55 protein-coding genes (2 of these 55 cut by a window edge) are annotated in these 55,642 nt (G+C 62.5%); 32 read left to right on the forward strand and 23 right to left on the reverse strand.

The window, feature by feature from the left end:
- Positions 1 to 664: the 3' portion of an FAD-binding oxidoreductase gene (locus Q1B16_RS10385; protein WP_299787599.1), read on the forward strand. It extends 377 nt beyond the left edge of the window; 664 of the gene's 1,041 nt are visible here — the last part of the coding sequence; its start codon lies off the left edge, out of view; it ends in the stop codon at positions 662 to 664.
- Here the strand turns inward: Q1B16_RS10385 and Q1B16_RS10390 are convergent.
- Positions 657 to 2,126, reverse strand: a complete 1,470-nt coding sequence (locus Q1B16_RS10390; protein ID WP_299787602.1) for a PLP-dependent aminotransferase family protein — start codon at positions 2,124 to 2,126, stop codon at positions 657 to 659. The genes Q1B16_RS10385 and Q1B16_RS10390 overlap by 8 nt on opposite strands.
- A 193-nt stretch (positions 2,127 to 2,319) precedes the next feature.
- The gene (locus tag Q1B16_RS10395) at positions 2,320 to 3,795 is read right to left on the reverse strand and encodes an ABC transporter substrate-binding protein (protein WP_299787605.1); all 1,476 of its coding nucleotides are present in this window, start codon (positions 3,793 to 3,795) and stop codon (positions 2,320 to 2,322) included.
- A gap of 209 nt (positions 3,796 to 4,004) precedes the next feature.
- Here Q1B16_RS10395 and panC point away from each other — a divergent pair, with 209 nt between their 5' ends.
- Positions 4,005 to 4,847 (forward strand): pantoate--beta-alanine ligase, encoded by an 843-nt coding sequence (gene panC / locus Q1B16_RS10400; protein ID WP_299787608.1) that lies wholly within the window; start codon positions 4,005 to 4,007, stop codon positions 4,845 to 4,847.
- An 80-nt stretch (positions 4,848 to 4,927) separates the two neighbouring features.
- Here the strand turns inward: panC and Q1B16_RS10405 are convergent, their stop codons facing one another.
- Positions 4,928 to 6,205: an acetylornithine deacetylase/succinyl-diaminopimelate desuccinylase family protein gene (locus Q1B16_RS10405; RefSeq protein ID WP_299787611.1), complete on the reverse strand. Its 1,278-nt coding sequence runs from the start codon at positions 6,203 to 6,205 to the stop codon at positions 4,928 to 4,930.
- A 54-nt stretch (positions 6,206 to 6,259) separates the two neighbouring features.
- Positions 6,260 to 7,237, reverse strand: a complete 978-nt coding sequence (locus tag Q1B16_RS10410) for a DUF2125 domain-containing protein (protein ID WP_299787614.1) — start codon at positions 7,235 to 7,237, stop codon at positions 6,260 to 6,262.
- Positions 7,238 to 7,304: 67 nt separating this feature from the next.
- On the opposite strand from Q1B16_RS10410, the gene Q1B16_RS10415 reads away from it, so the two are divergent.
- The 3 genes from Q1B16_RS10415 to Q1B16_RS10425 all read left to right on the forward strand — a co-directional run bounded on the left by Q1B16_RS10415 (position 7,305) and on the right by Q1B16_RS10425 (position 11,258).
- Positions 7,305 to 7,835, forward strand: a complete 531-nt coding sequence (locus tag Q1B16_RS10415) for a gamma-glutamylcyclotransferase (RefSeq protein WP_299787617.1) — start codon at positions 7,305 to 7,307, stop codon at positions 7,833 to 7,835.
- Between the two features lie 72 nt (positions 7,836 to 7,907).
- Positions 7,908 to 9,098 carry a biopolymer transporter ExbB gene (locus Q1B16_RS10420; protein ID WP_299787620.1) on the forward strand — a complete coding sequence of 397 codons (1,191 nt, stop codon included), beginning with the start codon at positions 7,908 to 7,910 and terminating at the stop codon, positions 9,096 to 9,098.
- Positions 9,099 to 9,101: 3 nt separating this feature from the next.
- Positions 9,102 to 11,258, forward strand: coding sequence for a peptidoglycan -binding protein (locus Q1B16_RS10425; protein ID WP_299787623.1), 2,157 nt, complete (start codon positions 9,102 to 9,104; stop codon positions 11,256 to 11,258).
- Between the two features lie 3 nt (positions 11,259 to 11,261).
- On the opposite strand, the gene Q1B16_RS10430 is transcribed toward Q1B16_RS10425, so the two are convergent.
- From Q1B16_RS10430 to gloB, 3 genes are all read right to left on the reverse strand, one after another.
- The gene (locus Q1B16_RS10430) at positions 11,262 to 12,143 is read right to left on the reverse strand and encodes a M23 family metallopeptidase (protein WP_299787626.1); all 882 of its coding nucleotides are present in this window, start codon (positions 12,141 to 12,143) and stop codon (positions 11,262 to 11,264) included.
- Positions 12,144 to 12,211: 68 nt separating this feature from the next.
- Positions 12,212 to 14,536: an ATP-dependent Clp protease ATP-binding subunit ClpA gene (gene clpA / locus Q1B16_RS10435; protein WP_299787629.1), complete on the reverse strand. Its 2,325-nt coding sequence runs from the start codon at positions 14,534 to 14,536 to the stop codon at positions 12,212 to 12,214.
- 157 nt (positions 14,537 to 14,693) lie between these two features.
- Entirely contained in the window at positions 14,694 to 15,461 is a 768-nt protein-coding gene (gene gloB, locus Q1B16_RS10440) for a hydroxyacylglutathione hydrolase (RefSeq protein WP_299787632.1), read from the reverse strand.
- A 62-nt stretch (positions 15,462 to 15,523) separates the two neighbouring features.
- On the opposite strand from gloB, the gene Q1B16_RS10445 reads away from it, so the two are divergent.
- The 9 genes from Q1B16_RS10445 (at position 15,524) to Q1B16_RS10485 (ending at position 23,832) form a co-directional block, all read left to right on the forward strand.
- A complete protein-coding gene (locus Q1B16_RS10445) occupies positions 15,524 to 16,288 on the forward strand; it encodes a class I SAM-dependent methyltransferase (RefSeq protein ID WP_299787635.1) in 765 nt (254 codons plus the stop codon).
- Positions 16,289 to 16,305: 17 nt separating this feature from the next.
- Positions 16,306 to 17,151, forward strand: a complete 846-nt coding sequence (locus Q1B16_RS10450) for a PhzF family phenazine biosynthesis protein (RefSeq protein WP_299787638.1) — start codon at positions 16,306 to 16,308, stop codon at positions 17,149 to 17,151.
- A gap of 325 nt (positions 17,152 to 17,476) precedes the next feature.
- The gene (locus Q1B16_RS10455) at positions 17,477 to 18,043 is read left to right on the forward strand and encodes a F0F1 ATP synthase subunit delta (RefSeq protein ID WP_299787641.1); all 567 of its coding nucleotides are present in this window, start codon (positions 17,477 to 17,479) and stop codon (positions 18,041 to 18,043) included.
- Complete coding sequence (atpA, locus tag Q1B16_RS10460) at positions 18,044 to 19,582, forward strand: F0F1 ATP synthase subunit alpha (RefSeq protein WP_299787644.1); 1,539 nt, start codon at positions 18,044 to 18,046, stop codon at positions 19,580 to 19,582. It abuts the gene before it with no gap.
- Positions 19,583 to 19,594: 12 nt separating this feature from the next.
- Positions 19,595 to 20,476, forward strand: a complete 882-nt coding sequence (locus Q1B16_RS10465) for a F0F1 ATP synthase subunit gamma (protein ID WP_299787647.1) — start codon at positions 19,595 to 19,597, stop codon at positions 20,474 to 20,476.
- Between the two features lie 16 nt (positions 20,477 to 20,492).
- On the forward strand, positions 20,493 to 21,917 hold the full coding sequence (gene atpD, locus Q1B16_RS10470) for a F0F1 ATP synthase subunit beta (RefSeq protein WP_292060900.1): 1,425 nt from the start codon (positions 20,493 to 20,495) through the stop codon (positions 21,915 to 21,917).
- 63 nt (positions 21,918 to 21,980) lie between these two features.
- The gene (locus tag Q1B16_RS10475; protein WP_299787651.1) at positions 21,981 to 22,415 is read left to right on the forward strand and encodes a F0F1 ATP synthase subunit epsilon; all 435 of its coding nucleotides are present in this window, start codon (positions 21,981 to 21,983) and stop codon (positions 22,413 to 22,415) included.
- Positions 22,416 to 22,523: 108 nt separating this feature from the next.
- The gene (locus Q1B16_RS10480) at positions 22,524 to 22,874 is read left to right on the forward strand and encodes an H-type lectin domain-containing protein (protein ID WP_299787654.1); all 351 of its coding nucleotides are present in this window, start codon (positions 22,524 to 22,526) and stop codon (positions 22,872 to 22,874) included.
- Positions 22,875 to 22,962: 88 nt separating this feature from the next.
- Positions 22,963 to 23,832, forward strand: coding sequence for a hypothetical protein (locus tag Q1B16_RS10485; protein ID WP_299787657.1), 870 nt, complete (start codon positions 22,963 to 22,965; stop codon positions 23,830 to 23,832).
- Between the two features lie 18 nt (positions 23,833 to 23,850).
- On the opposite strand, the gene Q1B16_RS10490 is transcribed toward Q1B16_RS10485, so the two are convergent.
- Entirely contained in the window at positions 23,851 to 24,861 is a 1,011-nt protein-coding gene (locus tag Q1B16_RS10490) for a ribose-phosphate pyrophosphokinase (RefSeq protein ID WP_299787660.1), read from the reverse strand.
- 105 nt (positions 24,862 to 24,966) lie between these two features.
- Between Q1B16_RS10490 and Q1B16_RS10495 the strand changes: the two genes are divergently transcribed.
- The 11 genes from Q1B16_RS10495 (at position 24,967) to Q1B16_RS10545 (ending at position 33,725) form a co-directional block, all read left to right on the forward strand.
- The gene (locus Q1B16_RS10495; protein ID WP_299787663.1) at positions 24,967 to 25,566 is read left to right on the forward strand and encodes a 2-hydroxychromene-2-carboxylate isomerase; all 600 of its coding nucleotides are present in this window, start codon (positions 24,967 to 24,969) and stop codon (positions 25,564 to 25,566) included.
- Positions 25,566 to 26,369 (forward strand): alpha/beta hydrolase, encoded by an 804-nt coding sequence (locus Q1B16_RS10500; RefSeq protein ID WP_299787666.1) that lies wholly within the window; start codon positions 25,566 to 25,568, stop codon positions 26,367 to 26,369. The genes Q1B16_RS10495 and Q1B16_RS10500 overlap by 1 nt, the downstream gene beginning before the upstream one ends.
- A 70-nt stretch (positions 26,370 to 26,439) precedes the next feature.
- Entirely contained in the window at positions 26,440 to 27,363 is a 924-nt protein-coding gene (locus Q1B16_RS10505) for a tetratricopeptide repeat protein (RefSeq protein ID WP_299787669.1), read from the forward strand.
- Between the two features lie 27 nt (positions 27,364 to 27,390).
- Entirely contained in the window at positions 27,391 to 28,035 is a 645-nt protein-coding gene (locus Q1B16_RS10510) for an LON peptidase substrate-binding domain-containing protein (protein WP_299787672.1), read from the forward strand.
- Positions 28,032 to 28,214 (forward strand): Trm112 family protein, encoded by a 183-nt coding sequence (locus Q1B16_RS10515; protein ID WP_299787675.1) that lies wholly within the window; start codon positions 28,032 to 28,034, stop codon positions 28,212 to 28,214. The genes Q1B16_RS10510 and Q1B16_RS10515 overlap by 4 nt, the downstream gene beginning before the upstream one ends.
- A gap of 73 nt (positions 28,215 to 28,287) precedes the next feature.
- Positions 28,288 to 29,196, forward strand: a complete 909-nt coding sequence (truB, locus tag Q1B16_RS10520; protein WP_299787678.1) for a tRNA pseudouridine(55) synthase TruB — start codon at positions 28,288 to 28,290, stop codon at positions 29,194 to 29,196.
- Positions 29,193 to 29,747, forward strand: coding sequence for a DUF1643 domain-containing protein (locus Q1B16_RS10525; protein WP_299787682.1), 555 nt, complete (start codon positions 29,193 to 29,195; stop codon positions 29,745 to 29,747). Before truB ends, Q1B16_RS10525 begins: the two co-directional genes overlap by 4 nt.
- Positions 29,748 to 29,828: 81 nt before the next feature.
- On the forward strand, positions 29,829 to 30,227 hold the full coding sequence (locus Q1B16_RS10530; RefSeq protein WP_299787686.1) for a hypothetical protein: 399 nt from the start codon (positions 29,829 to 29,831) through the stop codon (positions 30,225 to 30,227).
- 153 nt (positions 30,228 to 30,380) lie between these two features.
- A complete protein-coding gene (gene rpsO, locus Q1B16_RS10535) occupies positions 30,381 to 30,650 on the forward strand; it encodes a 30S ribosomal protein S15 (protein WP_299787689.1) in 270 nt (89 codons plus the stop codon).
- Positions 30,651 to 30,959: 309 nt separating this feature from the next.
- Positions 30,960 to 33,101 carry a polyribonucleotide nucleotidyltransferase gene (pnp, locus tag Q1B16_RS10540; protein ID WP_299787692.1) on the forward strand — a complete coding sequence of 714 codons (2,142 nt, stop codon included), beginning with the start codon at positions 30,960 to 30,962 and terminating at the stop codon, positions 33,099 to 33,101.
- Between the two features lie 84 nt (positions 33,102 to 33,185).
- Positions 33,186 to 33,725, forward strand: coding sequence for a CIA30 family protein (locus tag Q1B16_RS10545; protein ID WP_299787695.1), 540 nt, complete (start codon positions 33,186 to 33,188; stop codon positions 33,723 to 33,725).
- A gap of 162 nt (positions 33,726 to 33,887) precedes the next feature.
- On the opposite strand, the gene Q1B16_RS10550 is transcribed toward Q1B16_RS10545, so the two are convergent.
- Entirely contained in the window at positions 33,888 to 34,574 is a 687-nt protein-coding gene (locus Q1B16_RS10550; RefSeq protein WP_299787698.1) for a response regulator transcription factor, read from the reverse strand.
- Between the two features lie 155 nt (positions 34,575 to 34,729).
- Between Q1B16_RS10550 and ribA the strand changes: the two genes are divergently transcribed.
- The 4 genes from ribA to Q1B16_RS10570 are packed head-to-tail and all read left to right on the forward strand — an operon-like array spanning position 34,730 to position 37,722.
- Positions 34,730 to 35,824, forward strand: a complete 1,095-nt coding sequence (ribA, locus tag Q1B16_RS10555) for a GTP cyclohydrolase II (protein WP_299787701.1) — start codon at positions 34,730 to 34,732, stop codon at positions 35,822 to 35,824.
- A complete protein-coding gene (locus Q1B16_RS10560) occupies positions 35,821 to 36,327 on the forward strand; it encodes a L,D-transpeptidase family protein (protein WP_299787704.1) in 507 nt (168 codons plus the stop codon). Before ribA ends, Q1B16_RS10560 begins: the two co-directional genes overlap by 4 nt.
- Positions 36,328 to 36,352: 25 nt before the next feature.
- Positions 36,353 to 36,934, forward strand: coding sequence for a uracil-DNA glycosylase family protein (locus tag Q1B16_RS10565; protein ID WP_299787707.1), 582 nt, complete (start codon positions 36,353 to 36,355; stop codon positions 36,932 to 36,934).
- Entirely contained in the window at positions 36,931 to 37,722 is a 792-nt protein-coding gene (locus tag Q1B16_RS10570) for an SseB family protein (protein ID WP_299787710.1), read from the forward strand. The genes Q1B16_RS10565 and Q1B16_RS10570 overlap by 4 nt, the downstream gene beginning before the upstream one ends.
- Before the next feature lie 22 nt (positions 37,723 to 37,744).
- Here the strand turns inward: Q1B16_RS10570 and Q1B16_RS10575 are convergent, their stop codons facing one another.
- The 13 genes from Q1B16_RS10575 to Q1B16_RS10635 all read right to left on the reverse strand — a co-directional run bounded on the left by Q1B16_RS10575 (position 37,745) and on the right by Q1B16_RS10635 (position 52,089).
- Positions 37,745 to 38,767, reverse strand: coding sequence for a P1 family peptidase (locus Q1B16_RS10575; protein WP_299787713.1), 1,023 nt, complete (start codon positions 38,765 to 38,767; stop codon positions 37,745 to 37,747).
- An 85-nt stretch (positions 38,768 to 38,852) separates the two neighbouring features.
- A complete protein-coding gene (locus Q1B16_RS10580; RefSeq protein WP_299787716.1) occupies positions 38,853 to 39,593 on the reverse strand; it encodes an SDR family oxidoreductase in 741 nt (246 codons plus the stop codon).
- Positions 39,594 to 39,605: 12 nt separating this feature from the next.
- Positions 39,606 to 41,051, reverse strand: coding sequence for an aldehyde dehydrogenase family protein (locus Q1B16_RS10585; RefSeq protein ID WP_299787719.1), 1,446 nt, complete (start codon positions 41,049 to 41,051; stop codon positions 39,606 to 39,608).
- On the reverse strand, positions 41,029 to 42,645 hold the full coding sequence (locus Q1B16_RS10590; protein ID WP_299787722.1) for an ABC transporter ATP-binding protein: 1,617 nt from the start codon (positions 42,643 to 42,645) through the stop codon (positions 41,029 to 41,031). Before Q1B16_RS10590 ends, Q1B16_RS10585 begins: the two co-directional genes overlap by 23 nt.
- Positions 42,642 to 43,457, reverse strand: a complete 816-nt coding sequence (locus Q1B16_RS10595) for an ABC transporter permease (protein ID WP_299787725.1) — start codon at positions 43,455 to 43,457, stop codon at positions 42,642 to 42,644. Before Q1B16_RS10595 ends, Q1B16_RS10590 begins: the two co-directional genes overlap by 4 nt.
- Positions 43,454 to 44,401, reverse strand: coding sequence for an ABC transporter permease (locus Q1B16_RS10600; RefSeq protein ID WP_299787729.1), 948 nt, complete (start codon positions 44,399 to 44,401; stop codon positions 43,454 to 43,456). Before Q1B16_RS10600 ends, Q1B16_RS10595 begins: the two co-directional genes overlap by 4 nt.
- Before the next feature lie 94 nt (positions 44,402 to 44,495).
- Positions 44,496 to 45,125 (reverse strand): hypothetical protein, encoded by a 630-nt coding sequence (locus Q1B16_RS10605; protein WP_299787732.1) that lies wholly within the window; start codon positions 45,123 to 45,125, stop codon positions 44,496 to 44,498.
- A gap of 102 nt (positions 45,126 to 45,227) precedes the next feature.
- Positions 45,228 to 46,970, reverse strand: coding sequence for an alpha/beta hydrolase (locus Q1B16_RS10610; protein ID WP_299787735.1), 1,743 nt, complete (start codon positions 46,968 to 46,970; stop codon positions 45,228 to 45,230).
- Positions 46,971 to 47,071: 101 nt separating this feature from the next.
- On the reverse strand, positions 47,072 to 47,362 hold the full coding sequence (locus Q1B16_RS10615) for a 4a-hydroxytetrahydrobiopterin dehydratase (RefSeq protein ID WP_299787738.1): 291 nt from the start codon (positions 47,360 to 47,362) through the stop codon (positions 47,072 to 47,074).
- On the reverse strand, positions 47,359 to 48,558 hold the full coding sequence (locus Q1B16_RS10620; protein WP_299787741.1) for a GNAT family N-acetyltransferase: 1,200 nt from the start codon (positions 48,556 to 48,558) through the stop codon (positions 47,359 to 47,361). Before Q1B16_RS10620 ends, Q1B16_RS10615 begins: the two co-directional genes overlap by 4 nt.
- A 48-nt stretch (positions 48,559 to 48,606) precedes the next feature.
- Positions 48,607 to 49,362 (reverse strand): glycerophosphodiester phosphodiesterase family protein, encoded by a 756-nt coding sequence (locus tag Q1B16_RS10625; RefSeq protein ID WP_299787744.1) that lies wholly within the window; start codon positions 49,360 to 49,362, stop codon positions 48,607 to 48,609.
- On the reverse strand, positions 49,359 to 49,820 hold the full coding sequence (locus tag Q1B16_RS10630; protein WP_299787747.1) for a RidA family protein: 462 nt from the start codon (positions 49,818 to 49,820) through the stop codon (positions 49,359 to 49,361). The genes Q1B16_RS10625 and Q1B16_RS10630 overlap by 4 nt, the downstream gene beginning before the upstream one ends.
- A 94-nt stretch (positions 49,821 to 49,914) precedes the next feature.
- The gene (locus Q1B16_RS10635; protein ID WP_299787750.1) at positions 49,915 to 52,089 is read right to left on the reverse strand and encodes a PBP1A family penicillin-binding protein; all 2,175 of its coding nucleotides are present in this window, start codon (positions 52,087 to 52,089) and stop codon (positions 49,915 to 49,917) included.
- A 251-nt stretch (positions 52,090 to 52,340) separates the two neighbouring features.
- On the opposite strand from Q1B16_RS10635, the gene Q1B16_RS10640 reads away from it, so the two are divergent.
- Positions 52,341 to 52,679: a P-II family nitrogen regulator gene (locus Q1B16_RS10640; RefSeq protein ID WP_292060931.1), complete on the forward strand. Its 339-nt coding sequence runs from the start codon at positions 52,341 to 52,343 to the stop codon at positions 52,677 to 52,679.
- A gap of 36 nt (positions 52,680 to 52,715) precedes the next feature.
- Positions 52,716 to 54,026 carry an ammonium transporter gene (locus tag Q1B16_RS10645; RefSeq protein WP_299787754.1) on the forward strand — a complete coding sequence of 437 codons (1,311 nt, stop codon included), beginning with the start codon at positions 52,716 to 52,718 and terminating at the stop codon, positions 54,024 to 54,026.
- Positions 54,027 to 54,102: 76 nt separating this feature from the next.
- On the opposite strand, the gene mbfA is transcribed toward Q1B16_RS10645, so the two are convergent.
- Positions 54,103 to 55,077 carry an iron exporter MbfA gene (mbfA, locus tag Q1B16_RS10650; protein WP_299787757.1) on the reverse strand — a complete coding sequence of 325 codons (975 nt, stop codon included), beginning with the start codon at positions 55,075 to 55,077 and terminating at the stop codon, positions 54,103 to 54,105.
- Positions 55,078 to 55,216: 139 nt separating this feature from the next.
- On the opposite strand from mbfA, the gene Q1B16_RS10655 reads away from it, so the two are divergent.
- On the forward strand, positions 55,217 to 55,642 hold the 5' portion of the coding sequence (locus Q1B16_RS10655; RefSeq protein WP_299787760.1) for a TetR/AcrR family transcriptional regulator. Its footprint extends 216 nt past the window's final position; 426 of the gene's 642 nt are visible here — the first part of the coding sequence; the start codon lies at positions 55,217 to 55,219; the stop codon falls past the right edge of the window.

Here is a 55,642-nt window from a genome sequence, read left to right on the forward strand (position 1 = left end):
CCGTTCCGATGAGGCCAGACCCTTCGCGCCGGTGTCGCCGACGGGGTTCCTGATCCGCGACACGCTGACCGGGCGGATGCACCCGCGTCAGGCCTGCGCCGCGCTGGTAGCGGCATTGCTGGCGCGCGGTGTCGAAGTGGTGGCCGATGCCCCGGATCGCGGTCCGGTGATCTGGGCCACCGGCTGGCGCGGGTTGTTGGACTTGTCCGAGCAGCTTGGCAAATCGGTCGGTGCCGGGATCAAGGGGCAGTCGGCGGCCCTGGCCCATGATGCCGGTCCGGTGCCGCAGGTCTTCGTGGACGGTTTGCACATCATCCCTCACGCCAACGGAACGGTTGCCATCGGGTCCACCAGTGAACGGGAATTCGACACGCCCGATGGTCTGGACGCGCAATGCGACGAGCTGATCGCCCGCGCCATCGCGGCGATGCCGGTTCTCGCCGATGCGCCAGTTGTGGACCGCTGGGCCGGAGTGCGGCCAAGGGCGCGGTCACGGGCACCGATGCTGGGAGCATGGCCGGGGCGCGCGGGGCATTTCATCGCCAATGGCGGGTTCAAGATCGGCTTCGGCATGGCCCCCAAAGTGGCGCAGGTCATGGCTGACCTTGTGCTGGACGATGTCGATAGGATCCCCGAGGGATTTCGCGTCGAGGCGTCTATGTGACAGGGGTGGCGTCGATGGCCTTGGCGATCTCGGCGACGCCGGGATCAATCCGCGCCTGCGCGATGGAGCTATAGGCGAGACGGTAGTAATTCCGGGGCGGATCGTTCTCGGCAAAGAAAGCGGTACCGGGTTCGATGAGGACACCGGAGGCGCGCAGGCGCCTGGCAAGGTCTTCGCTGTCCACGTGGTCCGGCGCGCGCATCCAGAAGCTTGATCCGCCATAGCTGCCTTTCCCGGCAATCGTCAGGCCATGTTTGCGGATCGCGTGCTCCATAATTACGCGGCGATCGTTCAGCGCCTTGCCGGTGCGCCGGATCAGGCTGTCGTAGTGGCCGAGGCTCAGGAAATAGGCGGTGGTCCGTTGGGTCAGCCCCGGCGGATGGCGCAGCATCGACGCCCTGAGCGCGCGGGCCTCCCGGATGAAGGGGGCGGAACCGACGAGGTAGCCTAGGCGCAGCCCGGGAAAAAGCGACTTGGAAAAACTGCCGACATAGATCACCCGCCCGTCCCTATCGAGGCTCTTGAGCGCGGGCATCGGTGGTTTGAGATAGGCCATTTCGAATTCGTAATCGTCTTCCACGATCAACGCATCGAGCGCACGCGCGCGCGCCAAAAGACTCTGTCTTCGGGCCAGAGGCATCGTGTAGGAGGTGGGGCATTGGTGGCTGGGCGTGGTGAAGATGACGTCCGAGTTTTCCGGGATGTCTTCAGGCGGCAATCCATCCTCATCGACATCGACTGCGTTCAGATGACAACGCGAATGGGTGAGGATATCGCGCAAGGCCGGGTAACACGGGTTTTCGATCACCGCACGGCGGCGTTGGGTGAGTAAAACCTGGGTGGTCATCCAGAGCGCGTTCTGCGCGCCCATGGTGATGAGCACCTCATCGGGGGTCGCTGTGATGCCGCGCCGGGGCAAGGTGTGGCGCAGGATGAATTCGACCAGTTGCGGGTCGTCCTGATCGTAATAGTCACGAGTGAGCGCCGCAAAATCCCGCGCGCCAAGCGCCTGGACCGCGCAAAGCCGCCAATTCGCGTGATCGAAGAGTTGCGGATCCGTTTGGCCGTAAAGGAACGGGTAGCGATACTGCGCCCAATCCTGTGGTTTGACGGGTGTCGCACCACCGGTGAATTTCTGGCCAAGCGCGCGGGACCAATCGACCGCGTCCTCGCGTGCCGGAGGCGCATCGAAACGCGGTGGCTCCGGGGCATCGTCGGACACGTAATAGCCCGAGCGCCCGCGCGACGAGAGGTAATCATTCGCCAGCAGTTCGGTATAGGCAAGCGTGACGGTGATGCGGCTGACGCCAAGGTGTTGGGCGAGCTTACGGCTCGATGGCAGCTTTTCACCGCGCCGAAACCGGCCCGACAGGATGCCTTCGGCCACCATCTGCTGAATCCGCGATTGCAGCGTGCCTTTGGTATCGGGTTTGAGGAAAAAGGTTTCGACCGGGATTGCCATGGGCAAAGCCTAGATTGGACTTATCTCCTTGGCAATCTGGTCTTAAGCGTCCGTTCTGACCCATGCCCCAGAATTTTATGGGCGGGGTCAAGAAACTTCGTACGAAGTTTCTTTCACGCGGTGCTTACTATCGCGTTAAGCCGACACGGGCGAGGCCAGAATTTCCCGTCCATGCCGGCCAAGTCTTATGGCGTCACTCGGTCCACCGCACCCCGGTCAGGTCCGTTGCCTGTGTCGGGGCGTTCTGCCACAATCCCTCGATGCGCGCATCGACCACGGTCGGGAAGGCGAGCTGGAACAGGTAGCCATTGACGTAATCGTCCGCGATCATGGTCTGGGCCTGTGCCAGCATCTCGGAGCGCGTTGCGGGATCACTGGTCTGGCCAAGCGTCGTCATCAACTCCTGAAACTCCGGGTTGTCGTACTGGAAATAATAATCGGGGCGGGCGTAGATGCCGATGTCTAAGGGTTCGGTGTGGCTGACGATGGTCAGTCCGAAATCCTTGCCGCGGAACACCTCTTCGAGCCATTGTGCCCATTCGAGATTGGTGATCTCGGTCTGGATGCCCACCGCCCGCAATTGCGAGGCGATGATCTCACCGCCCCGGCGCGCGTAGGACGGCGGCGGCAGTTTGAGCGTGGTGGTGAAGCCGTCGGCAAATCCCGCCTCTGCCAGCAGCGCCTTGGCCTGTTCGGGGTCGTAGGCGGATTGCGCTGTCAGGTCGACGTAATCCGGGTTGTGCGGTGCAAAATGTGTGCCGATGGGTGTTCCAAGGCCGAACATCGCACCGTCGATGATAGACTGGCGGTCGATGGCGTGGGACACGGCCTGCCGCACCTTCGGATTGTCGAAGGGGGGCTGTTTGTTGTTCATCGCGAGGATCGTTTCGCCTTCGGTCGAGCCGACAAGGACCTGGAAGCGCGGATCGGCTTCGAATTGCGGCAGGTTTTCAGGTGCGGGGAAGCCCGCAAAGGCGTCGATGTCCTGCGCCATCATCGCGGCAAAGGCGGCTGTGGGATCGGAGATGAACTTGAACGTCGCTGCCTCGAGCGCCGGTGCCTCGCCCCAGTAGTCTGGATTGCGCACCAGCTCGATCCTGTCGCCTTGCACCCATTCCTCGAAGGCGAACGGGCCGGTGCCAATTGGGGTCTGCTTGATCTCGTCGATGCTTTCCGGCGCCACGATGACCGCGTCGCCCCAAGCCATGTTGAACAGGAAGTTGCCGTCCGGGGCCTTGAGTGTGACCTCGACCGTTTGTGGGTCGATGACCGTGACCTCCTCAATGCCTTCGAACAGAGCCTTTTGCGCGTTCGCGCTGTCATCTGCGCGGGCGCGGTCGAGGGTGAACTTGACGTCCTCGGCATCCATCGTGGTGCCGTCATGGAAGGTCACACCGTCGCGCAGGGTGAAGGTATAGGTGGTGCCGTCCTCGCTGATCTCCCAGTTTTCCGCCAGACCGGCCACGACCGAGCCGTCCGACGTGAAGCGTGTCAGCCCTTCGAACACGTTGGAATAGAGCACCGAATCAATCGCCCCGGCAGCGGCGCTTGTCGGATCGAGATGCGGTGGTTCGAGTTGCAGCGCGATGGTCAGGTCGGTCTGCTGCGCCAGCGCGGGTGTTGTCAGCAGAGCGGCCAAGGCGGCCCCGCGCAGGAAATGAGTCGTCATGATATCCCTCCGATTGTTGCGATCACTGTCGTGGGGAATCGCCTTTCGATCAAGCATGTGCTGCAATTTGCGCGGTGCGGCGCGCGCGCCGGTCTGGTAGAGGCACGGCCAGTTCGACCTGACAGGAGCCGCCGGATGAGCGCCACCGTCTCCACATGCGCCAAATTGCCCGTTGAAATCCGCGCGCACGGGTTCTCGGAGCCGAAACCGTGATTGACCCGATCATCCGGGACCGCGCGGCGCTGCGCGCGATGGTCACGCCTTGGAAACGCGCGGGGGAAACTATCGGTGTTGTGCCCACCATGGGCGCGCTGCATGACGGGCATCTGAGCCTTGTTGCGGCCGCCAAGGCGGCGTGCGACAGGGTGATCGTGACGATCTTCGTGAATCCCAAGCAGTTCAACAACGCGCAGGACCTGGCAAATTACCCGCGCACCGAAGAAGCCGACGCCCGCAAGCTCGAACGCTTCGATGTCGATGCAATCTGGGTACCGGATGGCGATCAGATGTATCCCGAAGGTTTCGCCACGACGGTGTCGATTTCGGGCCTGACCGATTGCCTGTGCGGCGCGACGAGGCCGGGCCATTTCGACGGTGTGGCGACGGTGGTCAGCAAGCTTTTCCTGCAAACCGGCGCGGACAAGGCGTTCTTCGGGGAAAAGGATTTCCAGCAATTGCAGGTGGTCACGCGAATGGCCGCCGATCTGGACATTCCCGTCGAGGTGGTCGGGTGCCCGACGATCCGGGAGGAAGATGGTCTCGCGATGTCGTCGCGCAATCTGCTTTTGTCGGACCGGGCGCGGGTCTATGCGCCGGTGCTGAACGCGGTCATGGAAAACGTGGCGGCGGCGCTGAGAGAGGGGGCCGCGATGGCGGATCTGCTGCCCGATGCCATGAAACGGCTTGAGAGGGCGGGCTTTACCGACGTCGATTACCTTGAATTGCGCGCAACCGATGGGCTTGCCTTGCTGGAGCGGGCGGAGGTCCCGGCTCGGTTATTCGCGGCGGCGTGGCTGGCCGGGGTACGATTGATCGACAATATCGCCGTGTGACGTTTCGAATTGGCTGCGCCAATCCGACAGGCTGGGGGCTCTGCCCCCAGGCCCCCGAGATATTTCGGGCCCAAAGACGCCTAGGGCAGGAGCAGGGTTTCGAGACTGCGCGCCATGACCTTGGCGCTGTCGAGCATGTCTGTGATGCCGATCCATTCATCCGGCTTGTGCGCCAGTTCCAGCACGCCGGGGCCATAGGCGATGCAGTTTTTCAGCTTGCCGATGCGGTCGATGTGTTTCTGATCATAGCTGCCCGGTGAGGCGACGTAGGTCGGGTCCTGTCCCAAAACGTGACGTATTGCGTCGTGTACGGTTGTGACGACCGGCGCGTCGCGGTCGGTCATCGAGGGGATGACGCGGTTGATCTCGCGGATCTCGTAGTCGAAATTTGCGCGCCGGGATTTGAGGTCGTCGAGCAGGTCGATGACCTCTTGCCGGACGGCCTCGATCGGTTCTTCCATCAGGAAACGCCGGTCGATTACGATGCGGCAACTGTCGGGGACGCAATGGGCGGGCAGGCCGGTATAGTCGGCCTCTTGTTCCGGCTGACCGCCGTGGATCGAGTTGATGTTCATCGTCGATTGCCGCGCGCCTTCGGGGACGACCGGCATGTCGGTCCATCGGGCGGCCATCGCGGGGTAGAGCGTGTCCTCGAACGCTTGCAGCACGGCGCCCATGTGGCGCACCGCGCAATCGCCGAGGAAGGGCATGGAGCCATGCGCGATTTCGCCCCTGGTTTCGATCTCGGCCCACCAGCCACCGCGATGGCCAAGGCAGATGCGGTCCTTGTTCAGCGGTTCGGGGATGATGACGTGCTGCACGCGGGACGGATCGAACCAGCCCTGTTCGGCGAGGTGGGCAACGCCGCCATAGCCGCCGGATTCCTCGTCTGCAGTGCCGCTGATCTCGATGGCGCCGGCATAGTCCGGGTGTTCGGTGATGAAGGCTTCGGCGGCGATGATCGACGCCGCAAGGCCGCCTTTCATGTCACAGGCGCCGCGACCGTAGATCTTGTCGCCTTCGACGGGCGCGTTGAACGGATCGCGGGTCCAGCCGTGGCCCACCTCGACCACGTCGGTGTGTGAGTTGAAATGGACGCACGGGCCCGCGCGGGTGCCGTCGTGCCGGGCGATCAGGTTCCAGCGCGGATAGCGGTCGCTGTCGCCGGGCGCGCCTTCGGCCCGGACCCAAGTGGTGGCAAAGCCCGCGCGCGACAGCCGAGCATCCAGCGCGTCGCAGATCGCGGCGTAGTTCTTACCCGGCGGGTTCAGCGTCGGGATGGCGATCAGTTCTCGGGTCAGCGCGATCAGGTCATCGCGCGCGTCGTCGATCCTGTGAAAGAGCCTGTCGTCGGACATGGGTCACCTCGCTTTGCGCGGTACTGTTGCGGCAGGGCGCGGGCTTGGCAAGTCTCAGGGCCAGCGGATCGGGGGGATTTGGCCCACCGGGACCGGACCCAAAAGCAGAGTGCCGCGATTGATCCCCAGCGTCACATCAAGGCTGTCGCGGGTGCCGTTGAACGTGGACAGCAGCGACAGCGCGTCGATCAACCCGTCCGCCAAACCGGGGGGCAGATCGCCATTGTCGCGGGCGGCTTCGACACCTGCGCGCCAGTTGTCTGCGGTGATGGACATCTCGCCCGTGGCCAGGCCCTGCGCATCCAATGAGGCGGTCAGGGCGATCCTGAAGGTCACCGGGCCGTAGGTGATCTCTGACCGTTGTACGTCGATCGCGGTCAGTTGCGGCGGCGCGTCGGTCAGCGTGTCGAGGCGCAAGGGGCCGTCGAGCTCCAGAACCGTTTCGGCCCGTGCGGAGGCGAGCGAGTCCGGGCCGATCCCGGAGACCGCGCGGGGCGTCGAGGTTGCGATATTGCCCGCCGACAGGGCAAAGCGGTAGCTTGTGGGCGCGGTGGCAATCTGTTCCAGAGCGATATTGGTGTCGGCGAGCGCAAGCGACCCGTCCGGCCCGGACAGGTTCAGCACCGGGGCTTCGATATTGCTGCGCAGGATCGTCTGATCGTCGAACACAAGGCTAGCACGCAATCCGTCGGACGTGACCGCGATCTCTCCCACCGGCGTGGTCAAAGTCTGACTGTCGGGCCAGGCAACGATTACGTGACCCCGGTTATAGCTGAGCGCGAGGATCTGGAAGAACGGCGCTTGCCAACCAAGATCGCCGTTCGGCGACATCAACACCGGGTCGGTCAGGGTTAGATCGGTGCGATTCGGGAAGCCACGCACCTTGATGTCCGCGTAATCGGCCTGCCAGCCCTTGGCGCGTTGGTCGGCGAACCAGGTTTCGACCTCAGAGCGCAGGCTGCCCGCCGCGTAGAACCACCAGCCGCTATAGGCCAGAGTGGCTACAATGATCGCCGCGAGAAGTCGTTTCACCCGCGCACCCCCTTTTGTCTGCCGCGCCTTTGGTGTTTACCGCGCGGCGAAAGGCAGGACCAGCATCATGACGCTTTGGGTATTCGGCTACGGGTCGCTCTTGTGGAACCCCGGCTTTACGCCGGTCGAGACGGTTCACGCGCGGCTAGAGGGCTATGCGCGCAGCTTTTGCATGCGGTCGATCCACCATCGCGGCACCGAAGAGGATCCGGGTCTGGTGCTGGCGCTTGATGCCGATGCGACAAGCGTCTGCGACGGGCTTGCGATGCAGATGCACGAGGCGGAATACGATGCAACGATGGCTTATCTTCGGGACCGGGAATTGGTGTCGTCGGCCTATCTGGAAAAGACGCTGCCCCTGACCTTCAAGGACGGGCGCGAGGTGATGGCCGTCACATATGTCATCGACCCCGATCATGTGCAGTATTGCGGATCGCTCGACCTTGAAGAGCAAGCACAGATCATCGCGAATGCCGTGGGCGGGCGGGGACCGAACAGCGAATACCTGTTCAATACGGCGGCACATCTATCGGAACTGGGCATTCCGGACGCCGAACTCGACTGGCTCTGCGCGCGGGTGAGAGAGCTAATCGCTTAACGGCTTGGCGATTGGCGGCGAACCCCCTAGAGTCGCCGTGTAAGAACAAGAAAAGCGTCAGGAACTGTCCGAATGCATCAGCCGGACATCGAGGCCGAGCCACAGTTTTCCCAGCCTGTCCGACAGGTTCTCATGATGGTCCTCGTGTTGGGTCTCACGGGGTTCGGCGCGTTTGTCGCGCTGCCGCGGGTCTTGCCCGTGTTCGAAGCCAACCCATACCTGAATGGGTTCATCATCTTCGTCTTCTTTATCGGCGTTCTGGCCTGCTTCTGGCAGGTCTGGCAACTCATCCAGTCGGTACGCTGGATCGAGCATTTCGCGCAGGATCGCGAACGTGGGTTTCAGGAAAAGCCGCCGCTCTTGCTGGCGCCGATGGCAACACTTTTGCGGTCGCGCGGCAAGCGGATGCAGATCAACACGGCCTCGACCCGGTCCATCCTGGATTCCGTCGCGACCCGGATCGACGAGGCGCGCGAGATCACGCGATACATCGTCAACCTGCTGATCTTTCTGGGTCTTTTGGGTACGTTCTACGGTCTTGCGACGACGGTTCCTGCGCTGGTGGACACCATTCGCGGTCTGGCCCCTGAGGACGGCGAAACCGGGACAGAGGTCTTCGCGCGGCTGATGACCGGGCTGGACAGCCAGTTGTCCGGTATGGGCGTGGCTTTCGCGTCGTCGCTTCTGGGTCTGGCGGGATCGCTCGTCGTCGGTTTGCTCGAATTGTTCGCGGGGCACGGACAGAACCGCTTTTACCGAGAGCTTGAAGAATGGCTGAGCTCCATCACCAAGCTGGGCTTTTCCAGCGGTGAGGGCGACGGTGCCGGCGACATGGGAACGGCGGGCGTCGTGCTCGATCAGATGGTCGAGCAGATGGAGGTGATGCAGGACCTGTTCGCGCGGTCCGAAGAAGGCCGTTCTGAAGTGGAGAACCGTCTGGGACAACTCAGCGATGCGCTGGAACGCATGACCGAACGGATCGAGGCGACCGCACCCAGTGCCACGGCCTTTGCCCGGATCGCCGACAGTCAGGACCGGCTGATCGACGTGCTGACCCACAAATCCGACAACGAGGGTCTGGATGCCGAAAGCCGGATGCGGCTGCGGTCCATCGACGTCCAGATGTTGCGCATCCTCGAAGAGGTGGCGGCGGGGCGTCAGGAAACCATGGCGGAATTGCGCACCGACCTGTCGGCGATTTCGCGTGCGCTTGATCGGCTTGCCCGAAGCGCAGGACGCAAGACCGACAAGGACGAGGGCTAGGCCATGGCCCTGTCGCGGCGCACCGGAGCCCGGTTTCAGGCCTCGATCTGGCCCGGTTTCGTGGATGCGATGACCGGGCTTTTGCTGGTCCTGATGTTCGTTCTCACGATCTTCATGGTCGTGCAGGCGGTTTTGCGCGACACGATCACCGGCCAAGAAAATGAGCTGAATTCGCTCTCGTCCGAGATCGCGGAACTGGCCCGCGCACTGGGTGTGGAGCGGCAGCGCACCACGTCGCTCAGCAACCAGTTGGGCGCGTTGAACGCGACGCTGGACGATACGCAGGCGCGATTGACTGAACAGGAGGCGATCATTGCCTCGCTTTCGGCCACCCGCGACCGGCAAGCGGCAGAACTCCAGGCGGCGGATGCCCGTATCGCGTCGTTCGAGGAACAGGTGGCGGGGCTTTTGTCGGAGCGTGATGCGGCACAGGCGCAGGTGGCCGACCTTTCCGAGACACGGGACCAGTTGCTGTCCGAGCAAGAGGCGCTCAACCTCGCGCTGGCCACCGCGCGCAGCGAGATCGACGAGCAGGTTGAAGCGGCGCGTCTGGCAGCCGCGCGGCGCGCGGCGCTTGAGGCGTTGATCGCCGATCTGCGTGCAGAAAACGCCGAGACCACCGAACAGGTCACCGCATTGACCGCGCAGGTCGACACGCTGGAAACCGCCCTGACCGAGGAAGAGGCGGCGAAGCTGGCCGAAGCGGCGGCGGCGCAAGCTCTGCGCGAACGGCTGCAAAATGCGGATGCGGAGCTGACCGCGATGACGATGGCGCTCGAGGAACAGCGCGCGCGGGCCGAGGAAACGCTGACGCTTCTGGCGGCGGCGCGGGATGCCGAAGAGGACCTGAACGCCCGTCTCGCGGCGGCGCTTCTGGAGGGCGAGGAGACCGCAGCCGCACTGCAGGCGCGCCTGGATGCGCAGGCCGAGCGGATCGAAGGATTGCAGTCGGACCTCAATGCGGCCTCCGTGGATCAGACCACCCTCTCGTCGCTCGAAGCGCAGCTGTCACAGGCGTTGATCCGTGTGTCCGAAGCCAATGCGCTCGAAGCGCGGCTGGAAGAGTTGCGGGCCGAGAACGCGGCCTTGTCCTCTGACCTCAACGCGTCAGAGCAGACCAGCGCCGAGATGCAGGCATCGCTCGATGCGCTGAGACAAGCTCTGGCCGAGGCGCAGGCGAATGCGGCGGCCCGGTCCGAAACCGAACAAACGCTGGAGCAACGTCTTGCCGCAGCTCTGGCGCAACAAAGCGCGACAGAGGCGACGCTGAGTGAAACGCGCGACCAGTTGGCGGCGGCCCTGGCGGCACAGATCGCGGCCGAAACCGCACTGGAGGATCGGCTGTCCGAGGCCGAACAACGGCAACTCCTGTTGGAGCAGGCACGCGACAGGTTGGACGCGGAGCAGCAGCGCGCGACCGAGGCGCAGCGGCAGACCGAATTGCTGAACCAGCAGGTCGGTGCCCTGCGGCGGCAATTGTCATCGCTGCAAGCCTTGCTGGACGAAGCCGAGGCAAAAGATGCCGAAGCGCAAATCCAGTTGGAAAGCCTTGGGAGTGAATTGAACACAGCCTTGGCGCGCGTGGCCGCCGAAGAGCGGCGCAGGCGTCAATTGGAAGAGGCGGAGCGCATCCGCCTCGAAGAAGAGCGGCAGCGTCTGGAAGAGGAAAGGCAGCGTCTGGCAGGTCAGAACCAGGACCTTGAGCGCTATCGCTCCGAATTCTTCGGCCGCCTGCGCGAAGTGCTGGGCAACCGCGAGGGCGTGCGGATCGAGGGGGACCGCTTCGTTTTCTCGTCCGAAGTGCTGTTTCCCCCGGCAGAGGCAAGCCTGTCTGCCGAAGGCCGCGCGCAGATCGCAAACGTCGCGGCGATTTTGCGGGACGTGTCGCAGGACATTCCTGCGGGCATCAACTGGATCATCCGGGTGGACGGGCACACCGACAACCTGCCGCTGTCGGGGCAGGGCGTTTACGCGGACAATTGGGAATTGTCCCAGGCGCGTGCGCTGTCGGTCGTCCGCTACATGATCGAAGAGTTGGGCATCCCGCCGCAGCGCTTGTCGGCAAATGGCTTTGGGGAATACCAGCCGGTGAACACTGATGATACGCCCGAAGCCCGGGCGCAGAACCGACGGATCGAATTGAAACTGACCGAACAGTAAGCGTTATTCGACCGTTACGTCGACATGGCGCACGGCGATGATGACATCGCCCCGGATCATCCGCGCATAGCCGCGATACTTGCCTTTGGGCCAACCGGTCACCGGCGCCCGCCGTCCATAGGCCCGCATCGCCTGCGCCTGGTCCACGTCGAGTCGTGCGGTGTGTTCAAACACCACCCCGTCCGGGCCAAACATCGTCAGATCGATCTGATCATAGGTGATGCCGTGAAAGGCGTGCGCATAAAGCACCATCGCGTCCTGCGGCGACAGGGAGGTGCGCCGCGCCGCGCCGGAGATCACGGTGCTAAGTTCCGGAACCGCGTCCGACACGCCGACGGTAAAAAGACCCGCGTCAGTGTATTTGGGCGTCTCGAGCCAGAGCGTTTGCAACGGTGTGCTGCACGCATTGTCCTGATCCGGGGCGAAGGGATCGACCACCTCGGCCCCTTGAGTGATGGTCAGGTGAAGATGCGGATAATTGGTCAGACCGCTCAGGCCCACTTCGCCCAGAAGTTGCCCCCGGACGACGCGCTGTCCCGGTGTCACACGAACGGAGCCAAGCTTCATATGACAGTAAACCGACTGATAACCGTTGCCGTGGTCGATACGCACGGCATTGCCGCATTCTTCGCCGTTCAGGTCTGTCCCGGCGACATAGGGCTGATCTGGGCGGGTGTTGCGGATCGCCTGGACGCGGCCGTCAGCGGCGGCGATCACGCGCACGCCTTTGTCCATTTGGTCGAAACTGAGAAGGGCGAAATCCGTGCCGCTGTGCCCATCGCGGGATTTGAGACCACATCGGTAATCGGAGACCGCGTCGGTTGGATCGACGTCTGGGTAATCCTCGATCACGCAGGTTTCACCCAGCACGCAGTCGATGGGCATCCCCAAAAAGGAAACGTCCGCCACAACCTGTGTGGCGGACGCGATGATCATTGCGGCAGCGGTGCGGATCACTCCGCCGTAAGGAGCGGGGGCTTCTTGCTCGACAGGCGCGGATTGTCCGGGCCCGAGAGATCGAGTGTCAGCTTGCCGTCCTTGACCGCAACCTTGACGACGCCGCCCTTGGCGAGCTTCCCGAAGAGCAGTTCTTCCGCGAGCGGCTTCTTGATCTCTTCCTGGATTACGCGGCCCAGAGGACGGGCGCCCATCTTGTCGTCGTAGCCCTTGTCGGCCAGCCATTCGGCGGCAGGCTTGGTCAGTTCGATGGTCACGTTGCGATCCATCAGCTGCGCTTCGAGTTGCAGCACGAACTTTTCGACCACTTGCAGGATCACCGACTTCGGCAACGGCGCGAAGGAGATGACCGCATCCAGACGGTTGCGGAATTCCGGCGTGAACGTGCGCTCGATGGCCGCCGTATCTTCGCCCTCGCGACGGTCCCGGCCAAAGCCGATGGCCGCCTTGGCCTGTTCGGCCGCACCCGCGTTCGACGTCATGATCAGGATCACATTGCGGAAGCTGACCGTGCGACCGTTGTGATCGGTGAGCGACCCGTGATCCATCACCTGCAACAGGATGTTGTAGACATCCGGGTGCGCTTTTTCGATCTCGTCGAGCAAGAGCACGCAATGCGGGTGCTGATCGACACCATCGGTCAACTGACCGCCCTGATCGAAACCGACATAACCCGGAGGCGCACCAATCAGACGGCTGACCGCGTGTTTCTCCATGTATTCGGACATATCGAACCGCAGCAGTTCCACACCCAGCGTATCCGCCAGCTGCTTGGCCACTTCGGTCTTGCCCACACCGGTCGGACCGGCGAAGAGGTAGTTGCCGATGGGCTTTTCAGGTTCCCGCAGACCGGCACGCGCCAGTTTGATGGCTGAGGACAGCGCCTCGATGGCGGCATCCTGACCGAAGACAACGCGCTTGAGGCTGCCTTCGAGATCCTTGAGAAGCTCTGTATCGTCCTTGGACACGCTTTTCGGCGGGATGCGGGCGATCTTGGCGACCACCGCCTCAATCTCTTTCGGGCCGAGCGACTTGCGCCGCTTGGATTCCGCCACGAGATGCTGCGCCGCACCTGCCTCGTCGATCACGTCGATGGCCTTGTCCGGCAGCTTGCGGTCGTTGATGTACCGCGCCGACAATTCCACCGCCGTCTTGATCGCGTCAGCCGTGTATTTGACGTTGTGGTGCTCCTCGAAATAAGGCTTGAGACCCTTGAGGATCTTGATCGTGTCCTCGACCGAGGGTTCGTTCACGTCGATCTTCTGGAACCGGCGCGACAGGGCGCGGTCCTTTTCGAAGTGCTGACGGAATTCCTTGTAGGTGGTGGAGCCCATCGTGCGCAGCTTGCCGCCCTGAAGCGCGGGCTTCAGAAGGTTGGACGCGTCCATCGCGCCGCCCGATGTGGCACCGGCGCCGATCACGGTGTGGATTTCGTCGATGAACAACACCGCGTCGGGATGTTCCTCAAGCTCGTTCACGACAGCCTTCAGGCGTTCCTCGAAATCGCCGCGATAGCGGGTGCCCGCCAGCAACGCGCCCATGTCGAGCGAATAGATCGTGGTGTTCTTGAGCACGTCGGGCGTTTCGCCGGACACGATCTTGCGCGCGAGACCTTCGGCAATCGCCGTTTTGCCCACGCCGGGATCGCCCACCAGAAGTGGGTTGTTCTTACGACGGCGGCAGAGCACCTGGATGCAGCGTTCCACTTCGGCATGGCGGCCGATCAACGGATCAATGTCGCCCTCGCGCGATTTCGCGTTGAGATCGACACAATACTTGGCCAGCGCGGATTCCTTTTGCTCGCCCTGCGGTTCCTGCGCCTGTGCTTCTTCCTCGTTCTCGGTGGCGCCTGTCACCGGGCGGCTTTCGCCGTAGGCCGGGTTCTTGGCCACACCGTGCGCGATGAAGTTCACCGCGTCGTAGCGGGTCATATCCTGATCCTGGAGGAAGTACGCGGCGTTGCTTTCGCGTTCGGCAAAGATGGCGACCAAGACATTGGCCCCGGTCACTTCGCTCCGACCCGAGCTTTGGACGTGGATCGCCGCGCGCTGGATCACGCGTTGGAAAGCGGCTGTTGGCACGGCCTCGGACCCTTCGATGTCGGTCACGAGGTTCGACAGATCGTCGTCGATATAGTCAACCAGCGTGGTGCGCAGTTCTTCGGTGTCGACCGAACACGCTTTCATCACGCGGACCGCATCGGGTTCGTCGATCAGTGCCAGCAGCAGATGTTCCAGCGTTGCAAATTCGTGCGATCGGGAATTGGCCAGCGCCAACGCCGAGTGAATTGCCTGCTCAAGGGTATTCGAAAATGAAGGCACGATTGAGTGCTCCTTCTTTTTTGCGTTGCGACGCAGGGTACGGCACAACTGTCATCTTAGTATTAAAGTTTGGTCGTTACCGACAAAGCTTCAAGTTTTTTCTTCGACTTGACGCGTCACAAGCTGCAGATTGTTCGCACGTTCTTGTGAATTTGCCTCAGAAGCGATCCTTGCGGGCACGTATTTCCGCAAAAACGTCCACCGGCTCTGCGCCGATCATGTCGAGATGGGCCATTATGGCGGGGTCAGCGGCACGTAGGAACGGGTTGGTTGCCGCTTCTTCGGAGAGTTTGCTGGGAACCGTGGGTTCGTTACTGTCACGCTTCGAATTTATGCGTTTGATCCTGTCTTTCAAGTCAGAATTGTCGGGGTCGATGGTGATTGCGAAGCGCGCATTGGCCTGCGTGTATTCGTGACCGGAGCAGATCAGCGTTTCGGGGTCGAGCGCGGCCAGCTTTTGCAGGCTCTCCCACATCTGCGCGGCGGTGCCTTCGAACAGGCGGCCGCATCCCAGCGCCATTAGGCTGTCTGCGGTGAAGGCATATCCCGATTCCGGCAAGACGAAGGCCACATGGCCGATGGTATGCCCCGACACGTCGAGGACTTCGACAACTTCACCACCGAACTCGAACGCGTCCCCTTCCGCCACTTCGCGGTTCAGCGAGGGCAGGCGGTGCCGGTCGGCCTTGGCACCGGTGACCTTGGCGTCGTATTGCGCAAGAAGGTCGTCCACGCCGCCGACGTGATCGTGGTGGTGATGGGTCAACCAAATCTCGGTCAGGGTCCAACCGCGCTTGGACAGTTCGTCAAGGATCGGACCGGCCTCCGGCACGTCGATACAGGCGGTGTCGCCACTTTGGCTGTCATGCAGCAAATACGTATAATTGTCGGACAGGGCAGGCAGCGTGACGAGTTCAAGGGGCATGGCGTTTCTTTCCGTGGAGGTTACACTCCGATCAACCTAGGCCAATTGGACCGGAGGCCCAAATGCATCTCGACGTGCAACGCTTGCACAACTTCTACTATCGCAGTGCGATAGGGCGTGTGGCGCAGCGCGTGGTGCGGGATCAGGTCATGACATTCTGGCCGGAAGCCAAGCAGCAATCGGTGGGCGGTTTCGGTTTTGCCGTGCCTCTGCTCCGGCCCTACCTGAAAGATGCCCGCAGGGTCATCGGGCTGATGCCGGCGCAGCAAGGGGTGATGCCCTGGCCTGCCGGGATGCCGAATGTCTCGGTCTTGTGCGAGGAAACGCTCTGGCCGATCGAGAATGGCCGGTTCGACAAGCTGATCCTGATGCACGGGCTGGAAACGTCCGAGCGCCCGTCTGCGCTGCTCGAAGAGTGCTGGCGCGTTCTGGGGCCAGGGGGAAAGGCGCTGTTCATCGTTCCGAACCGGTCGGGTCTTTGGGCACGATCGGATGCAACGCCTTTCGGCTACGGGCGTCCCTATTCGATGGGTCAGTTGGAATCTCAACTCAAGGCCCACAACTTTGCGCCACAGCGCCACACCGCGGTCCTGTATCAACCGCCGTCCACGCGACGCTTCTGGATGAAGACCGGACGGTTCTGGGAACAGATGGGCCGCCGCGTGTCGGCCTTGATCGCGGGCGGTGTGCTGATGGTCGAAGTGACCAAGACCAATCCGACGCCGCGTGGCACCAAGTCGGAAAGCCGGGTGCTGACACCCTTGGGCAAGCTCGTTCCGACGCCATCCTCAAAACCCGCACGGGCGCGGGTGCTGACTGACCAGTAGATCATTCGGAGATACGCATGAAGGCACGGCGTTTCATACAGGCGGATGTGTTCACGTCCGAACCGACCAAGGGCAATGGCTTGGCCGTCGTCGTGGAGGCCGACGATCTGACGGATGACCAGATGCAACAATTCGCGGCGTGGACCAACCTTGCCGAGACGACGTTTCTACTGCCGCCCACGCATCCCGACGCGGACTACCGTGTGCGCATTTTCACCACGGCGCGCGAGATGCTTTTTGCCGGGCACCCGACGCTGGGGAGCTGTGCGGCCTGGCTGCATTGCGGGGACGCACCCCGGTCCGACGGCAAGGTCATCCAGGAATGCGCCATTGGCTTGGTCGAAATCGACATGACCGGCGCGGTTCCGGCCTTCGTCGCTCCGGACACGCAAATCGCTCCGATGGGTAAGAGCGCGGAATCCGATCTCTGCAAGGCCCTTCGGATCGACCCGACGCGGGTCCGGCGATCCGCAATTCTGGAAAACGGTCCCACCTGGAACGTGCTCGAACTCGCGTCGGCTGACGACGTGCTTGCCATCGACGCGGGCCTCGTGCGCTGGCCGGAGTATGTCGGGGTCAGCGTGATAGGTCCTCATGCCGACGGCGCGGACTGCGATTACGAGGTGCGGAACCTGTCTCCGTCCAGCGGGATGAGCGAAGATCCCATCACCGGTTCCCTGAATGCGGCTCTGGCGCGGTGGATGTGGTCCGAGGGCCGATTGGACCGTGATCTGGTGATTGCCCAGGGAACGTGTCTGGGGCGTGCGGGCCGAGTGTTCGTCGGGGCACCGCGTGAGGGATCGGACCGCGTCCTGATCGGCGGACACTCCCATATCGTGATCGACGGCATGGTTACTTTGTGACAGCTCTGCGAATGTCGCGTTCACTGGGATAAGATGCCCAAAATTCGGGCACGGCGCGGAAACGCGGTCAAACAGCCAAGGAATCGCCGCATCCGCACAATTGTGACGAAAAAAATCGGCATTTCGCGCGCGCAATACGTCGCAGTTGGGCCAACACCCTAAAAATAAGGCGTTTCGCGCTTCACAGGAAAACACCATACCGTGTTGCGGGCTTGGGACGCCTCTGCTACATCCGCGCTGATTTCTATGCCATGTGGCATTTGCCAAACTGAAAACGCCTCTGACCACCGGTACTTCGGGGGATCGGAGGCAGAATAGCGGAAGGGTGGACGTGTCTGAATCAGCATCCATTTCCTCGGGCATCGCAGAGCGCTATGCCATGGCGGTCTTCGACCTTGCCAAAGAGGGTAAAGAGCTCGACAAGCTCGAAGCCAACCTCGACGATCTGTCAGCCGCGCTCGACAGCAGCCCGGAGTTGACCGACCTGATCCAGTCCCCGGTCTACAGCCGCGAAGCCCAATCGAACGCGATCACGGCGATCGCGGCCAAGATGGGGCTGACCAAGACGATGCAGAACGTGCTGGCGCTGATGGCGTCCAAGCGTCGCCTGTTCGTCGTGCCGCAGATGATCAACCGTCTACGCGATCTGATCGCCGAAGAAAAAGGCGAAGTGACCGCAGACGTGACTTCGGCCGTCAAGCTGACCGCCGCGCAATCCAAGGAACTTGCCCAGACGCTCAAGTCGAAAGTGGGCAAGGACGTCAAGATCAATGCGACCGTTGATGAAAGCCTCATCGGCGGTCTTATCGTAAAAGTGGGCTCGAAGATGATCGACACGTCGATCCGCTCCAAGCTCAGCTCCCTGCAAAATGCTATGAAAGAGGTCGGATAAATGGGTATCCAAGCAGCCGAGATTTCTGCGATCCTGAAGGACCAGATCAAGAACTTCGGGCAGGACGCCGAAGTCGCCGAGGTGGGCCGCGTCCTTTCCGTTGGTGACGGTATCGCGCGTGTTTATGGCCTCGACAACATCCAGGCGGGTGAGATGGTCGAATTCCCCGGTGGAATCCGGGGTATGGCGCTCAACCTCGAAGCCGACAACGTCGGCATCGTGATCTTCGGCTCCGACCGGGACATCAAGGAAGGCGACACCGTCAAGCGCACGAAATCCATCGTGGACGTTCCGGTGGGCGACGAACTGCTCGGCCGCGTCGTTGACGGTCTCGGCAACCCGATTGACGGCAAGGGTCCGATCAAGACCAAGAACCGCTCCATCGCCGACGTGAAGGCGCCGGGCATCATCCCGCGTAAATCGGTTCACGAACCGATGGCGACAGGCCTCAAGGCTGTCGACTCCATGATCCCGATTGGCCGTGGCCAGCGCGAGCTTATCATTGGTGACCGTCAGACCGGCAAGACCGCCGTGGCGCTCGACGCGATCCTGAACCAGAAGTCCTACAACGATGCCGCCGGCGACGACGAGAGCAAGAAGCTCTACTGCGTCTACGTCGCGATCGGCCAGAAGCGCTCCACCGTGGCGCAGCTGGTGAAGAAGCTCGAAGAGAGCGGCGCGATCGAATATTCGATCGTGGTTGCGGCCACAGCGTCCGACCCCGCGCCGATGCAGTTCCTCGCACCCTATGCCGCCACCTCGATGGCCGAGCATTTCCGCGACAACGGCCGCCACGCCCTGATCATCTACGATGACCTGTCCAAGCAGGCCGTTGCTTATCGCCAGATGTCCCTGCTTCTGCGTCGCCCGCCGGGCCGCGAAGCGTATCCGGGTGACGTTTTCTACCTCCACTCGCGCCTGCTCGAGCGTTCCGCAAAGCTGAACGAAGACAATGGCTCGGGCTCGCTGACGGCACTGCCGATCATTGAAACCCAGGGCGGCGACGTTTCGGCGTTTATTCCGACCAACGTGATTTCGATCACCGACGGTCAGATCTTCCTCGAAACCGAACTCTTCTACCAAGGTATCCGTCCGGCGGTGAACACCGGTCTGTCCGTGTCTCGTGTGGGCTCGTCCGCTCAGACAAGCGCGATGTCCTCTGTTGCCGGTCCCGTGAAACTGTCGCTCGCTCAGTACCGCGAGATGGCCGCCTTCGCACAGTTCGGTTCCGACCTCGACGCTTCGACCCAGCAGTTGCTGAACCGGGGTGCGCGTCTGACCGAGCTCATGAAGCAGCCGCAGTATTCGCCGCTGACCAACGCCGAAATCGTCTGCGTGATTTTCGCGGGTACCAATGGCTACCTGGATAAGCTGCCGGTGGATCGGGTGAAAGACTTCGAGCACGGCCTTCTTGGCCACATGCGCGGCAAGCGTCAGGACATCCTCGACTGGATCACCAACGAAGATCCGAAGATCAAGGGTGACGCCGCCGACAAGCTCAAGGCCGCGATTGACGAATACGCCGCCGACTTCTCGTAAGGAGACGAGGCAATGCCAAATCTCAAGGATTTGAAAAACCGGATCGCGTCGGTCAAGTCGACCCGCAAGATCACCAAGGCCATGCAGATGGTGGCCGCCGCGAAACTGCGGCGGGCACAGGATGCTGCCGAAATGGCGCGCCCCTATACTGAACGGTTCAACGCCGTGATGGGTGCGCTGGCCGCCAGCGTCGGTGACAGCGAAAGCGCGCCGAAACTGCTGAGCGGGACCGGCAAGGACGATGTGCACCTGCTCGTCGTCATGACGGCGGAACGTGGTCTCTGCGGTGGCTTCAACGCCAACATCGCGAAGCTGGCCAAGCAGAAAGCCACCGAGCTCAAGGGCAAGGGCAAGACGGTCAAGATTCTTACCGTCGGCAAGAAGGGCCGCGACGCGATGAAGCGTGACTTCGGCGATCTTTTCGTCGGTCACATCGACCTGAGCGACGTGAAGCGGATCGGCTACGCGGATGCGCAGGGCATCGCCAAGGACATCCTCGGCCGCTTTGATGCGGGCGAATTCGATGTCGCGACGATCTTCTACGCGAAGTTCGTCAACGTCGTGAGCCAGACGCCGACCGCCCAGCAGGTCATCCCGGCCGCATTCGATGCGCCCGAGGAAGGCGATGCGGAGGCCAACACGCTCTACGATTACGAGCCGGACGAAGAGGCGATCCTCGCCGATCTTCTGCCGCGCGGTGTGGCGACGCAAATCTTCGCGGCGCTGCTGGAAAACGGGGCGTCCGAGCAAGGCGCCCGGATGAGCGCGATGGACAACGCAACGCGGAACGCGGGCGAGATGATCGACAAGCTCACAATCGAATACAACCGTTCACGTCAGGCCGTGATTACCAACGAACTGATCGAAATTATCTCGGGCGCCGAGGCGCTCTAAGAACCGGAGACGAAACATGGCAAACGCAAAAGGCAAAATCACGCAGGTGATCGGCGCCGTCGTGGACGTTCAGTTCGACGACCACCTGCCGGCTATTTTGAACTCGCTGACCACGGACAACAACGGCAAGAAGCTCGTTCTCGAAGTGGCCCAGCACCTTGGCGAAAACACCGTGCGCACCATCGCGATGGACGCAACCGAAGGCCTCGTCCGGGGTCAGGAAGTTGTCGACACCGACGGTCCGATCTCGGTTCCGGTGGGCGCTGCAACGCTTGGCCGCATCCTCAACGTCGTCGGTGAGCCGGTGGACGAAGGTGGCCCCGTCGAAGCGGATGAATTCCGCCCGATCCACGCACCCGCGCCTGAATTCGCGGAACAGTCGACCGAGTCCGAGATCCTCGTGACCGGCATCAAGGTGATCGACCTTCTCGCGCCCTATTCCAAGGGTGGTAAGATCGGCCTCTTCGGCGGTGCCGGCGTGGGCAAGACGGTTCTCATCATGGAACTGATCAACAACATCGCGAAAGTGCACTCGGGTTACTCGGTATTCGCGGGTGTTGGTGAACGGACCCGTGAGGGCAACGACCTCTATCACGAGATGATCGAATCCAACGTCATCAAGCCGGACAATCTCAAGGAAAGCCAGGTGGCCTTGGTCTACGGTCAGATGAACGAGCCTCCGGGTGCGCGTGCCCGTGTCGCCCTGACCGGTCTGACACTGGCCGAGCAGTTCCGCGACCAGTCCGGCACCGACGTTTTGTTCTTCGTGGACAACATCTTCCGCTTCACGCAGGCCGGTTCCGAGGTGTCTGCTCTGTTGGGTCGTATTCCGTCTGCCGTGGGCTACCAGCCGACACTGGCGACCGACATGGGCCAGATGCAGGAGCGCATTACCTCCACGAAGGCGGGGTCCATTACCTCCATTCAGGCCGTCTACGTGCCTGCGGACGACCTTACCGACCCGGCGCCTGCAACGACCTTTGCGCACCTCGACGCCACAACCGTTCTGAGCCGTGCGATTTCCGAGCTGGGTATCTACCCGGCGGTGGACCCGCTCGACTCCAACTCGCGTCTGATGGACCCGCAGATCGTGGGTGAAGAGCACTACCAGGTGGCGCGTGACGTTCAGGGTATCCTGCAACGCTACAAGTCGCTTCAGGACATCATCGCGATCCTCGGCATGGACGAACTGTCCGAAGAGGACAAGATGACCGTGGCCCGTGCGCGTAAAATCCAGCGCTTCCTGTCGCAGCCCTTCGACGTGGCGAAGGTCTTTACCGGCTCTGACGGCGTTCAGGTTCCGCTCGAAGATACGATTTCGTCCTTCAAGGCCGTGGTTGCCGGTGAATACGACCACCTCCCCGAGGGCGCCTTCTACATGGTGGGCGGCATCGAGGAAGTGAAAGCCAAAGCCGAGAAGATGGCGGCCGACGCGGCCTAAACCGGGCGCTCATCAGTCCTCGCGGCTTTCTTCGCGGGGACGAGACCCAAAAGGAGACGACACATGGCAGAGACCATGCAATTCGATCTGGTCAGCCCCGAGCGCAGCCTGATGTCGGCGCAGGTCAAATCTGTGCAGATTCCGGGTGCCGATGGCGATATGACGGCGATGCCGAACCATGCGCCTCTGATCACGACGCTGCGCCCCGGTGTTCTGACGGTCGAGACCGAAAAAGGCACCGAGGAATTCATCGTGACCGGCGGTTTCGCGGAGATGGGTGAGGGCCTTTCGGTGCTTGCAGAACGCGCACTGCCCCGTGGAGACGTCGATCAGGCCACCTACGAGGCGATGGTCGACGAGGCGCACGAGACCTACAAGCAGACCAAGGAAACCTTCAAGAACGAACCGGGTCCGGTCGACGACGCGGCCAAGCTGCTCGCGGATATGGTCGCCGTAGGGACGCATATTGGACTGTCGCCGAAACAGCCTTCGCTCTGACTTCGGATGCGACACCGTACTTCGAAAGCCCTGCACCGATGCGGGGCTTTTTTCGTTTTGCCCGCCGGTTGCATGCGGTAAACACACGCGACCACATGAGGCGGTGACATGCAGATCATCAACAGTGCGCGCGTCGGGATTGCCCAGGGATCGGTCGATCTCTTCTCGGACTATGAAGAGGGCGGCGATATGTGGACCGGCCACGGGGCGCGGTCACGCAGCCAATGGGTCGCCTTCGACCAACCCTTTTCTACGCCGCCTGCCGTTCATGTCACCCTGACGCTCTGGGACATGGACAGCGCACATAACGTCCGTGCCGACCTGACCGCCGAGAACGTCAGCGTCACCGGGTTCGATGCGGTCTTCCGCACGTGGCTCGACACGCGGGTGGCACGCGTGCGCATCTCCTGGCTCGCCATTGGGGAAGTGTGTAGCGAGGACGATTGGGACGTGGTTTGAGAGCCGCGCAACACGAATTTGATGCAGCCTGTATGGGTACTGACTGCTTAGCAGTACGCGACTCGCCATTTTGGTGCTAACCAATGGAATGAGAAAACGATTTCCAAGGTTCTTTTTCCTGCTCGACCTTTTCGCCGTTTATGTCGGCGCAGTCTTGTTCGGTCTGGCGTTTGTTTTGATGCCGAGCGACTGGATGCCGTTCGATCTTCCCGCAGCAAAAACGCTGTATGACGCCAGCAAAATTGTTCTTCTGTTTTTCCCGCTATTGATTCTTCGAGAGGTTGTCGGCGCGCGATACGATGATTTGAAGATCGTGCGGATCATATTCTTTTTGTCTCCCGGTATCCGAGAGGAGTTCAGCCGCGACAACGAATTGTCCTATGAGGAATTGAGAAGACGTCGCCGTTTGCAAAGCTGGCGTGGTTTTCTGAGCAACTTCGCACTTTTTTCAATGCTGATGATGGCGGTATTTGCGACCCTGTACCGCCTGGAGCCAATTCTTTTGGGGAAGGTTCGCTACGATGCCTTGGGGGCGGCCGCGTCCTGCATTGATCAAACAATTGCAGAACAAGACACGGCAAAAGAAAACTGTGCAAAGCTTCTTACCGAAGCCGAGGGCTATTTAGGTCAAGCCCGCGAGGGTGAAATCATGTCGCCTGACGCGTATTGGCTGGGCTACGGCTATCTGAAAATGTTTAACGGAGAGGGATTTTGTGGATTACCTGCCTATGAAACCCTTCGGACATTGAGCGGATCAAGCACCGATCGGCATCCGTACCAGGTGCTGTCGCAGTTTCAAAAATCAGCTCGCCTGACAGAGGCCCTTAGAAAATGTGACGCAGCGCAGCAAGCCAATGCCGCGTTTCAAGAGCAGATCATTGACTTGCGACGAGAGATCGAAGCACTGGCGACGCAGGCTCCGCTGATCAGTCCTGAGCCAATTTTCGGCCCGCAATGACGCAACACGCTGGCTGATCTAGAGAATACCCTCGTAGATCGGCCCCAACGTGTCTGTCTCGAACAGAGAAGACACAGATGTCCCGTTCCAGATGTTGAGGATCGCCTGTGCAAACATCGGGGCGGTCGGGACGATACGGATGTTCGGCGCGGCCTTGACCGCGTCTGTGGCCTCGATGGAGTCGGTGATGACCAGCGACTTCATCACCGATTTGGTGATCCGCTCAACCGCCGGGCCGGACAGCACGCCATGCGTGATATAGGAATGCACCTCGGTCGCGCCGTGCTCCATGAGAACCTCGGCCGCCTTGCAGAGCGTTCCCGCGGTGTCGCAGATGTCGTCCACGATGATGCACTTCTTGCCGGTCACGTCGCCGATCACCGTCATCTCCGCAATCTCGCCCGGCTTCTCGCGACGCTTGTCCACGATGGCCAGCGGCGCGTTGATCCGCTTCGCCAATTCGCGGGCACGGGCCACGCCGCCGACGTCCGGGGACACGACCATCACGTCCGACGTGTCGCCCTTGAATTGTTGCAGGATATCCAGGGCAAAGATCGGCGAGGCATAGAGGTTGTCCACCGGGATATCGAAGAACCCCTGGATCTGCGCCGCGTGCAGGTCCATCGTCAGAACGCGCTCGATCCCGGCTTCGACGATCATGTTGGCCACCAGCTTGGCGCTGATCGGTGTGCGCGCCTTGGAGCGGCGGTCTTGCCGCGCATAGCCGAAATAGGGGATCACCGCCGTGATGCGGGCCGCCGACGACCGGCGCAGCGCGTCCGACATGATGAGCAGTTCCATCAGGTTGTCGTTTGCAGGGTTCGAGGTGGGCTGGATGATGAACATATCCTCGCCGCGGACGTTCTCGTAGACCTCGACGAAAATCTCTTGGTCGTTGAACCGCTCAACCCGCGCATCGACCAACCCAACGTTCATCCCGCGATACATGGTCATACGGCGGGCGATCCCCTTGGCCAGTGGCATGTTCGCATTGCCGGAAATGAGTTTGGGTTCAACAATGCTTGGCATGGCGGCAGGCTCCGTAGTCGGTCTGAGATGACAGATTCGTGACGTTGCGCTCGCCTTAGCATGTGCCTACCGTCGCGCAAAGCAACACAGGCCCGGAGGGACCAAATGGCCCACATTGATTACTTTTTCTCAACACTGTCGCCATATGCGTATCTTGCGGGCACAAGGATGGAAGAGGTCGCGGCCAGGCATGGCGCGACGATCACCTACAAACCGGTGGATATCACCACGCTGTTCGGGCGCACCGGTGGAACGCCTCCGAAAGACCGTCATCCCAGCCGTCAGGAACTGCGCGCCCAGGAACTGACCCGGCAGTCGAAAAAGCTTGGCATGCCGTTCAACCTGAAACCCGCCTTCTGGCCGACCAATGCCGCGCCATCCTCCTACGCGATCATCGCGGCGCAGAACGCGGGCGGCGGCGATCTGGGCGCGCTCGCGCACGGGTTCCTACGCGCCGTCTGGGCCGAAGACAAGGACATCGCGCAGGACGACGTGGTGCGCGCCACGCTTGAATCGGCGGGCTTCGATCCCGCTCTGGCCGATAGCGGCCTGCTGAGCGGGGCAGAAACCTATGCCGCCAACCTCGAAGAAGCCGCATCGCGCGGCGTGTTCGGCGCGCCGTTTTACATCACCGATGATGACCAGCGGTTCTGGGGACAGGACCGGATCGCCGATCTGGACCTGTATCTCGCCGGAAAGCTCTGATGCCCGAAGGCCAGCGCGCGGGTTTTCCCGTCTACTGGCGCGACTTCGGCACCGGCCCGGACACAGCGCTGCTCCTGCATTGTGCGCTGGCCCATTCCAAAGCCTGGGCTCCTTTGGCCGAGCGGTTGTCGGACCGGTTGACGATGACTGCGCCGGATTTGCCGGGGCACGGTCGCAGCGCTGCGTGGGACGGTCGGTGTGCGATCCACGATCAAGTCACCGAGATCGCCCGCGACATGATCGGCGCCGGCGGCCACGTGATTGGCCACAGCTTCGGCGCAACGGTGGCGTTGCGGTTGGCGTTGGAGGACCCCGGCAAGGTCAGATCGCTCACCCTGATCGAGCCGGTGCTTTTCGCCGCCGCCGGGCAAAGCGCGCCGTCCGTGCTCAAGGATTACGTCATGACGTCCGAGGCATTCGGAGCCGCGCTTGCGGCAGAGGACTGGGCGACGGCCGCTGCCGATTTCATCCGGATCTGGGGGGATGGTCGCGCCTGGCCCGATCTGAGCGATCGGGAACGAACGACGTTCGCGTCGCAGATGCCCTTCATCCGCGAAACCGAACCTTTCCTTCTGCACGATACCGCTGGTCTTCTGACCGAGGGGCGTCTTGAAACAATCGCCTGTCCGACGCTGCTGATCCGCGGTCAGCGCACCGAGCCGGTCATCACCGCCATCCACGCCACGCTGGAACGTCGTATTCCCGGCGCGGTCGATGTGGTGATCGACGGGGCCGGGCACATGGTTCCCATCACCCATCCCGACCCGGTGGCCCGCCATATCCGCAACCTGCTTGACGCCTGACCCCTTGCAAGCCGCCGGTGGCTGGGCCATCTACCCAAAGGAACGGCGGTACAGACGACAGGAGACAGCGATGATCGAACTCGGACAAAGCCCTGCGGACAATGACCTGATCAAGGACATCTCCCAAGAGGCGTTCATGGCCGAAGTGGTCGAGGCGAGCATGGAGGCCCCGATCATCGTCGATTTCTGGGCGCCGTGGTGCGGTCCCTGCAAGACGCTGGGTCCCCAGCTTGAAGCGGCGGTCCGCTCGGCGCGTGGCGCAGTCAAGATGGCCAAGATCAACGTCGACCAGGCCGAAGGTCTGGTTCAGGCGCTCGCGCAGCAGGGTCTGCCGATCCAATCCATCCCGACCGTGATGGCCTTTGTTCAAGGCCGTCCCGTCGATATGTTCCAGGGGGCCAAGTCGCCTTCCGAACTCAAGGCGTTCATCGACAAGGTCATCACCGCGGCCGGGGGTGAAACCGGCGGGGGTCTGGATGACGCCGTCGAGGCGGCTGAGGAAATGCTCGAAACCGGTGCCACCGTGGATGCGATGCAGACGTTCGCGGCGGTTCTCGAAGAAGAACCCAACCATGCCCGCGCCTATGCCGGATTGATCCGTGCCCATCTGGCGATCGACGAGCTTGAACAGGCCGAGGCGATCCTGAACGGCGCGCCCGCCGAAATCGCCCAGAGCGCGGAAATCGAAGCCGCGCGCGCGCAGCTTGAACTGGCCAAACAGGCCAGCAATTCCGGCCCCGTTTCCGAGTTGCAGGCCCAGGTTGAGGCGGACCCGGACAATCACCAGGCTCGTTTCGATCTGGCCCAGGCGCTCTACGCCTCGGGGGATGGAGAGGGCGCGGTTGATCAACTTCTGGAGCTGTTCCGTCGTGATCGCGAATGGAATGACGGGGCTGCGAAAGCGCAGTTGATGACCATCTTCGAAGCGCTGAAACCGAACGATCCCGTGGCATTGAATGGACGGCGTCGATTGAGCTCGATGATATTTGCCTGATCGCTTTGTCAGGCTAGGTCGTGGGTCATGATAAGAGTCACCGAATTGCCGGGATCCATCCCCGTCTTCCCGCTGCCCGGGGCGCTTTTGCTGCCCCGCGCACGGCTGCCACTGCACCTGTTCGAGCCGCGCTATCTGCAAATGCTCGAAGATGCGATGAAAACACCGGCGCGGCTCATCGGGATGGTGCAGCCCAACGTCCGGCCGAACGGTGATCAGGACGCCTTGCACCGCATCGGCTGCGCTGGGCGCGTGACCCAGTTTTCCGAGACCGAGGACGGGCGCTACATGATCACCCTCACGGGCATCTCGCGCTTCCGCATCGGGGCCGAGGTCGAGGGTTTTACACCTTACCGCAAGTTCGACGTGAACTGGGACGGGTTCGACCGGGATCAGGGTGGGCCGGAGCACGATCGCGGATTTGACCGCGATGCGTTCATGGACCTGCTGGACCGCTATTTCTCGGCACGCGATCTTTCGGCGGATTGGCCGACCTTGAAAGAGGCGGATGACGAGTTGCTGATCAATTCGCTGTCGATGCTTCTCGATTTCGAACCCGAGGAAAAGCAGGCGCTTCTTGAAGCGCCATCGCTCTCCACACGTCGCGAAACACTTGTGACCTTGATTGAATACGCCCTGCGCGGCGGCCAGTCGGAAGATATCCTGCAATGACCGAGACACCGGGTTTCGACCGCAAGATGCTCGAGGCGCTGGTCTGTCCGCAAACACAGGGCAGGCTCGAATACGACGCGGCCAAGCAGGAACTGGTCAGCCGGTCCGCGCATTTGGCCTACCCGATCCGGGACGGCATCCCGATCATGCTTATCGACGAAGCCCGCGAGATCGACTGACACATTTTCGCAGAATTGACAGGCTTTCGACCCTGCGATACCCCGCGTGTCTTTCAAGGATACGAGGGGCAGCATGGGACGCAAACGCAAGGGGCGCGATATTTCAGGATGGCTGGTGGTCGACAAGCCCGCAGGCCTGACCTCGACCGCCGTGGTCAACAAGGTGCGCTGGGCCTTCGACGCGAAAAAGGCCGGGCACGCCGGGACCCTCGATCCCGATGCGACCGGTGTTCTTGCTGTCGCTTTGGGTGAAGCGACCAAGACCGTCCCCTATATCACCGATGCACTCAAAGCGTACGAATTCACCGTACGGTTCGGACAGTCGACCCGTACGGATGACGCCGAAGGTGACGTGATCGCAACCTCCGATCTGCGGCCGACGGATGACGAGATCAAGGAAGCCCTGCACAGCTTCGTCGGTGACATCCAACAGGTGCCGCCGCAGTTTTCCGCCGTGAAGATTGACGGGGAACGCGCCTACAAACGCGCCCGCGATGGTGAGGACATGGAGCTGGCCGCGCGACCCCTCTACGTGGACGAACTGACCCTGCTGGACCGTCCCGATGCCGATCATGCCGTGCTGATGCTGGTCTGCGGCAAGGGCGGTTATGTCCGGTCGATCGCGCGAGACCTCGGAGAGAAGCTGGGCTGCCTCGGCCATGTGCTGCGTCTGCGCCGCGTCTGGTCGGGGCCCTTCGACGTCGAGGACGGGATAAGCCTCGATCGGATCGACGCGCTTGCCCGCACGCCGGAACTCGACAGCTATCTGAGGCCGCTCGAGGAAGGATTGGCCGATCTGCCGGAACTCACCTGCACGCCGGAAGCCGCCGCCAAGCTGCGCAACGGCAATCCCGCGATGGTGATTGCCTCGGGCGTGGAGTACGGCGAGGAATGTTGGGTCTCCAGCAACGGCGAGCCGATCGCCGTCGGCGTCTACAAATCGGGCGAGGTGCACCCCTCCCGGGTTTTTGTCACCGCATGACCGACCTCCCGGCGGAGCTTTGCAAGACGTTGGTCCATCGCGCGCACGAAGCAGAGGGCTGCCTGTCGCGCGTCTGGTATTCGCCCTGCGACGCCTATCGCTATGGATTGTCCCGTGTATGGGATGCCCGCAAATCCGCGCTGTTGTTCATCATGCTGAACCCGTCCACCGCGGATGAGCACCGCAACGATCCCACCGTCGCGCGATGCGAGACTCGCGCGCGGGCGATGGGGTTCGGCGGTGTGATGATCGCCAATCTTTTCGCTTTCCGCGCGACGCGTCCACAGGATTTGAAGCGCGCGGCCCTGCCCGTCGGGGACGCCAACGATCTGCTGCTCGACGCGTGGTCTGGAAACGCCGGGATGACCGTGGCGGCATGGGGCGTGCACGGCAGTCACCTGGGCCGCGCACAACAGGTGGCTCGGCGGCTTCAGGGCGACCTGCATCATCTGGGCCTGACCAAGGAGAGCCATCCGCGCCATCCCTTATACGTGTCCTTCGCCACCGCGCCCGTGCCGTGGCCCCGGACCCAGCGCTATCCGGGTGGGTGACGACCCGAGGCGTTGAAGAAAAACGGTTCCTTTACGCTTTGCGACTAACCTGCCGCGACACAAATCTGGGCGCGGGTCTTCATGGTCTATTTCGCGGTTTCACTGATCGGGCTTTTCGGTATTGCCGGTCTCTTCGTCGCAATGCCTTCGCGGGTGTCGCAACGCGGTGTCACGCGTTGCGCGGTCGACGATTGGCCCGATGTTCCGGTCGACGCGCTGGGTCTGTTCCAACGCGTCGGGCGCATCAACCAGCCAAGCGCGCGGCCCGACGTGCCGTCGCGGGTCGCAACATTTGAAGCGGCACAGGACCGCTTGCTCGAGCATGTGACGCCGTCGATCCCTGGTCGGCCTGACATCGCCTTGCGCCTGTCGCCTTACGATGATGCCTGGACCGATGTTCTGCTGAACGGAGCCTTGATCGTTCAGGTGCCGACACAGGCTTTGATAGCGCATCGTGACGCAATGGCGTGGCCCGGATGATGCAGACAACTGTGGCGCGCGACAGGGGCTTCCCAAGCCTGGAATAATCGCCTATACGCCCGCATCCGCAAGACGTGCGGAGATTCTCCATGGGCCCTGCTGGACGACATCCCGGCTTGCGCCATTCACACAAACCTTCGAAAGGAGACCCCGATGTCGATCACTGTCGAAGAAAAGAACCGCCTGATCAAGGAATTCGCGACCAAGGACGGCGACACAGGTTCGCCCGAGGTTCAGATCGCCATTCTGACCAGCCGCATCTCCACCCTGACCGAGCACTTCAAGACCCACAAGAAAGACAACCACTCGCGTCGTGGTCTTCTCAAGCTGGTGGCTCAGCGTCGTAAGCTCTTGGACTACACCAAGAACAAGGACGAAGCGCGCTATCAGGACCTGATCAAGCGTCTGGGCATCCGTCGCTAAGACGTGCCGATACACGGTTTTCCAAGGGCTCGCTTCGCGGGCCCTTTTTCGTTTCGACCGCATCGGTCCCGCGCCAAATCCTTGTAAGGATTTGGCGAAAATCTTGATAGATTTTCGGTGCCGCCGCTGTGATCTGCGGCGACAAAACGAAAGGTTTTCTTTGCAACGTATTTCCTGTATGGCCCCATCATCTGAGACGTGACGCTTCGACCCTGGCGCATGGAATGATGAAAGGGTCGGCGGCAATGGGGCCGCCATGAAAAACGGGAGACCCGGAGGGCCGGGAGTGCTCCCTTACAGGAAACGATGATGTTCAATACGACAACGAAAACGATGCAGTGGGGCGAAGAAACGCTCACGCTGGAAACGGGCAAGGTTGCCCGTCAGGCCGATGGCAGCGTGATCGCGACCCTCGGCGAAACCTCGGTGATGGCCAACGTGACCTTCGCCAAGGAACCCAAGCCCGGTCAGGATTTCTTTCCGCTGACCGTGCATTACCAAGAGAAATACTATGCCGCCGGTAAAGTGCCGGGTGGCTTCTTCAAGCGCGAGGCGCGTCCGACCGAGAAGGAAACGCTGACCGCGCGCCTGATCGACCGTCCGATCCGCCCGCTCTTCGTGCCGGGCTTCAAGAACGAAGTTCTCGTCATGTGCACCGTGCTGAGCCACGACCTGGTCAATGACCCGGATATCGTCGCGATGATCGCCGCGTCCGCCGCGCTGACCATTTCCGGCGCGCCGTTCATGGGGCCGATCGCGGGCTGCCGCGTGGGTTATGTCGATGGTGACTACATCCTCAACCCCGATGTGGAGGATATGGACCAGCTGCGCAACAACCCCGAGCAGCGACTCGATCTGGTTGTCGCTGGCACCAAAGACGCCGTGATGATGGTCGAATCCGAAGCGTACGAGCTGACCGAGGATGAGATGCTCGGTGCCGTGACCTTCGCGCACGAGCAGATCCAGCCGGTGATCGACCTGATCATCGACCTGGCCGAATCCGCCGCGAAAGAGCCGTTCGACTTCCAGCCGCCGGATTACAGCGATCTTTACGAAGCGGTGAAAGCCGCGGGCGAAGACAAGATCCGCGCCGCGTATGCCATCACCGACAAGCAAGAGCGGACCACAGCTTTGTCCGACGCCAAGGCGGCGATCAAAGAGGCTCTTACCGAAGAGCAGCTTGAAGATCCGAATCTCGGATCGGCCATGAAGAAGCTGGAAGCGTCAGTCCTGCGAGGCGACGTTGTCAAAACCGGCAAGCGGATCGACGGTCGCGCGCTGGATACGGTGCGTCCGATCGTGTGCGAAACCGGCCTGTTGCCGCGGACCCACGGGTCGGCGCTGTTCACCCGTGGTGAAACGCAGGGTCTGGTTGTGACCACGCTCGGCACCGGCGACGATGAGCAGATCATCGACGCGCTGCACGGAAACTATCGGTCGAACTTCCTGCTCCACTACAACTTCCCGCCCTATTCGGTCGGTGAAGCGGGTCGCGTGGGCCCTCCGGGACGTCGCGAGATCGGTCACGGCAAATTGGCATGGCGTGCGCTTCAGGCGGTTCTGCCGGCAGCCACCGATTTCCCCTACACCATTCGCGTGGTGTCCGAGATCACGGAATCCAACGGCTCGTCTTCGATGGCGTCGGTCTGTGGTGGCTCGCTGTCGATGATGGACGCGGGCGTTCCACTCAAATCCGCTGTGGCCGGTGTGGCCATGGGGCTGATCCTCGAAGAGGATGGGTCCTACGCCGTCCTGACCGACATCCTGGGTGACGAAGATCACCTTGGCGACATGGACTTCAAGGTGGCGGGCACCGAAAACGGGATCACGTCGCTTCAGATGGACATCAAGGTCGCAGGCATCACGCCCGAGATCATGAAGAAGGCCCTCGCTCAGGCGAAAGACGGCCGGATGCATATCTTGGGTGAGATGAACAAGGCCCTGACCGGTGCCGCTGAATTCAGCGTTCACGCACCGCGTATCGAGACGATGCAGATCCCGACCGACAAGATCCGGGAAGTGATTGGATCCGGCGGCAAGGTCATCCGCGAGATCGTGGAAGTGTCCGGTGCCAAGGTCGACATCAACGACGAAGGCATCATCAAGATCGCCTCGCCGAACGGTGAAGCCATCAAGACGGCGTATGACATGATCCATTCGATCGTGGCAGAGCCGGAAGAGGGCCAGATCTACAAGGGCAAGGTCGTGAAGATCGTCGATTTCGGCGCCTTCGTGAACTTCTTTGGCAAGCGCGATGGTCTGGTGCACGTGTCCCAGATCGAAAACCGCCGTCTGAACCATCCGTCGGATGTGCTCAAGGAAGGTCAGGAAGTCTACGTGAAGCTTCTGGGCTTTGACGACCGCGGCAAGGTGCGCCTTGCGATGAAGATGGTCGATCAGGAGACCGGCGAAGAGCTGGCGCCGGAGGCCAAGAAAGAAGACGCAGAGTAATCTGCGACGTTTCAAACGTCTGAAAACAAAGGTGTCCCCGCGGGGACACCTTTTTTGTTGGGGCAGGGGCGCTACTTTTGCCTCATGCTGAAATCCATTCTTTTGATCGCTTCACTGACAGCGGGGCAGGCTATGGCCGAAACGGTGTTCGACGATTTTTCCGGTGACGCGAATGCCCGATGGGACTACGTCGCCGATGGCGTGATGGGCGGTGTGTCGTCCGGTCGCGCCGAAATTCGGGGGACGGGAGCGGGCGCCGTTCTGCGCCTTACGGGCGCCGTGAGCACAGACAACAACGGTGGCTTCATTCAGGTGCGGCGGCGGTTTTCCGATCCTTGGCCGAGCGGGGCGCAGGGTCTTGATCTGCGGGTCCGCGGGAATGGTGAAACGTATTACGTCTTTCTGAAAACGCCGAACCTGAACCGCGTCTGGTACTCCTACCGGGCGTCTTTCACCGCGCCTGCGAATTGGACGCAGGTGACGCTGCCCTTTGCCGAATTCACCGCCTCGCATGACGCCATGCCGCAATCCTTTGCGGCGTCTGAAGTGACCAGCCTCGCGATCGTGGCCTATGGCGGGGATTTCGACGCGGATGTCAGCGTGGACCGAATTTCGCTCTATTGATCCCGCATCCCGACCGGACAAAAAAAGACCCGGGCAAAAGCCCGGGCCAAGTCCAACAGGGAGGTGCATATGATAACCCGCATATGCGACGGGAACTCTTACAGCCTGGATAAAGATGTAGGTGCCATGCTTCTATGATCCAAATCAAAATGGACCAAGGTCTTAGGACACCAGCCGATATCCGCCGGATTCTGTAACGAGCAAACGCGCGTTGGAGGGATCCGGTTCAATTTTTTGTCTAAGTCGGTAGATATGCGTCTCGAGCGTGTGCGTTGTGACCCCGGCGTTGTAACCCCAGACCTCGTGCAGGAGCGTATCGCGCGCCACGACGCCATCGGTCGACCGGTAGAGGAACTTGAGAATGTTCGTCTCTTTCTCGGTCAGGCGGATCTTCTTGTCGTCTTCCGTCACCAGAAGCTTCATCGACGGCTTGAACGTATACGGTCCAAGCGTGAACACCGCGTCTTCGGATTGTTCGTGCTGGCGCAACTGCGCGCGGATGCGGGCCAGAAGCACAGGGAACTTGAAGGGTTTGGTGACATAGTCATTGGCACCGGCATCCAGACCAAGGATCGTGTCTGCGTCTGAATCGTGCCCGGTCAGCATGAGCACCGGCGCCTTGACGCCCTGTTTGCGCATCAGACGACACAATTCGCGGCCATCGGTGTCGGGCAGACCGACATCCAAGATAATCAGGTCGTAAAGCTGCTCCTTCACCCGCCCCATCGCGGCGGTGCCGCAATCGGCCTCGAACACTTCGAAGTCTTCCGTCATCACGAGCTGCTCTGCCAAAGCCTCGCGCAGGTCATCATCGTCATCGACCAAAAGGATATTTTTGATCTGTGCCATGGTGTTGCCTCTCCTCGGTTTCACGAGACATGGGCAAGCCGTTGCGTGCGGGCAAGAATTGCTGCAAGTGTTTCACGGCCTCGTGTATGCAGGGGCCAAATGTTTCATAATTCGGGCGGTTTGTTGCAACCGCCCCGCAGGATACCTTCGATCGCATGACGCTCGCGCCTGACATCACCGATCTGCTGGCCCGTGCGCGCGCCGATCTGCGCATGGGCGTGCCTGTGGTGCTTGAAGACGACAGCGGAGCGGGTTTGATCGTTCTAGCGACGGAGTCGCTTGGCCCGGCGCGGCTTGCCGATCTGATGGTGCTTGGTCGTGATGCGGATCTCGTCCTGACCGGCCGCCGCGCCGACACCCTGAAGGCCCGAGCCTATGACGGCGACGTGGCCCGTGTTGCCTTGCCGGAGGATGCCAACGTCAGTTGGGTGCAGGCCCTGGCCGATCCGGCGGATGATTTGCTGCACCCGATGAAAGGGCCGCTCGTGACGCGTCGGGGGGGCGACGCGACGCTGCACCGTTTGGCGGTGACGCTGGCGAAAACCGCGCGGCTCTTGCCGGCGGTGGTGGTCGCGCCCATCGACGCGGCGGCAGAGTTTGCAGCGACCCATTCCTTGACCTGTCTCGGCGCGACAGCGGCAACCCCACGGCTCGGCGCGTCGGTCGTCTTTGACGAGGTCGTTTCGGCCCGCGTTCCCCTGCGCGCAGCGCAAAACGCGCGGTTGCATGTGTTTCGCCCCGAGGACGGATCAGAAGAACACTATGCCATCGAGATCGGGCGGCCCAACCGCACCAAACCGGTATTGGCGCGGCTGCATTCGGCCTGTTTCACCGGCGACCTTCTGGGCAGTCTGAAGTGCGATTGCGGGCCGCAGCTCAACGGTGCCCTGGAGGCGATGGGGGCCGCTGGCGAAGGCGTGCTGCTCTATCTCAACCAGGAGGGGCGTGGGATCGGCCTCGCCAACAAGATGCGCGCCTATGCGTTGCAGGATCAGGGCTTCGACACGGTCGAGGCCAATCACCGGCTGGGCTTCGAAGACGATGAGCGCGATTTCCGAATTGGCGCGGAACTGCTGCGCAAGCTTGGGTTCGGATCGGTGCGGCTGATGACCAATAACCCGGCCAAGATCGCGATGATGGAAAAGCACGGGATCTCGGTGGCCGAGCGGGTGCCTTTGAAGGTGGGGGAAAACCCGCACAATACCGGCTACCTTGCCACGAAGGCCCGCAAATCGGGGCACCTTCTGTGACCGCGGGCGACATGGTTCTGACCCGTCAGGGGGTGCGCTTTATGGGGCGGATGTGGCCCTGCACCATCGGGCGCGGCGGCGTGCGCACGGACAAGCGCGAAGGCGATGGCGCAACACCGGTGGGAGTGCACCGGATCGTCGGTCTGCTCTACCGGCCCGACCGCATGGCGCGGCCAACCGATTGGGCCGTGCCGATCCGGCCCGGGGATCTGTGGTCGGACGATCCGGCGCACGAGGATTACAACCTCATGGTTCGCGTGCCCTATCCCCACAGCCACGAGGCGCTGCGCCGGGCCGATCCGCTTTATGACCTCGTGCTGCTGACCGACTGGAACTGGCCCTACGCCGAACGGGGGCGGGGATCAGCGATCTTTCTGCACCGCTGGCGACGGCCCGGCTTTCCGACCGAGGGCTGCATCGGGTTCCGCCCCGATCTTTTGCGCCGGATCGTCGGATTGATCCGCTACGAGACCCGGCTGATCGTGCCCGCATCGTTGACCTGACCGCCCGCGTATTACATCAGGTCGCATGACCGTTCAGGACCGTCTCTCCAACTGCACGCTGTGCGCCGACCGCTTTGCGGCTACAGCGACCCGGCACAGGCCCAAGCCCGTGGTGTGGTTCCGCCCCGGCGCAAGGGTGCTGATTTGCAGTCAGGCGCCAGGAATGCGCGCGCATACCAGCCGTATTCCGTTCGACGACCCAAGCGGGGATCGACTGCGCGACTGGCTTGGGCTGGACCGCGCCGCGTTCTATGACCAAAGCCGCGTGGCCATCGTGCCGATGGGGTTCTGCTTTCCGGGATACGATGCGGCGGGATTCGACCTGCCGCCGCCTGCAATCTGTCGCCAGACCTGGCACAACGAAGTGTTGACCCATGTGGGTGAGGTGCCGCTGAAGCTGGTGATCGGAGGCTACGCGCAGAAGTATCACCTTGGCACCAAGGCAGGCGTGACCGAGACCGTACGCACTTGGCGCGACCATTGGCCGGGGCTTTTGCCCTTGCCGCATCCAAGCTGGCGCAATACCGCGTGGTTGAAGAAACACCCGTGGTTCGAGGGCGAGGTACTGCCCGCCCTGCGCGCGCGGGTGCAGGAGGTGATGGCATGACTTTGCAAACCCCGTTGGACCACGCCCATGCGGCGATGGAGGCAGACCCCGAGGCGGACGCACCGCGCCTGCGGTTCTACGATCGTCTGGCCGAGGCAGAGCTGTTCCTGATGCTGGCCCGCGAGGCGGAAGGGGATCAGGCGGAGCCGGAGCTGTTCGATCTGGGCGACGCGCGGTTCGTGCTGGTCTTCGACACCGAGGATCGGCTGGGCGCCTTCGCCGGTCGTGCCGTGCCCTACGCCGCGCTGTCGGGGCGGTCGATTGTCGGGATGCTCGCGGGGCAGGGCATCGGGATCGCGCTCAACCCCGAAGTGGCACCTTCGTCTATCTTGTTGCCGGACAGCGCAGTGGACTGGCTGGCCGAGACCGTAGCGCAGGGCCCGTCCGAGGCCGAGGCGCGACCCGAAGAGTTCCGCGCACCCGGCGCGCTGCCGGACGGGTTGCTCGAGGCGATAGACGCCAAGCTGCGCACCGCCACCGGCTTGGCGCGGCGCGGATATCTCGCCGAGGTGGTCTATGACAGCGGCGTGCGTGGGCACCTGATCGGGTTTACCGGAGCCGTGCCGGGGGCCGAGGGCGCGCTGGCGCGAGCCATTCAGGAAGCGCTGGTCTTTTCCGGGCTGGAGGCAGCGGCGCTCGACGTGGTGTTCCTGCGCGACAGCGATCCGGTTACGGCGCAACTGGCCCGCGTGGGATTGCGGTTCGATTTGCCGGAACCGGCGGAGCCTCAGCGCATGGAACGGGTGGCACCCGGCAGTGATCCTGCGAAACCGCCCAAGCTGCGGTGAAAGCGCCTTGGAAGGCGCTTGGTCAAAGCCCTTCGAAGGGCTTTGCGCCGTGCTCCTGGCGAAAGGTTGGAAGGGCGTCGTCGTCGCTCGGGGTCGCCTCCCAGATCGCGCGGGCGATGGCCCGGGCCATGCAGACAGATGCGTAATGTCCCAGCAGGGGCATCACCTCCTCTGACGGAGGGGCGCGGCGGGCGGTGCTGGAGGCGAAGATCAGGTCGCCGTCATAGGGCGTGTGCGACGGGACCAGCGCACGGGCGAAGCCGTCATGTGCTGCAATGGCCAGCCGCTTGCACGCGGCTTTGTCGAGCGTCGCATCGGTCGCGACGATCCCGATCGTGGTGTTCCCATGCTGCGCCATCGCGGCGGCCTTGCGGCTCGGCGGCAGGGGCTGAATGCCGACGGCTGGATCGGGACCAAGCCCGCCGAATTCATCCCCGATCTCGAACGGGGCTGCCCAAAAGTGTTTGCCGGACGGCGTGGCGGCGCTGCCTAAGGCGTTGACCACAACCAGCGCGGCAATGGTGCTGCCATCGGGCAGGATCAAGGAGGCCGATCCCAGCCCACCCTTGTGCCGTGCATCGGTCGCGCCGGTGCCGGCACCTGCCGTGCCGATGGTGAAATCGCGCGTGGCGTTGCCAAGCGCCTGACGCCCAAGCGCGGGATAGGGGTTTTCCGCCCAATCCTTCTGCCCGTTATTGAGCAGATCGAAGATGATCGCGGCAGGCACGATGGGCACGCGGGCGGCGTGGACCTGAAAGCCGCGCCCGCGTTCCGCCAGCGCTTCCATCACGCCCTGCGCGGCGGCCAGCCCGAAGGCCGATCCGCCCGACAGCACGATGGCGTCGACCCCCGGCACGGTCTTGTCCGGTTCCAGCAGATCGGTGTCGCGCGTGCCGGGTGCGCCGCCCATCACCGCGTAGCTGGTGGTCATTGGCCCGTCGTCGGAGAGCAGGACGGTGGTGCCGGATTTGAGGCGTGCGTCCTGCGCGTTGCCGACCAAAAGGCCCGCGACATCGGTGATGAGGTTGCGCGGGCCGGGCGTCATCGGGGCGTTCCGCCTGTGGCACTGTCGGAGTGAGGGGCCAGCCCCTCACACTCCCCGAGGTATTTGAGGCCCAAAGAAACCCCGGTCATATGCAGCGGCCCCCGTCCACTTCCATGCAGACGCCGGTGATCATGCTGGCCTCGTCCGAGCAGAGGAAGGCGGCGGCGTTGCCCAGATCCTCGGGTTGGGAAAAGCGGCCCAGCGGGATGGTGGAGAGGAATTTCGCGCGCATCTCGGGCGTGTCCTCGCCCATGAAGCTTTTGAGGAGCGGGGTTTCCCCTGCCACCGGGTTGAGCGCGTTGACGCGGATGCCCTCGGGGGCGAGTTCCACCGCCATTGCGCGGGTCGCGGTGATCATCCAGCCCTTGGAGGCGTTGTACCAGTTCAGACGCGGGCGCGGCGAGACGCCCGCGGTCGACGCGATGTTGAGGATGTTGCCGCTCTTGCGGTGCTTGAAATGCGGGACCAGTGCGCGCGCGGTCAGATAGACCGATTTGCAATTGACGGCGAAGACGCGGTCGAAATCGTCTTCGGTCACATCCTCCATCGGGCTGGGCAAATGGGTGATGCCCGCGTTGTTCACGAGGATATCGACATGCCCCATCTGCGTGATGGCGGCTTCGATCATGTCGGCCACCTGATCGCCGTTCGCCACATCCGCCCTGTGGGCGGTGCCGCCGATCTCGGAGGCGATGGTCTGAGCGGCGTCGATGTTGAGATCGACCACCGTGACCGTGGCACCCTCGGCGGCGAATTTGCGGGCGATGCCCGCGCCAAAGCCCGATCCTGCGCCGGTGACGATTGCGGTTTTGCCGTTCAGCCTCATCCTTGGTCCTTTCTAGCCGTGTTTCGCCGCGACGGTCTTCAGGGTCGAAAACCCGTAAAGTGCTTCGAACCCCTTTTCGCGGCCGTGACCGGATTTGCCGATGCCGCCGAAGGGCAGTTCGACGCCACCGCCCGCGCCGTAATTGTTGAGGAAAACCTGCCCGCTTTTCAGGGCTTTGGCCAGTCGCATCTGGCGTGCGCCATTGGCCGTCCAGACCCCTGCGACCAGGCCGTAGATCGTGCCGTTGGCGATGGCGATGGCCTCTTCCTCGGTGTCGAAGGGGATCAGCACCTGCACCGGACCGAAGAGCTCGTTCTGTGCCAGCGGATGATCGGGTGCCACCGGGCCGTAGAGGCGCGGCTGGACATAGGCGCCTTCTGGCGGCAGGTCCTGTGGCAGGGGCGTGGCGGCTAGAAGCGGCAGATCGGCGGCGGCCTCGAGCAAGGTCTCGAAGCGCTGTTTCTGCTTCACGGAGATCAGGGGCCCGATATCCGGGTCGTCGGTCGCGGGGCCAACCCGTTTGCCGCGATAGGCGTCGGCCATGCGATGTGCGACCTGTTCGTAGACGCTGCGCTGGATCAGGATGCGCGAGGCGGCAGAGCAGGTCTGGCCCGCGTTCTGAAGGCCGGCGTTCACCAGGAAGGGCAGGGCAGCGTCCAGATCGGCATCGTCGAACACGATCTGGGGCGATTTGCCACCGAGCTCCAGCGTCACGGGCACCACGTTCTCGGCGGCGAGCGTCTGGATGGTACGGCCGGTCTGCACCGAGCCGGTAAAGCTCAGGTGATGCACGCCGGGATGGCGGGCGAGGGCGGCTCCGGCTTCGGACCCTAGGCCGGGGACGACGTTCAATGCGCCATCGGAGAAGCCCGCCTCCTTGGCGAGATGGGCGAACATCAGCGCGGTCAGGCAGGCGTCCTCGGCGGGTTTGAGAACGCAGGCGTTGCCCATTGCCAGAGCCGCGCCGACGGACCGGCCAATGATCTGCATCGGGTAGTTCCACGGCACGATATGCCCGGTGACGCCGTGCGGTTCACGCAGGGTGTAGACGGTGTAGCCGTCGAGATAGGGGATGGTCTGCCCATGCACCTTGTCTGCCGCCCCGCCGTAGAATTCGCAGTACCTCGCCAGTGCCACGGCATCGGCGCGGGCCTGGGTGACGGGTTTGCCCACGTCCAGTGTTTCCAGCGTTGTCAAAAGCTCCACATGGTCGAGAACGAGCTGGCCCAACCGCGTGAGGCAGCGCCCGCGGTCAAGGGCGGTCATCTTGCCCCATGCCCCGTCAAGCGCGCCCTGGGCGGCGGTCACGGCGGCGTCAACATCCGCTTCGGTGCCGCGCGCGATGTCACATAAGGTGCTGCCATCCGACGGGTTGACCAGCGGCAGGGTGTCTTCGGTGGCGCGCCATGTGCCGCCGATCAGGATATGGAAGGGATCAAAGGGCAGGGTGGGGAGCATTCAGGGCCTCCAGGTCGTCGGGCAGTTGCGGTGCGGCTGCAATCAGGCTGCGGGTATACGCGTGGTTCGGCGCGTCGAAAATATCTTTCGTGGCCCGATCCTCCACGATTTCGCCCGCGCGCATGACCATGACCCGGTCGGTGATGGAGCGCACGACGCTCAGGTCGTGGCTGATGAAGAGATAGGTCAGCCCGTAGGCGCGGCTCAGATCGGCCATCAGGTCGAGGATCTGTGCCCGCACCCGCACATCCAGTGCCGAAACCGCTTCGTCGAACACGATCAGTTCTGGCTTGATGATCAGGGCGCGCGCGATGGCGATGCGTTGGCGCTGGCCGCCGGAGAAGGCGTGGATATGCTTGCCAGCGTCCTCGGGGCTCAGGCCAACGGCGGTCAGGGCTTCGGCGATGGCCCGGTCGCGGGCGGTTCCTGTCGGGGGATCGGGCAGCAGGTGGAACGGTTCGGTGATCAGGCGCCCGACCTTGTGGCGGGGGTTGAAGCTGCCATAGGGGTCCTGGAACACCACCTGCATCTTTCGGCGGACCTTCAGGTTCGGGTGGCCGTCCTGCCAGACCGGATGGCCGTCGAGGGTGATCTGGCCCTCCTGCACCGGCTCCAGCCCCAGGATGGCGCGGGTGAGGGTGGATTTGCCGCAGCCGGATTCGCCCACCAGACCAACGCGTTCGCCGCGTCGGATGTCGAAGCTGACGCGCTTCACCGCGCGGAAGGTCGGGCGCGGGCCGAACAGGGACAGGCGCGGCATGGGGTAGTCACGACTGACCCCCTGAACCGAGAGCAGGGGTGCGTCGGCCTTTGCCGCGCCAAGATTGGCCTGGTGACGCGAGGCGGCGAGGAGTTGGCGCGTGTAGGGGTGGCGCATCTGGCGCAGGACATCGCCGGTCGGACCGGATTCCACGATGTCGCCGTGGCGCATGACGTTGAGCGTGTCGGCCATGTCGCTCACCACGGCGAGGTCATGGGTGATCATCATCAGCGCCATGTTCTCTTCTCGGGCGAGACCGCGCAGCAGATCGAGGATCTGCGCCTGTGTCGTCACGTCGAGCGCGGTTGTCGGTTCATCTGCGATCAACAGCCGGGGCCGCAGGGCGATGGCCATGGCGATGACCACGCGCTGACGCTGCCCACCGCTAAGCTCGTGCGGGTAGCGCGACAGCGGCACGTGGTCTGGCGGCAGGCCAACCCGCTTCAGCACCGCTCGGGTGCGCGCCTCTGCCTTGTCGCGGGGCATCGCCTTGTGGATCAGGATGGTTTCCATCACCTGTGCGCCTATGGTCTGCACGGGGTTCAGCGCCGTCATGGGTTCCTGAAACACCATCCCGATCTCGCGCCCGCGCAGGTCGCACATCTGCGGCTCGGCAAGCGTCAACAGGTTCGTTCCGTCGAATGTTATGGAGCCAGTGGCCTTGGCGCCTTTCGGCAAGAGGCCGAGGGTCGCGAAGGCGGTCATGGATTTGCCGGACCCGCTTTCGCCGGTCAGGGCGGCGATCTCGCCTTCCGCGATGCGCAGCGATATGCCCCTCAGGATCGGCTTGCCGTGGATCGACAGGGACAGGTTGCGGATGTCGAGCAGGCTCATGTGCGCACCACCCTGAGGCGCGGATCCAGCGCATCGCGCAGCCCGTCGCCCAAGAGGTTGAGACCAAGCACCATCGCGACGATGGTCAGTCCCGGGATCAGCGCGACATGCGGGGCGAGCGCCACCATCGTTTGCGCGTCGGCCAGCATCCTGCCCCAGCTGGGAAGCGGCGGCTGCGCGCCGAGGCCCACATAGCTGAGACCCGCTTCGGCGAGAATTCCGAGGCTGAACTGGATGGTGCCTTGCACGATCAGCAGGTTGGCGACATTAGGCAGGATGTGTTCGGCACTGATCCGGGTGCGGGTTTTTCCGGCGACCCGAGCGGCCATGATGAACTCGCGTTTCCACAGGCTCAGCGCTGCCCCGCGCGTGATGCGAGCGAAGACGGGGATGTTGAAAATGCCGATGGCGATGATCGCATTGGTGGCCGAGGGGCCGAACACGGCGGTGATCAGGATCGCGATCACGAGCGACGGGAAGGCGAAGATCAGATCGTTCATCCGCATGATGACTTCGTCCAGCATGCCGCCACGGCGCGCGGCCGCGGCAAGGCCGAGGGGAACGCCGAGGCCCATGCCGATGCCCACCGCCACGAGTGCGACGGCGATGGAGGTGCGCGCGCCGACCATCAGCATCGACAGGATGTCCCGCCCGAAATGGTCGGTGCCCAGCAGGTTCGCCGCGCTGGGCGGTTGCAGGCGGCCTGCGATGTTCATCGCCTCGACGCTTTGCGGCGTCCAGACGAAGGACAGCAGCGCGGCCATGACGAAGATGGCCGTCAATGCACCGCCAAGGATCAGGTTTCGGCTCATGTCCGGGTCCTCAGCCGTGGATCGACGGCGGCATAGGCCAGATCGACGAGGAAATTCACCAGGATCACCGCGAAGACCAGCAGCATGACCACCGATTCCACCACGATCAGATCCCGCTGCGTGATCGCCTGGAAGATCAGACGCCCGAGGCCGGGCAGGAAAAACACCTGTTCGATGATGATCGCACCCGCCAGCAGGAAGGCGAATTGCAAGCCGATGATCGTCAGCACCGGGATCAGCGCGTTGCGCAGCCCATGACGCCACAGCGCCTGGCGCGATGACAGACCCTTTGCGCAGGCGGTGCGGATGAAGTCCTCGCCCAGAATGTCGAGCAGCGAGGACCGCATCACCCGTGTGAGGATCGCCGCCTGCGGTAGCGCCAGCGCGATGGCCGGCAGCGTCAGCGCTTTCATCCCGGTCCAGAACCCGGCGTCCCAACCCGGAAAACCCCCGGCACTGAACCAGCGCAGGTTGATGGCAAAGATCAGTACGAGCATCATCGCGAACCAGAAGTTCGGGATGGCCACGCCCAACTGCGTGGCACCCGTTACGGCCAGATCACCCGCACCACCGCGCCGCGCGGCGGCGAAGATCCCGGCGGGAAACGCGATAAGGGTGGAGAGTGTGAGCGCGTAAAGCGCCAAGGGCAACGACACCCAAAGCCGATCCGCGATCATTTGCGCCACGGGCGCGCGATAGGTGTAAGAGGTCCCGAAATCACCCGTGAGCATTCCGCCGACCCAGCTCAGGTAGCGGTCGAGCTTGGACTGGTCCAACCCCAACTCGGTGCGCAGGGCGGCCACCGTGTCCGGTTGCGCGTTGATGCCAAGCATGAAGCTGGCCGGGTCACCCGGTGCGATCTCGACCACGGAAAAAATCACCGCCGACGCCACGATCAGGCTGATGACGAGTGAAACCAGTCGTTTGACGAAATAGCCCAACATGACGGGCAGGTTAGGCGAAGCCTCCGTGCAAGGAAACGCAGAAAAACGGGGGGCTCCCCCCGTGTTTCGGTGTCCTGCTGCCGCAGTCAGGTGATCAGACCTGTGAGACAGACATAGGGCGTTCCGGCGTTTCCGGATGTGTCTGCTGGTCAAGCACACCTTCGCGTAGCGCGGCCTGATAGATCACGAAACCAAGCTGCCCATCGATCAGCATCAGCCATGCCAGCGCGAAGCCGGGCATCCGCTTGATATTCGGCACGCCGATGGCGCGCAGGAAATGGCGTGTGCCCATCGCACAAAGCGGCGAGGCTTCGGCATCCTCGATCAGGATATCGAACCGCAGGCGTCCCCGTCGCAGGGCGCGGGCCACCTCGGTCACGCACCCCCAGCGCGATCTGATCTGTCGTCTGCGGGCAAGAGCGTCCCGCGCTTCGTCGAAAGCGGCGAAGGGGCAGCTGGCTTCGGAATGATAGCCGCGGGTTTTGCCCGCCGAAAACACCAGCCAGAGCAATTCGCCACGCCGGGTGATCGCACGATAGGCGTATTGGCTGCCATCGTCGGATGTCACCTTGTGTCCGAGGTCATAGGTCAGGGACACCCAATCCGATCGCAAATGGGTGAAATCGCCGCCCAGAGCGATGACATCCCGATCAATAAGAGACGTCATCTGGCGTTCGTGCGCCAAACGCTCATAGGTGGCGACCTTGGTCAAAATCTTTGTCATAACAATAGCTTCTCAAAAATGGCTGACAGAAATGTGCAGGTGGCCTGACCTTAGGTCAGTGGAGATGCCCGCAATATCCCCATATGGGGACAAAGCGAAAAATCAGTCGATATCGGGGATTGTGTAGGTCCGGTCGTAAGGCGCGACGTCGAGACCTGCCGCCCGTGCAACCATCCAGGGCCAGCCTGAAATATGCTGGTAATGGCCCTTGTCGTCAAACAGCGTGAACGTGGCGTTCGGCAGATCTTCGGCCAAGGTCGCGCCCCCTTGCGCGGGGGCAACGTTGTCGAAGGCGCCGTGGTAGATCTCGACCTCGGTCTCGATGTTTGCGACGTTGAAATCCCAGCCGCGCGCGTTCAGCAGGTTTTCCTCGACCATGCCCCGGACTCCGCCAGCGGTGCGCTCCTCGAGCATCTTGGAGGAGCGGATGCCGATGGTCGGGTGCGACAGCAGCTCGATGTCATCCGCGCTGGGGCTGCGCTTGCAATAGCGTGCCATGTAGCGCGGCGCGTTCTGGATGATCGAACGCACAAGAAACGGGATCAGCTGGCGGAACATGGCCGGCCAGCGCTGGGCGAGCACGGCGGACAGGTGATAGAACTGATCCAGCTCGCGCCAGTTTTCATGCGTGTAGGCCGGGTAGCTGGGAGACGACAGCACCACTTTCCGAATGCGATCCGGAAGCTCGTGAGCGGTGGCCAGCGCGACACCCGAGCCGAAGGAAAAGCTCATGAGCGACACTTGGTCGTAGCCCAAGGCGTCGATCAGGTTCTCCAGGTCGGGCGCAAACTCTCGCAGGCTGGTCATCTTCTTGAAGTCCGACCGGTATATGCCGGGACGACACGGCATGATCAGCCGCACGCCGTAATGGTCGAGATGTTCAAGGTATTGGCGCGGAAAGCCGGTCAGGTCGATGGACGACCCCGACAGGGCATCGAAGAGCAGAACGGGCCGCCCCGTTTCGGGCCCGAGGATGAAGTATTCCAACATGCGCCCATCCGGCAATCGGTGCAGGCGTCGCACCTGAAAGCGCTCGTCGTCGGTGGTTTCGCGTTCCCGGAACACCGATAGCGGGCTTTTGGCAATCGCGTTGATGAGATCGACCTGGCTGGTCAGCCCGGTCTTTTCGAACACGCGTTTGAGATAGGTTCGTCCGGATTCGTAACTGATGCCGATGGATGCGCTGGCCTTTCGCAGGTCGCTCGTTTCCATCAGGCCCCGCACGAGTGCCTGTTCGCGCAAGGTCAGGTCGTGGGCGCTCGCCAAAGCGCGAAGCCCATCCGTTGCGTTGGGATTCGTGGCGACCAGAACGGCCGCGGCCTTGGCCGGGAAGCCCATGCGCATCGCTTCCTGTCGGGGAAGCAGCATGTAGGTCGTGTTGCTTTCTCGGGTCACAAGCGATTGCGGCGTTTCGAGCCGGTTCGTCTCGGTCACCCAGCGGGTCAGACTTTGCGCAGCGGTCATCGCGTTGTCCGATCGGTCGGCGGGCAAAAGCGTGATCGGCGCCTCCAGCGCCAACCCGGTTCTGCGCATCGCCTGATTGATGACCATCGGCTTGCCGCTGTCATCGATCAGCGCGATCCCGACGGCAAAGGTGCCCAGAACCGCCTCAAGATCAGAGCCGCGTTCCTGAAGCTGAACCATCTTCTCGGAAATTTCGATCGCGCGGCGGAAATGCTCCATCAGATCGCTCAGATCGTGGCGCTGGTCGGCCTCGATCATCCGCCCATCGGCAGCCATCTGCACCTGTTCGGTCAATTCAAGGATCAACTCGGGCAACAGAGAGTTGTCGAGCGATGCCTCGTAGACAAGATGGGTCAGTCGGTCGTTCGTTGTCGAAGGCATGGCGCCGCGCAAGTGTCGTCTGTTGTGATAAGGTAAACAGACGACACTTGCGCGGCGCACCGGAAAAAACTGTGAAATTCGGAAACGGGTGCGCCTCCGTGTCAGAGCGTGTCGAGCTTCCGTGCCAGTTTCGCGTCCAGTGAGGACAGGCCGTCGACGTCATGCGTGGTCAGCGTGACCTCGACTGTGTTGTAGACGTTCGACCATTCGGGGTGGTGATCCCACTTTTCGGCCCACATCGCGGCGCGGGTCATCCATCCGAACGCTTCGGTGAAGTCGTCGAACTTGAAGGTCTTGGAGATCGCGTCGCGATCCTCGTCCAGGGTCCAGCCGTCTTTCAAAAGCGGTTCGAGTACGGTCTTGCGGGCGGTGTCCGAGAGTTTTTCTGTCATTGCTGCTCCTCGATTTTGTCTTTGCGGAACGGACCAAAGCTGGTCAGCACCTCGATGTCTTCGTCAATGGCGCGGGCTTCGGCCTGAAGAAAGCGGGCGACGGCTTCGGAAAAGCCGGGGTCGCTGATCCAGTGCAGGGAATGGGTGTAGACCGGCAGGTAGCCGCGCGACAGTTTATGGTCGCCCTGCGCGCCTGCTTCGACACGGGATTGGCCGTGGGCGATCGCGTAGTCCATCGCCTGGTAGTAGCACAGTTCGAAATGCAGGCAGGGATGGTCCTCGACACAGCCCCAATAGCGCCCGTAGAGCGTGTCGCGCCCGATGACGTTCAGCGCGCCTGCGACCCACCGCCCGTCACGTTCGGCCATCACCAACAGGATGTCGTCGCGCAACCGCTCCTGCGCGATGTCGAAGAACTTGCGGGTGAGGTACGGCGTGCCCCATTTGCGCGCGCCGGTGTCCTGATAGAACTCCCAGAACGCGTCCCAATGTTCGGGCTGGATCTGATCGCCGGTCAAGTGATGGATCGTGCCGCCGAACGCCTGCGCGCGCTCGCGCTCCTTGCGGATGGTCTTGCGCTTGCGCGAACTCAAGTCGGCCAAAAACGCGTCGAAACTGTCATAACCCCGGTTGTCCCAATGGTATTGCTGTGTCCGGCGACGCAGCAGGCCGATCTGTTCCCCGGCAATCGCCTCGGCCTCGGTGCAGAAGGTGACGTGCAAGGAGGACAGATTATTGTCAGCCGCAACTTGAATCGCGCCTTGAATCAAAGCACTTATGCCTTCGGCTTCGTGTCCGGGTCGGGTCAGAAACCGCCGTCCCGTTGCGGGCGTGAACGGCACCGCGATCTGGAGTTTCGGATAGTAGCGCCCGCCCGCCCGCTCCCACGCGTGGGCCCAGTTGTGGTCAAAGATGTATTCGCCCTGACTGTGGCTCTTGGCGTAAAGCGGCGCGCAGGCGATGATCTTCCCGTCCAGTTCAGCCGTCAGGTAACGCGGATCCCAGCCGGTGCCGGTGCCGACAGACCGGCTGTCCTCGAACGCCTTGAGAAATCGGTGGGTTGTAAAGGGATCAAGGGGTCGACCGCCATCTTCGGTTTCCGGGCAGGCACAGGCATCCCAGTCCTCTGGCGCGATCTGCGCAAGGGAACCGTGCATGGTGATGGCGATTGTGGGCGCGTCGGTTTGGTCGGACATGTCCGTTCCTTGGTTACGCCATGCTACTTGGTCCCGATCCGGCGTGGATCAAGCCGGGTAGCCCTCAAAGGTGATATTGTCAGCGACCTTGCGCGCCTCACGCTCCTGCTCGGCGCTGCGGATGGTCCAGCACAGGATGGGCACGCCCTGTCCCTTGAGCTGTTCGACGCGGGGGGCGTCCAGATTGGTGCGGTCATGGCTGATGAAGGACGCGCCGACCCGGTCGAAATCCGGGATGCCGGCCAGCCGAACGCGGTTGTCGACGGGGACCTGCGGTTCGTCGAGCTTGCGGAAGGCCGATGTGACGATCCCGCGCGGTCTGTCGGGGCAGATCACGTGCAACTTGGCGACCATGTGGGGATTGAACGACATGAGCGCGACCGGGCCGGTATAGCCATCAAGCGCCGCGACGGTTGCCGCCTCGAGCGCGCCGTCGGTTCCCATCATCTCGCCCTGCTGGTCCTTCAACTCGATCAACAACGGCACCCGCCCGGCGACTAGGCTTAGCACTTCGCTTAGTGTCGGGATCGTGTCGCTGCTGTTTTTCAACCCGATGGTCCCAAGCTCGGACGCGTCGCGGTCCCGCACGCGCCCGGTTTCGTCGGTCAGGCGCTCCAGCACATCGTCGTGGAACACCATCGCCACGCCATCGCGGGACAGTTGCAGGTCAAGTTCGATCCCGTAGCCAGCATCAATGGCCGCCGAAAAGGCCGAGAGGCTGTTTTCGATCCGCCCAGATGTCTTGTCGTGATACCCACGATGGGCGATGGGGCGGGTCAGGAAGTCGGACGGAAGGCGCGTCATAGAAGCTCGAAGATCCCCTCGATCTCAACCGCGACGCCGAAGGGCAAAGACGCCGCCGAAACGGCAGAGCGCGCGTGGCGTCCATTGTCACCCAGAACCGCGACCATCAGATCGGATGCGCCGTTCACCACCTTGGGCTGGTCGCCGAAATCGGCGGTCGAATTCACGAAGCCGACCAGTTTGACCACGCGCACCCGGCTCAGATCGCCATCCGCCGCTTTGCGGGCCTGCGACAGGAGCGCCAGCGCACAGTATTTCGCGGCCTCTGCGCCTGCTTCGGCGTCAAGGTCGGCACCCAGCTTGCCTTTGACCAGACCGTCCGGGCCGGTGGGCAACTGACCGGAGACATAGACCTGGTTTCCGGTCTTCACGAAGGGCACGTAATTCGCCGCCGGGGCAGGTGCGTCGGGCAGGGTCAGCCCCAGATCAGCGAGGCGGGTTTCGATGGCGTTGGTCATGGTGACTCCCCTTGTTCATTCGCCGCGACGCTATTGTGCGTGACGGCAAATGGGAAGGGGCAACCGGCCCATCGCAGGGCCGGAATGCAATGGCTCAGTTCCCGCCCAGAATATCGCGCAGCAATTGGTTCAGCGCGTTCTCCAAGGCGTTGCCGCCGCCTTGCTGGCGTTGCGGTGCCTGCTGCTGTTGCGGCTGTTGCTGCGGCTGCGCCACCTGACGGGGCGGTTCGGGCACGATCATCGGCAAGGGCGTGACCGGCATGCCTTCGTGAATGCGCCGCATCGCTTCGTGCCAGATTTCCGCCGGCAGGCCGCTGCCGGTCACACCGGTGAGCGGCGTGTTGTCGTCGTAGCCCATCCAGACGCCCGCCACGTAATCGGCGGTGAATCCGATGAACCACGCATCGCGGGCCGCCTGCGTCGTGCCGGTCTTTCCGGCAACCTGCCGGTCGGGCAGGGCGGCGCGTCCGCCGGTGCCGTTGGTCACGACCTTTTCCATCATCCAGATCAGCTGACGTGCGGCCTGTTCATTGATGACGCGCTCACCGATCCCGCCGCCCGCGCCCATCATGGGCTGCTCTTCGCCCTGAAGGCGCAGTTCGCGCAGGCCGTAGGGGGTGACGGAGGACCCGCCGTTGAGAATACCCGCATAGGCGCCGGTCATTTCCAGCAGCGACGCCTCGGATGCGCCAAGGGCCAAGGCCGGGGTGTCGGTCAGATCGCTGGCGATGCCGAAATCCTCGGACACCTTGCGCACCAGATCGCGGCCCACGGATTCCGAGACCTTGACCGCAGGGATGTTCAGGCTTCTGGCCAGCGCATCCACCAGTGTGACGGACCCGGCATAATCGCGCGTATAGTTCTCGGGGCACCACTGGCCCGATCCGGGGATGTTCATGCAGAAGGGCGCGTCCTCTACGCGGTCATAGGGGCTGTAGCCCAGTTCGAGCGCCGTTGCGTAGACGAAGGGCTTGAAGGCCGACCCGGTTTGCCGCTTGGCCTGGGTCGCGCGGTTGAAGACACCGGACACGTTGGTCTGGCGGCCACCCACCATGCCACGCACCGCGCCATCCGCTGACATCACGACAATCGCCGCCTGTGCCTTGGAGCCCTCGCGCACCTTGGTCGAGAAGATTATCTTCATCGCGTCTTCGGTGGCTTTCTGGATCCGCTGGTCCAGCGTGGTCGAGATGATCACGTCTTCGGTGGTGTCGCGGGTGAAGAAATCGGGACCGGACTGCATGACCCAATCCGCGAAATAGCCGCCTGTCTGGGTCTTGGCGTCTTCCGACAAGGTGGCGGGGTTGGCCTGCGCGGCGCGGGTTTCTTCGTCGGTCAGGTAGCCTTGTTCGTTCATGAGCCGCAGAACCGTTGCCGCGCGCGCTTGCGAGCGTTCGAGGTTCGACGTGGGCGCAAGGCTAGATGGTGCGGTGAGAAGCCCCGCGATCATCGCGCTTTCCTGAGGGGTCAGCGCGGAGGCGGGTTTGGAGAAATACCGTTCGGCCGCTGCCGCCGCGCCATAGGCACCACCGCCCATATACGCGCGGTTCAGGTAGATCGAGAGGATCTCGTCCTTGGAATATTTGAGCTCCATCGCCAGCGCATAAACCGCTTCCTTGGCCTTGCGGTACAGGGACCCGCGCCGACAATCGGCGACGTATTCGGCTTCGTTCTTCCAGTCGTTCGGATCGTATTGAACGCCGAGGCACAGGAGCTTTGCCGTCTGTTGCGTGATCGTTGAGCCGCCGTGACCGGACAGGGGGCCGCGCCCTTCGGACAGGTTGATGCGCACGGCCGACGCCACGCCACGCGGGGAAATGCCGAAATGGCGGTAGAACCGTCGGTCCTCGGTCGCGACCACCGCGTTCTTGAGATGCGGGGAGACGGAGTCCGCCGTCACCACGCCGCCGAACTGGTCTCCGCGCCACGCGAATGCGACGCCGTCCCGATCCAAGAGCTGCACGGATCCACGCGCGCGCCCGTCGAGTGCCTGCGACACCTCTGGCAGGGTCGTGTATTCGTAACCCACAAAAACCGCGACGATGAGAGCGGCAACGATCCCCGCCCGCACGAACAGGCGGAGGAAGAACCGGAACACCCAGCCGAAGATGCGCGAGAAGAAACCGACGATGCCGCCCCGCTTGGCGCGCGCCTTGGTCGCTTTACGCCGCGCCGGCGCAGCCTTCTTGGGCTTTGCCGCCTTGGTGGATTTGCCTGGATAACGTCGGTCCGCGACCAGTCGGCCTTTTCCGCGTCGTGAATCAGTCATGCCGACCGCCTGTGATGCTGCTCTTTTTTACAATTTAGTGGGTTTTGCCGTCGATGTGGACCGCTCACGAACGGGGAACACAGTTTTTTAATTGCACAAAAAGTAATCGAAATAGTTAATTTGTGCAAAATTTGTGCAACTTACTAATCCCCGATCCCCTCATCCGGGGGTCTCGTCTTTCAATCACACACACTGTGCCTCTTTTCTGCGCTTGCAAACAAAGATCGACCTGCAAGGGAAAGGGACCAAGGGTGAAGTTCATCATAGCGACGATCAAGCCGTTCAAGCTTGAAGAGGTCCGCGAGGCGCTCACAGATATTGGCGTCCGCGGCATGATGGTAACCGAGATCAAGGGGTTCGGGTCTCAGTCCGGCCACACCGAGATTTACCGTGGCGCAGAATACGCGGTGAACTTCGTGCCGAAAATCAAACTCGAGATCGTGGTCGCCGCCGACATGGCCGACCAGGTGATCGAGACCATCACCAAGACAGCCCGCACCGGAAAGATCGGCGACGGCAAGATCTTCGTGCTCGATGCGCAGCAAGCCATTCGCGTGCGCACAGGCGAAACCAATGGGGATGCGCTCTGAACCGGCGCTGTGACAGAGATTAGGGGACACATACAGATGAAACTACTCAAGACACTCCTGCCCGCTGCCGCGCTTGTCGCGCTGCCGGTTATGGGCATGGCTCAAGAGGCCGCCGCGCCGACGATGGACGAGGTCGGGCCGTATATTCTCACAACACTACTGTTCCTGATGGCAGGCTTTCTCGTGTTCTTCATGGCCGCCGGCTTTGCCATGCTCGAAGCGGGCCTCGTGCGGTCCAAGAATGTGGCGATGCAGTTGACCAAGAACATCGCGCTCTTCTCGATTGCGGCCATCATGTATTGGCTGATCGGTTTCAACACGATGTATCCGGGCGATTTCAACGGCTTCTTCGCCATTGGCGGCCAGACGGTCCTGGACCCGGTCGGCGTTGTCGCAGCGGACGCCGCCCTTGATTATGCGTCGGTTGGCTCGGACTTCTTCTTCCAGCTGGTTTTTGTCGCCGCAACCGCGTCCATCGTGTCCGGTGCTGTGGCCGAGCGGATCAAGCTGTGGCCCTTCCTGGCCTTCGTGGTCGTTCTGACCGGCATCATGTACCCGATCTCGGGGTCCTGGCAGTGGGGTGGCGGCTGGCTGTCCGAAATGGGCTTCTCCGACTTCGCCGGTTCGACTGTCGTGCATTCCGTCGGTGGCTGGGCTGCTCTGGCCGGTGTGATCGTGCTTGGTCCGCGTATCGGCAAGTACAAGGACGGTCGTGTGAACCCGATCCCGGGCTCGAACCTGGCGCTCGCAACGCTTGGCACATTCATCCTATGGCTCGGCTGGTTCGGCTTCAACGGTGGTTCGCAGCTTGCGATGGGCACCGTGGGTGACGTCTCCGACGTGTCGCGTATCTTTGCCAACACCAACATGGCCGCAGCTGCTGGTGCCGTGACTGCGCTGATCCTGACGCAGGTTCTTTACAAGAAAGTCGACCTGACCATGGTGCTCAACGGTGCGCTTGCCGGTCTCGTGTCGATCACGGCTGAACCGCTCGCCCCGACGCTCTTCGGCGCGCTCTGGATCGGTGCCGTTGGCGGAGTGATCGTGGTCTTTGCGGTGCCGTTCCTCGACAAGCTCAAAATCGACGACGTTGTCGGCGCGATCCCGGTTCACCTGTTTGCAGGCATCTGGGGTACCATCGCGGTGATCTTCTACGGTGACGCGAACCTGATCACTCAGCTGACCGGCATCGCCGCCTACGGTGTCTTCACCTTCGTCGGCGCCTTGATCGTCTGGTTCATCCTGAAAGCGATCGTGGGTATCCGCGTCAGCGAAGAGGAAGAGATCAACGGTCTCGACATGGCGGAACTGGGCATGGAAGCCTATCCCGAATTCTCCAAAGGCTGATCTCCTCCTTCCAATCAGCCTTTAGTGACCAACTGCCCGGGCGCTCGCGCCCGGGTTTTTTTGTTGGCCGGATCGTCTAGCCACTGCCGATCAGAACACCGGCGGCAAAGACGAGCGCACCGCCCAGGACCACCTGGAACGCGGCGCGGAAGAAGGGCGTGTCCATGTACCTGTTCTGTATCCACGCGATCGCCCAAAGCTCGATGAACACGACGACAAAAGCGGTGATCGTCGCGGTCCAGAAATCCGGGATCAGGTAGGGCAGGGCGTGGCCCAACCCGCCGACCGTGGTCATGATGCCCGATGCGAAGCCGCGCTTGATCGGAGAGCCACGGCCGGACAATTGCCCGTCGTCTGAGGCCGCTTCGGTGAAGCCCATCGAGATACCCGCACCAACCGACGCCGCCAGACCGACGAGGAATGTCGTCCATGTGTCCTGCGTGGCAAATGCGGTTGCGAAGATCGGCGCGAGGGTCGAGACCGAGCCGTCCATCAGCCCTGCAAGTCCCGGCTGCACCCATGTCAGAACGAACTGGCGGCGGGCGTTTTCCTCTTCGCTGGTGCGGCCGTCGTCGGTCAGGTGCTCGCGCTCGAGCGCCTCGGCGGTGCTTTGATGGCCCGCTTCCGCCGCTGCCAAGTCGCCAAGCAGCTTGCGGGTTGCCGCGTCGGTCGTGCGCTTGGCGGCTTCGAGGTAGAACCGTTCGGCGTCACGCTCCATCACTTCGGCTTCGGCCCGGATCCGTTCGATCCCGAGGTTCTCGACCAGCCAGACCGGCTTTCGCGCGTAATATCCTGCGACGTGTTCGCGCCGGATCAGCGGGATCACGTCGCCAAAGCGCGAGCGGTGCAGGTCAACGAGCCGTTGCCGGTGGCCGTCTTCCTCGGCAGCCATCCCGTCGAAGATCGCTGCGGTCGACGGGTAATCGGCTCTTAGCCGTTCGGCATAGGACCGGTAAATCCGCGCGTCGTCTTCCTCGGACGAGATCGCCAGGGCCAGGATTTCCTGCTCCGACAGGTCCGAAAAACGGCGACGATTCAACGAAAAACGCATTTCAAATATCCTTCATTCCGCACGGACATGCGATCTGGAAGGCGACGCGCGGCTTGTTTTCCGGCGTCTCGATCACACATCCTTACTTGCGAGACTAAACCGATCTGTTTAGCTTTTGAACGCGACATATGGGGTGGCCATGGCAACAGCGCAGGCGCAAATCCGGAAGGGCCGTAAGTTCGACCAAGTGGTCGACGGCGCGCGCGAGGTCTTTCTGCGGGACGGTTTCGAAGGCGCCAGCGTCGACGATATCGCACGCGAGGCGGGGGTCTCGAAGGCGACGCTCTACAGCTATTTCCCCGACAAGCGGCTTCTGTTCATGGAGGTCGCCACGCGGCAATGCGCGGAACAGGCGCAGTTCTCAATCGAGAAGATCGACAGCTCACGTCCGCCGGACGAGGTCCTGTCCTGTATCGCCCATCAGTTTCTGGGGTTCATCTTCTCCGATATCGGACAGCGGATCTTCCGGATTTGCGTGGCCGAAGCGGATCGGTTTCCGCAGTTGGGGCAGGAGTTTTATCACTCCGGTCCCATGATCCTGCGCGCGGCGGTGGTGGAATACCTG

This window comes from uncultured Marivita sp. (assembly GCF_947488135.1).
In the GTDB taxonomy this organism is placed as follows: Bacteria; Pseudomonadota; Alphaproteobacteria; order Rhodobacterales; family Rhodobacteraceae; genus Marivita.

What these genes read in the sequence shown, in the direction of transcription:
- Q1B16_RS10390 (WP_299787602.1), bottom strand. Translation starts at nt 2,126, where the DNA reads ATGGCAATCCCGGTCGAAACCTTTTTCCTCAAACCCGATACCAAAGGC.
- Q1B16_RS10395 (WP_299787605.1), bottom strand. Translation starts at nt 3,795, where the DNA reads ATGACGACTCATTTCCTGCGCGGGGCCGCCTTGGCCGCTCTGCTGACA.
- Q1B16_RS10405 (WP_299787611.1), bottom strand. Translation starts at nt 6,205, where the DNA reads ATGTCCGACGACAGGCTCTTTCACAGGATCGACGACGCGCGCGATGAC.
- Q1B16_RS10415 (WP_299787617.1), top strand. Translation starts at nt 7,305, where the DNA reads ATGACGCTTTGGGTATTCGGCTACGGGTCGCTCTTGTGGAACCCCGGC.
- Q1B16_RS10420 (WP_299787620.1), top strand. Translation starts at nt 7,908, where the DNA reads ATGCATCAGCCGGACATCGAGGCCGAGCCACAGTTTTCCCAGCCTGTC.
- Q1B16_RS10425 (WP_299787623.1), top strand. Translation starts at nt 9,102, where the DNA reads ATGGCCCTGTCGCGGCGCACCGGAGCCCGGTTTCAGGCCTCGATCTGG.
- Q1B16_RS10430 (WP_299787626.1), bottom strand. Translation starts at nt 12,143, where the DNA reads ATGCCCATCGACTGCGTGCTGGGTGAAACCTGCGTGATCGAGGATTAC.
- gloB (WP_299787632.1), bottom strand. Translation starts at nt 15,461, where the DNA reads ATGCCCCTTGAACTCGTCACGCTGCCTGCCCTGTCCGACAATTATACG.
- Q1B16_RS10445 (WP_299787635.1), top strand. Translation starts at nt 15,524, where the DNA reads ATGCATCTCGACGTGCAACGCTTGCACAACTTCTACTATCGCAGTGCG.
- Q1B16_RS10450 (WP_299787638.1), top strand. Translation starts at nt 16,306, where the DNA reads ATGAAGGCACGGCGTTTCATACAGGCGGATGTGTTCACGTCCGAACCG.
- atpA (WP_299787644.1), top strand. Translation starts at nt 18,044, where the DNA reads ATGGGTATCCAAGCAGCCGAGATTTCTGCGATCCTGAAGGACCAGATC.
- Q1B16_RS10465 (WP_299787647.1), top strand. Translation starts at nt 19,595, where the DNA reads ATGCCAAATCTCAAGGATTTGAAAAACCGGATCGCGTCGGTCAAGTCG.
- atpD (WP_292060900.1), top strand. Translation starts at nt 20,493, where the DNA reads ATGGCAAACGCAAAAGGCAAAATCACGCAGGTGATCGGCGCCGTCGTG.
- Q1B16_RS10475 (WP_299787651.1), top strand. Translation starts at nt 21,981, where the DNA reads ATGGCAGAGACCATGCAATTCGATCTGGTCAGCCCCGAGCGCAGCCTG.
- Q1B16_RS10480 (WP_299787654.1), top strand. Translation starts at nt 22,524, where the DNA reads ATGCAGATCATCAACAGTGCGCGCGTCGGGATTGCCCAGGGATCGGTC.
- Q1B16_RS10485 (WP_299787657.1), top strand. Translation starts at nt 22,963, where the DNA reads ATGAGAAAACGATTTCCAAGGTTCTTTTTCCTGCTCGACCTTTTCGCC.
- Q1B16_RS10490 (WP_299787660.1), bottom strand. Translation starts at nt 24,861, where the DNA reads ATGCCAAGCATTGTTGAACCCAAACTCATTTCCGGCAATGCGAACATG.
- Q1B16_RS10495 (WP_299787663.1), top strand. Translation starts at nt 24,967, where the DNA reads ATGGCCCACATTGATTACTTTTTCTCAACACTGTCGCCATATGCGTAT.
- Q1B16_RS10500 (WP_299787666.1), top strand. Translation starts at nt 25,566, where the DNA reads ATGCCCGAAGGCCAGCGCGCGGGTTTTCCCGTCTACTGGCGCGACTTC.
- Q1B16_RS10505 (WP_299787669.1), top strand. Translation starts at nt 26,440, where the DNA reads ATGATCGAACTCGGACAAAGCCCTGCGGACAATGACCTGATCAAGGAC.
- Q1B16_RS10510 (WP_299787672.1), top strand. Translation starts at nt 27,391, where the DNA reads ATGATAAGAGTCACCGAATTGCCGGGATCCATCCCCGTCTTCCCGCTG.
- Q1B16_RS10515 (WP_299787675.1), top strand. Translation starts at nt 28,032, where the DNA reads ATGACCGAGACACCGGGTTTCGACCGCAAGATGCTCGAGGCGCTGGTC.
- truB (WP_299787678.1), top strand. Translation starts at nt 28,288, where the DNA reads ATGGGACGCAAACGCAAGGGGCGCGATATTTCAGGATGGCTGGTGGTC.
- Q1B16_RS10525 (WP_299787682.1), top strand. Translation starts at nt 29,193, where the DNA reads ATGACCGACCTCCCGGCGGAGCTTTGCAAGACGTTGGTCCATCGCGCG.
- Q1B16_RS10530 (WP_299787686.1), top strand. Translation starts at nt 29,829, where the DNA reads ATGGTCTATTTCGCGGTTTCACTGATCGGGCTTTTCGGTATTGCCGGT.
- rpsO (WP_299787689.1), top strand. Translation starts at nt 30,381, where the DNA reads ATGTCGATCACTGTCGAAGAAAAGAACCGCCTGATCAAGGAATTCGCG.
- pnp (WP_299787692.1), top strand. Translation starts at nt 30,960, where the DNA reads ATGTTCAATACGACAACGAAAACGATGCAGTGGGGCGAAGAAACGCTC.
- Q1B16_RS10545 (WP_299787695.1), top strand. Translation starts at nt 33,186, where the DNA reads ATGCTGAAATCCATTCTTTTGATCGCTTCACTGACAGCGGGGCAGGCT.
- Q1B16_RS10550 (WP_299787698.1), bottom strand. Translation starts at nt 34,574, where the DNA reads ATGGCACAGATCAAAAATATCCTTTTGGTCGATGACGATGATGACCTG.
- ribA (WP_299787701.1), top strand. Translation starts at nt 34,730, where the DNA reads ATGACGCTCGCGCCTGACATCACCGATCTGCTGGCCCGTGCGCGCGCC.
- Q1B16_RS10565 (WP_299787707.1), top strand. Translation starts at nt 36,353, where the DNA reads ATGACCGTTCAGGACCGTCTCTCCAACTGCACGCTGTGCGCCGACCGC.
- Q1B16_RS10570 (WP_299787710.1), top strand. Translation starts at nt 36,931, where the DNA reads ATGACTTTGCAAACCCCGTTGGACCACGCCCATGCGGCGATGGAGGCA.
- Q1B16_RS10575 (WP_299787713.1), bottom strand. Translation starts at nt 38,767, where the DNA reads ATGACGCCCGGCCCGCGCAACCTCATCACCGATGTCGCGGGCCTTTTG.
- Q1B16_RS10580 (WP_299787716.1), bottom strand. Translation starts at nt 39,593, where the DNA reads ATGAGGCTGAACGGCAAAACCGCAATCGTCACCGGCGCAGGATCGGGC.
- Q1B16_RS10585 (WP_299787719.1), bottom strand. Translation starts at nt 41,051, where the DNA reads ATGCTCCCCACCCTGCCCTTTGATCCCTTCCATATCCTGATCGGCGGC.
- Q1B16_RS10590 (WP_299787722.1), bottom strand. Translation starts at nt 42,645, where the DNA reads ATGAGCCTGCTCGACATCCGCAACCTGTCCCTGTCGATCCACGGCAAG.
- Q1B16_RS10595 (WP_299787725.1), bottom strand. Translation starts at nt 43,457, where the DNA reads ATGAGCCGAAACCTGATCCTTGGCGGTGCATTGACGGCCATCTTCGTC.
- Q1B16_RS10600 (WP_299787729.1), bottom strand. Translation starts at nt 44,401, where the DNA reads ATGTTGGGCTATTTCGTCAAACGACTGGTTTCACTCGTCATCAGCCTG.
- Q1B16_RS10605 (WP_299787732.1), bottom strand. Translation starts at nt 45,125, where the DNA reads ATGACAAAGATTTTGACCAAGGTCGCCACCTATGAGCGTTTGGCGCAC.
- Q1B16_RS10610 (WP_299787735.1), bottom strand. Translation starts at nt 46,970, where the DNA reads ATGCCTTCGACAACGAACGACCGACTGACCCATCTTGTCTACGAGGCA.
- Q1B16_RS10615 (WP_299787738.1), bottom strand. Translation starts at nt 47,362, where the DNA reads ATGACAGAAAAACTCTCGGACACCGCCCGCAAGACCGTACTCGAACCG.
- Q1B16_RS10620 (WP_299787741.1), bottom strand. Translation starts at nt 48,558, where the DNA reads ATGTCCGACCAAACCGACGCGCCCACAATCGCCATCACCATGCACGGT.
- Q1B16_RS10625 (WP_299787744.1), bottom strand. Translation starts at nt 49,362, where the DNA reads ATGACGCGCCTTCCGTCCGACTTCCTGACCCGCCCCATCGCCCATCGT.
- Q1B16_RS10630 (WP_299787747.1), bottom strand. Translation starts at nt 49,820, where the DNA reads ATGACCAACGCCATCGAAACCCGCCTCGCTGATCTGGGGCTGACCCTG.
- Q1B16_RS10635 (WP_299787750.1), bottom strand. Translation starts at nt 52,089, where the DNA reads ATGACTGATTCACGACGCGGAAAAGGCCGACTGGTCGCGGACCGACGT.
- Q1B16_RS10645 (WP_299787754.1), top strand. Translation starts at nt 52,716, where the DNA reads ATGAAACTACTCAAGACACTCCTGCCCGCTGCCGCGCTTGTCGCGCTG.
- mbfA (WP_299787757.1), bottom strand. Translation starts at nt 55,077, where the DNA reads ATGCGTTTTTCGTTGAATCGTCGCCGTTTTTCGGACCTGTCGGAGCAG.